The following is a 57,671-nucleotide window of genomic DNA, read 5'->3' on the forward strand; positions in this document are numbered from 1 at the left end:
CTTCATCATGTACATAGAACTGAATGAATTGGATTAGTTGGAACGCCGTATGAGATGAAAGTCTCACGTACGGTGTGAACGAGGGGAAAAGGGAGCGATAACCTCAAACCCTTACCTATTCGTATGAGTAACATATAAATTCAAACGACTTTATTGCTGTATTTTTAGGTGAATTTGAAAAGAGTCAACTTATCAATTTATATTCTTAAGTACATTATTGCGACTGAGTAACAAATAATGATTTGTCTTACATACAACAAGTGATATGATAATTAAATAGGCACTCATCTATAAATTTCCGAATACGATAACATATGTGTGCATCATTAAAATGTCATTTTGGCAAGGAGTGGAATATTACTTATGAAAGTCGCTGTATTATATGGGGGAACATCAGGGGAGCGTGAAGTTTCGTTATCTTCTGGCAAAGGCATCATGAACGCCCTGCAAAAGAAAGGGCATGAAGTAATCGGCATTGATTTTAACCCAAGTAAAATCAATGAATTAATAACATTAGATGTTGATATTGTTTTTATCGGCTTGCATGGACGCTTCGGTGAGGATGGTAGAATTCAAGGCCTTTTAGATTTGCTTAATATTCCTTATGTTGGCTCTGGTGTGCTAGGTTCTGCTTTAGCGATGAATAAAGTGAAGGCAAAAAGAATATTGGAACGAGAGGGAATCCGCGTTGCTAAAGATCAAACATTAAATGCGGCTACATTTAATCGTGATAGCTTTCAATTTGAATTAGAATATCCCGCTGTTGTCAAACCTGCTTGTGAAGGTTCTACAATCGGCTTAACGATTGCACATAATGAACAAGAATTAATGGCTGGAGTTGAAGAAGGCTTTAAACATGATGAAAATTTATTAATTGAAGAGTTTATTGATGGCATGGAAGTAACGGTTGCTGTTTTAGGTGAAAAAGGAAAAGAGCAAGCCTTGCCTGTCATTGAAATCGTGCCAAAGAATAAATATTATGATTATGAATCAAAATATGCCCCAGGCATGAGTGAACATATTATTCCTGCAAGAGTAAGTGATGATATTACAGAATATCTACAAAATATGGCCGTGTTAGCTCATCAATCACTAGACTGTAAAACGTATTCACGAACGGACTTTATTGTTCCACATGATGGAAGCTTACCTGTGCTCTTAGAGGTCAACACATTACCTGGTATGACGCCGACTAGCTTATTCCCAGATGCCGCCCGTGAAATTGGCTTATCCTATGAAGATATGATTGAAACGCTCCTACAACTATCGCTAAAATAGGGTGTAAAAACCGTTGCATGGAATATCCTGATATGTATACTTATAGTAATGTATGTAAAATATAACCGTATAGTCTGATGATTCTTTAGGAGGGAAAATTTCATGGCAGCCGATAAAGCAGGAATTGGAAATGAAGATAAGCTAGATGTCTTGAAATCAACGCAAACAGTCATTAAAAATGCATTAGATAAGCTCGGTTATTCTGAGGAGTTTTATGAACTTCTCAAGGAGCCTTTGCGAATGATGACTGTTAGAATTCCCGTTCGGATGGATAATGGATCGGTCAAACTTTTTACTGGCTACCGTGCCCAACATAATGATGCAGTCGGTCCTACAAAAGGCGGTGTACGTTTTCATCCAGGGGTAACAGAAAATGAAGTAAATGCGCTGTCAATTTGGATGAGTTTAAAGTGTGGCATTGTTGACTTGCCATATGGCGGTGGAAAAGGTGGTATTATTTGCGACCCTCGTGATATGTCATTTAGAGAGTTAGAGAATTTAAGCCGTGGTTATGTTCGGGCAATTAGTCAAATTGTTGGTCCTACTAAAGATATTCCGGCGCCAGATGTATTTACAAACTCGCAAATTATGGCATGGATGATGGATGAATATAGCCGTATCGATGAATTTAATAACCCAGGTTTTATTACCGGGAAACCAATCGTTCTTGGTGGATCCCACGGACGTGAGTCAGCCACTGCTAAAGGTGTGACCATTTGTATTTATGAAGCTTTAAAGAAAAAAGGTATCGATATAAAAGGCGCACGGGTTGTTGTTCAAGGATTTGGAAATGCAGGCAGCTTTTTGTCGAAATTTATGCATGATGCTGGTGCGAAGGTGATTGGCATTTCTGATGCGTATGGCGCCCTTCATGACCCAAATGGACTTGATATTGATTACCTTTTAGATCGTCGTGATAGCTTTGGAACAGTAACAAAGTTATTTAAAAATACGATTACAAATAAAGAGCTTTTAGAGATAGATTGCGATATTTTAGTACCAGCGGCGATTGAAAATCAAATTACTGAAGAAAATGCCAATGGTATTCAGGCAAAAATTATTGTAGAAGCAGCGAATGGCCCTACTACATTAGAAGCAACGAAAATATTAACAGAACGCGGCATTTTACTTGTTCCAGATGTACTTGCAAGTGCCGGAGGGGTCACGGTTTCTTATTTTGAATGGGTCCAAAATAACCAAGGCTATTATTGGTCCGAGGAAGAAGTCGAAGAAAAGCTGGAAAAAGTAATGGTGAAAGCATTTAATAATGTTTATGATACAGCGCAAACGAGAAAAGTTGATATGAGATTAGCAGCCTATATGGTTGGTGTGCGTAAGATGGCCGAAGCATCGCGTTTCAGAGGCTGGATTTAGACAGAAAAAAGATGAAGAGGGTCCTCGTTGCTACGAGGATTCTTCTGTTTGAGGAGGAATCATTATGAAAAAGGAAGATATCATTATTATTGGGGGCGGACCTTGTGGCTTGGCTGCGGCAATTGCTCTTGGGAACAAAGGTTTTAAGCCACTTGTCATTGAAAAAGGAAATGTTGTAAATGCGGTTTACGAATATCCTACACACCAAACTTTTTTTAGTGCTAGTGAAAAATTAGAAATTGGTGATGTACCATTTGTTTCCGAAAATCGAAAACCAACAAGAAATCAAGCCTTATGTTATTATCGTGAAGTCGTAAAACGAAAAGCGCTCCGCATTAACACGTTTGAGCGGGTAAAGAGCGTGGAAAAAACGGGAGAACAACAGTTTATTGTTCATACGAAAAAGAAAAATGGAGAAGAACATACATATAGCGCGACATACGTTGTCATTGCCACAGGGTATTATGATAACCCGAATTATATGGATGTTCGTGGTGAAGATTTGCCAAAGGTGATGCATTATTTTAAAGAGGCCCATCTATATTTTAATACAGATGTTGTGATTGTTGGTGGAAAAAACTCGGCCGTTGATGCCGCCCTTGAGCTTCATAAAGCTGGTGCGAAAAGCATTACGGTTTTGTATCGTGGTAGTGAATTTTCTGGAAGTATTAAACCATGGATTTTGCCTGAGTTTGAATCGTTAATTCGTGATGGTTACATAAAAATGGAGTTTAACTCATTTGTGAAGGAAATCACAAATGAGTCTGTCATCTATACAGTAAAAGGTGAGGAAAAAACAATTAAAAATGATTTTGTCTTTGCGATGACTGGCTATAAACCAGATCATGCTTTTTTAAAGGACATGGGAGTTGGCGTCGATGAGGAAACAGGGCGTCCACTTTTTAATGCAGACACAATGGAAACAAATATCTCTGGGATTTTTATTGCTGGGGTGATTGCCGCTGGCAATAATGCTAATGAAATTTTTATTGAAAACGGTCGGTTTCATGGTGAGTTCATTGCTAATTGTTTAAGTGGAAAAATGTAAAGGGTGAAGAAGTTGAAAAAGAAAATTGCCTTAATTACCACGGGTGGAACAATTGCCAGTAAAGAGATTTCGAAAGGATTATTACATTCAGGTGCGATGTCAGGTGAAGAATTAGCAACATTATGCCATCTACCTGACGATATCGGGGTCAAAATTGTTGATGTAATACAAAAGCCAAGCATGCATATTGATTTCGATTTAATGCTAAAAATTCGAAGTGCAATTATTTCGGAGTTGAAGGATGAATCAATCTGTGGTGTTGTCATCACCCATGGAACAGATACGTTGGAGGAAACGGCTTATTTTCTTGATTTAACGATTAATGACCAGCGTCCAATCGTCGTCACCGGCTCACAGCGTTCACCGCAGGAAATTGGTACGGATGTATACTCTAATCTTAGGAATTCGATTTATGCCGCTGTAAATAAAGAATTAACCCATGCAGGTGTCGTCGTTGTCTTTAACGAGCGGATTTATTCAGCAAAATATGTAAAAAAAGTTCACGCCTCGAACATCCAAGGATTTGAGTCCTTTGGCTATGGGTATCTTGGCATTATTGATAATAATGTTGTCAGCATTTACCAAAGGCCAGTTTATAAAGACAATTACCTTATTGTCAAACAAATCCCGCGTGTTGATATTATTAAATGCTATTCAGGAGTAGATGGCGTGTTAGTTGATGCAGCCTTACAGGCTGGAGCAAAGGGAATTATCTTGGAAGGCGTAGGAAGGGGCCAGGTAGCGCCTTTGATGATGAATTCAATTAAAAGCGCGATTAAAGCCGGAATCGTCGTCGTTATAACGACAAGCGCTGAAGAAGGGAAAGTCTATCCTGCCTATGCTTATCCCGGAAGCGCTTATGATTTACAACAAAACGGTGTCCTCTTAGGGGAGGATTATGATAGTAAAAAAGCTCGCATAAAATTAGCTGTCTTATTAGCAACTGTTGAAAAAGTAACGCAAGAGCATTTTAAACGATAATTTCCAGTAAAATTTTTCTCCTTTCATCCAGCCTATGATTCATGGTACGATTGAATTATAAATAAGGCTTATAGAAAGGATTATTTCATCTAAATGTTAGCGATAATCTCAAGTGGAATAGCCCCAGGGCTTGCACTTCTTTGTTACTTTTATTTAAAAGATAAATTTGAAGCTGAGCCGATAGGAATGGTTGTTCGAACGATGATTTATGGTGCCTTACTCGTATTTCCGATTATGTTTATTCAATATGCATTTTCGAGCGAAGGTGTTTTTCAAAGCGATTGGAGTAACGCCTATATACTATCTGGGTTGCTAGAAGAATTTTTTAAATGGTTTATTTTATATTTTACAATTTTCGAACATACGGAATTTAATGAAAGATATGATGGCATCGTTTATGGTGTTGCAGTTTCTCTAGGTTTTGCAACGGTTGAAAATATTTTATATTTAATTGCAAATGGGGTTGAATTTGCTTTCAGTAGGGCCTTATTGCCTGTTTCAAGCCATGCCCTTTTTGGAGTTATAATGGGTTTTTATTTAGGGAAGGCAAAGTTTGCCAGTGGTGAAAAGAAAAAAGTCTGGCTTGCATTTTCAGTGTTTTTGCCTATTTTCCTGCATGGTACGTATGATTTTATTATATTAGTGCTAAAAGAATATTGGCTTTATTTAATTGTTCCGTTTATGCTTCTAATGTGGATGAATGCTTTAAGGAAAATGAAAGAGGCTAATAAATTGGATGAAGCACAAATCATACCTTTATTCGAACAAAAAAATAAATTATCGCAATAAACACGAGGTTGACTCTAGAAAGGGGCCATCCTCGTGTTTTTTCATGCATAAAATAACAATTTCTACGGAAAATAAGGATAGCAAACATTCCTAATAAGGGGGATTGTCAAAAGATGTGTTGTAAAACATTGATGAAACATTTGCTAGTTTTAACACTATTTGTCGGAATTACTGCATCAGCTACAAAAGAAGATGAAGTGAGCGCTTTTTCAAATCAGATTATTCGAATTGGAGCTGTTGGTACGGATGTTATTGAATTACAAGCTAGACTGCAATATGTAGGCTTTTATCACGGGAAAATAGACGGTGTATTTGGGTGGGGTACATATTGGGCATTAAGAAATTTCCAAAACGATTTTGGTTTGCCCATTGATGGTCTTGCTGGTCAATCAACAAAACAAAAATTAGTGAAAGCATCAAAATATGATAAGTATTTTGTGGAGAGTAACGTCAATAAAGGCAATAGCATTACGTACTATGGCGGTACACCAAAAGAACAGCAAGTCAAAAAAAATGCGTCAAATGTGAATAATCAAAAGCAAAATGCTCAGAAGCAAACTGTTCAAAAGCAAACACCATCTAGTAAACCAACTGCAGTCAACGTGCCGAACGGATTTTCACAAAATGATATTAAATTAATGGCCAATGCTGTTCATGGAGAATCAAGAGGTGAGCCGTATATTGGACAAGTAGCAGTTGCGGCCGTTATTTTAAACCGCATTAACAGTCCATCATTTCCGAATACAGTTTCAGGTGTTATTTTTGAACCAGGTGCCTTTACGGCGGTTGCCGATGGACAAATTTGGCTAACACCTGATGAAACATCTAAAAAAGCTGTTATTGATGCTATCAATGGCTGGGATCCGACCGGAAATGCACTTTATTATTTTAACCCTAATACAGCTACATCAGCTTGGATTTGGGGTAGACCACAAATAAAAAGAATCGGAGATCATATTTTCTGTATGTAAAAAAGGGGTGATTGCTTTTGCTTCGAATCATATTATTATTATTTTTCGCAGTCGTTGTTATAGGTACTGGATTTTGGGGTTATCAGGAGCATCAAGAAAAAAACGCAATCTTAATTCATGCCGAAAACAATTATCAACGTGCCTTTCATGATTTGACGTACCAAATGGACCTTCTGCAAGATAAAATTGGAACTACTTTAGCAATGAATTCGAGAATGCAGCTTTCTCCAGCATTAGCAGATGTGTGGAGAATTACATCTGATGCTCACAATAATGTTGGCCAACTGCCACTCTCCCTTTTGCCATTTAATAAGACAGAGGAATTTCTATCGAAGATTGGCGATTTTTCGTATCGGACAGCTGTTCGTGACTTAGAAAAGGAGCCATTAACAGATGGGGAATATAAAACATTGCAGCAATTATACAATCATGCTACAGAGATTCAACAGGAGCTAAGAAAAGTACAGCATCAAGTTATTACGAACAATTTAAGATGGATGGATGTTGAACTGGCTTTAGCTTCAGAAAAGGAAAATAAAGATAATACGATTATCGATGGTTTTAAAACAGTTGAAAAAAATGTCGAGGGATATTCTGAAAGTAATTTTGGTCCTGAGTTTACACAAATGAACGCAAAAAATGATAATGAGTTCCGATATTTGGAAGGAAAAGAGATATCTAAGCAAGAAGCAATCAATATTGCTAGAAAATTTTTGCAAATAAAAGAAAATGCAGCAATTGATGTTAGTGAAAATGGTGATGGCTCGAATTATGGATTTTATAGTCTAGTCATCCATACACCGAAAGAGGATTCGGAAGTTTATATGGATATTACGAAAAAAGGCGGCTATCCTATTTGGGTAATAAATCATCGTGAAGTTAGAGAGGAAAGAATAAGCTTAAATGATGCTGCCGATAAGGCTAAAGATTACTTGAATACCCAAAACTTTACAGATATACAGCTTTTTGAAAGTACTCAATATGATTCAGTTGGTGTTTTCACTTTTGTTGCGATCGAAGACAATGTTAGGATTTACCCTGATTCCATAAGGGTAAAGGTGGCACTTGATAATGGGGATATTATTGGTTTTTCAGCCAATGATTATTTAATGGCACATCATAAAAGAACAATTCCTAAAGCGAAAATTCCAATAGAGCAAGCTATGCAAAAAGTCAACCCTGCGGTAAAGGTGATGGAAAATCGTTTGGCGATTATTAACAATGATATCGGTAAGGAAGTTCTTTGTTATGAAATTTTAGGAACGGTTCATAATGATACGTACCGAATTTATATTAATGCGATTGATGGCTCCGAGGAAAAGGTAGAAAAATTAAGGAATGCAGAGCCAATCTACGATCAAGTATAAAATGTAGTGGGAAATTAAAGGAAAAGTCTTTGAATAGGCTTTTCCTTTTTTTACTTCCATGAGATAATATTTTAATGAGTAGCATCGTATATGGAGGTGATAATCGTTGCTAAATGTAGGGGATACACTAAGTATTGAAATAAAAAACGCTGATGAATTCGAAAGGTTTAGAAGCAAAATAGTTGATCGCAGAGGAGAGCAACTATTTATTGATTATCCAGTTAGTGAAAAGACGGGAAAGATTGCCTTTTTTTTGGATGGAACGGAAATTAGAGTTTCATTTCATGCAAAAGACAGCGCTGTCTATATGTTCGATTCTCAGATTGTTGGCAGAAAAAAGGAAAATATACCAATGATTATCATTAGCTATCCAGGTAAAGAAAAACTACTTCGTATTCAAAGAAGAGAGTTTGTTCGCATTGATTCGACATTGGATATTGCTGTGCATCCGGTTAATAACGAGGATTTTCAGCCTTTTACATCGATTACAGTAGATATTAGTGCTGGTGGAGCGGCTATCTTACTACCAACAAATCATAAAATCAAATCCCAAATGCAATTATTTTGTTACTTAGTACTACCTTTATCTAATGGTGAATACTATTATATTAAGGCTCTTTGCAAAACTATTCGAATTATTTCTGGAACAAAGGGAAGCAAAGATATCGTATCGATTCAGTTTCTTAATTTAAGTCAATCTGAAACTCAACAAATTACGCGTTATTGTTTTGATAAGCAATTAAGTGAGAGAAAAAGAGGACGATAATGCATACTTGCGAATAAAGGTGAAATACTAACCGAAAAATGGTTGGTGTTTGAATTGAAGATAGTTGAAAAATACATATTTATACTCGTCATCCTGCATTTATTCTTTTTAATTATTGGTCAATGGTTCATTTCTAATCCAGTTCTGGCACCGTATGTAAGCAAAATTATTTACTATGAAGGTGTCATGAAAGATCAGTATTCAGAGATAATTGAAACAATGAACAGATAATGCGCAGGGGTTCACCTGCTTTTTTTTATCCGTATATAAAATGTAATCTTGACTTATCAACTTGAGGTGATTTTTTTTGAAAAAAATGAAAGTGGCTATTGATGGACCTGCGGCGGCGGGAAAGAGTACGGTTGCGAAACGCATAGCCGAAAAGTGTTCTTTTATCTATATTGATACTGGCGCGATGTACCGTGCCCTTACATATAAAGCTTTGCAAAATAATGTCGATTTAGAAGATGAGAAACAATTAGTGGATTTATTAGGTAGTACACATATCACCCTTGAAGCAGCTAATCAAGGTGGAAAAGTGTTCATCGATGGGGAAGACGTTACAAAGGAAATTCGTGAAAATGATGTAACAAACCATGTTTCGATTGTATCGAAACATCCTAGGATTCGAAAGGTTATGGTCAGAAGGCAACAACAGCTAGCTGAAGAAGGCGGTGTTGTCATGGATGGCCGTGATATTGGCACCCATGTACTGCCAGATGCGGAAGTTAAGATTTTTATGATTGCATCTGTTGAGGAAAGAGCAAAAAGAAGATTTTCCGAAAATTTACAAAAAGGAATTCAAACAGATTTAGAGAAATTAAAAGAAGAGATTATTCTTAGAGACAAATTAGATTCAGAGAGAACCGCGGCACCATTAAAAAAAGCTGAGGACGCGATTGAAATTGATACGACCTCTCTTTCAATCGAACAAGTCATTGATAAGGTCATTCAGATTATCGAAGAGAGGAGTTGAGATTATTGTGGCTTTATAGGTTTGGGAAAGCACTTTGCGGTGTTTACCTAAGATCTCTTTACAAAATAGAAGTCATTGGTGCAGAGAATGTCCCGAAAGACGGCGGCGTTTTACTCTGCAGTAATCATATATCAAATAATGACCCGCCACTTGTTGGTGTAACCTGTCCAAGGGATATAAACTTTATGGCTAAAGAAGAGCTTTTTAAAATACCTGTTTTGAAAACGATTATGCATGGTATAAGAGCCTTTCCTGTCAAGCGGGGGATGAGTGATCGAAATGCACTGAAAGCAGGACTTTCGTTGCTAAAGGAAGGTCATGTTTTGGGGCTCTTTCCAGAAGGTACGAGATCGAAGACAGGTGAATTAGGCACCGGCCTTGCTGGCGCAGGATTTTTTGCTTTACGATCCAATGCTGCTATTGTGCCTTGTGCCGTCATAGGACCATATAAACGCTTTAGTAAGATAAAGGTAGTATATGGTAAGCCAATCGATTTTGAAGCTGTTCGCGCCAATAAATTATCAGCGCAAGAAGCAACAGATTTCATCATGGAAGCCATTCGTGACTTGCTTGAAAATAATCGCTAACATGAGGCGTTCTACTTGACAAAATGTATCGTTTATTAGAAGTTAATTAGAAAGACTGTTTTTTTTTCTATAAAACATACTGTTGTTTGTGGATGGAGGAGGTTTTTTTATGACGGAAGAAATGAATCAAAATTTAGAGGTTAGAGCATTTCTAGTAGGGGATGCTGTTAATGGTAAAGTTACAAAAGTTGAAGATAAGCATGTGCTAGTTGATATTGGCTTTAAGGTCGAAGGTATTGTACCAATAAGCGAACTTTCTAGTTTACATATTGAGAAAGCAGGCGATGTTGTTCAAGTTGGTGATGAACTGACGCTGAAGGTAACAAAAGTGGAAGAAGAAGAAATCATTCTTTCTAAAAAAGCTGTTGATGCCGAAAAAGCTTGGGATGAACTTGAGAAAAAGTTTGAAACAGGTGAAGTGTTTGAAGCAGAAGTAAAAGATGTAGTAAAAGGCGGTTTAGTTGTTGATATTGGTGTCCGCGGCTTTATACCAGCTTCATTAGTGGAGCGGCATTTTGTTGAAGATTTTTCTGACTACAAGGAAAAAAAATTAAAATTAAAAGTTGTCGAGTTAGACCGTGAAAAAAATCGTGTGATTCTTTCTCATCGTGCTGTTCTTGATGATGAAATTGCTTTAAGGAAACAAGATACAATTGATTCTTTACACGTTGGGCAAGTATTAGAAGGAACGGTACAACGAATCGCTGAATTTGGCGTTTTTGTTGATATTGGCGGAATTGATGGGTTAGTACATATTTCCCAGTTAGCACATCAACATGTTGAGAAGCCGTCTGATGTAGTTGCAGAAGGTCAAAAGGTAAATGTAAAAGTACTTTCCATTGATAAAGAAAATGAAAGAATCTCATTGTCAATTAAAGAAACATTGCCAGGCCCGTGGGATGTTATTGAATTTAAGCAAGGGGATATTGTGGAAGGAATCGTAAAACGTTTAGTAAGCTTTGGAGCATTTGTTGAAGTAGCTCCTAGTGTTGAAGGACTCGTTCATATTTCGCAAATAGCCAACCGCCATATTGGCACACCACATGAGGTGTTAAAAGAAGGTGAACTGGTAAAGGTTAAGATTCTCGATATGAATAAAGAGAATCAAAGAATTTCTCTTAGTATTAAAGAATTGCTTGAAGAAGATCCAAAGGAAGATTATAAAGCTTATCAACCAACGGAGGACTCATCTGGCTTCTCGTTAGGTGATATGATTGGTGATCAACTTAAAAAATTAAAATAGTAAAGAAGTGATGGTACGTGAATAGAGCGGAACGAAAAATACAGCATTTGCATCATGCTTTAGAATTACATTCGAAGCATACTAATGGACTAGAAGACGTTCAATTTGTTCACCACTCTATTCCGGAGCTTTCAGTCGATGATATAGAAGTAAAGACTCAAATAGGCGAACTTCATCTAAGTTCGCCTATTTTTATCAATGCGATGACTGGAGGCGGTGGTGAGAAAACAGTTGAAATTAATCGAAGGCTGGCGCAAGTCGCTAAAGAGTGTCAAGTAGCAATGGCACTTGGCTCACAAATGGCGGCGATTAAGGACAAAAATGAAATAAAATCGTACAAGGTTGTTCGGGAGGAAAATCCAAACGGGATTATATTTGCAAATCTCGGCAGTGAAGCAACGCTTGAACAGGCAAAAGCAGCGATTGAGATGGTCGAAGCAGATGCGCTGCAAATCCATCTTAATGTCATTCAAGAGCTAACAATGCCAGAAGGTGACCGTGATTTCAGTGATACTTTAGCAAGAATTGAAACGATTGCACGTCATTTAAATCTTCCGCTCATTGTTAAAGAAGTAGGATTTGGCATAAGCCGCAAAACAGCTGGACAGCTTAAAAATGTCGGTGTCTCAATTATCGATGTTGGCGGTTTTGGTGGAACGAATTTTGCTGAAATCGAAAATAACCGTAGAAAAACAAGCTTGTCTTTTTTTAATGATTGGGGTATTCCGACGGCTGCTTCAATTGCAGAAGCGTGCTCTTTGGAAGAATCTATTTCAGTCATTGCGTCAGGGGGATTGGAAAATGCTCTTGATATTGCCAAATCAATTGCATTAGGAGCTTCTGCAGCAGCTTTTGCCGGCAAGTTTTTAAAAACTTTGGTTACAGATGGTGAAGAGGCCTTAGTTAACGAAATAAAAATGCTCGAAGAAAATTTAAAGCTAATCATGACAGCCTTAGGTGCGAGAGCAATCGCGGATCTACAAAAAGCAGCGGTCGTTATAAGCGGGAAAACCCACCATTGGCTTCAAGAGCGTGGGATTGATACAAAATCATATAGCAATCGGTAAACAAAAAAGAAGGATTATTTGCGTCCTTCTTTTTTTGCGCTTATTTATTCAAAGATCTTGAAGCATCAGGGCCTTCTAACATCGTAGCCCCTTTATTGTGCAGCTCTGGATCACGGTCAGATGCTACCTTTTTCGATTGTTTAAGCTTCTTCTCTTGACGGTCACGTCCCATAATTTTGCTCCTTTCCATTTCCATTCTTTAATAATATTTGCTTTTTGCCTATGTTTATTCCGCATAAAGAGCTTCATTAATTGGCAAAAGAATGAAAATTTATCATTTGAGTCATAATGACTAGTGGTGGTGATTTTGTGGAAGGAATTTATTTTTATTGGTTTTCTTGGCTTTGTTGGGTTTTTACAACATTTTTAATGAAGAAATGTAAGGAAAGAACGATTAGTAGTTTTGTACTTTTATTATCAATAACTGTTAGTAATCAATTTTTACAAATTGCAGGCTATTCTGTCCATGCCTCATTTTTAGTTTTATTATTGTTTTCATTTATTTTTCTAACAAAGGCAAAAGGTTTACGTCTCGGGTATTATTTATTTTGCTCACTTATCATCACAATTGGCTATGCTAGTTTTCAGCTCTTTGAATTATTTGATCCTGTCTGGCTTATTATTGATCGGAAATGGCTACTTGCCTTTGTTATGCTTTATTTAACTTTAATGCTTATAGAGGATTTTTACTACCGCGTGAGCCTTGCCATCATTGGAGTTTGTAACGGTGAATTATTGTATTCTTTTATATTAAAAAAGTTTTCCTTTTATATAGAAATTGGTGATTTTCCATTTTTAGATGCGCTTGCTGTGATTATTTTTTTTATCGTCAGTTGGAGTTCGTTTGAAAAATTGGCGCAATTTTTTGAAGCTACCTTTCATAAAGGAAAAGCAAGGAGGGTGCAATAATGCATGAATTTACTAACCCCATCATATTTGGTGTTATTGTCGGAACGCTTGCAAGACTTTATATGCTAAGAACAGATTATCGGCAATATCCAACTTATTTGCATGGGAGGATTATCCATATTGCTACCGGTTTTATTGCGGCAGCGCTAGGGACTGTCGCAATTCCCTCAATCATGAAGCAAGAATTTACGGCGATTACTTTTTTGACACTAGCTGCCTCGCAGTTTCGAGAAGTTCGTAATATGGAACGTAATACGCTTTCAGAGCTTGACGAGTATGAATTAGTACCACGGGGAAAGACGTATATTGAGGGCATTGCCGTTGCTTTTGAGGGACGTAATTATTTAGTTATTTTTACCTCGTTTATTACGACACTTGTCTATATAACGATTAATTGGTGGGCTGCCATACTTGCTGGCATCATTTGCCTATGGATTTGCAAAATATTAATGGCAGGAGGAAAACTAAAGGATATTGTAGACATCGAACAACATGAACTGCATTTTGAAGGAGCAGGTCTTTTAATCGATAATATTTATATTATGAATGTTGGTTTACCTGAGCGTCAGGAAGAAATTTTGAAATATGGGATGGGGTTTATTTTAAAACCGAAAAGTTTTAATGTGAGACCAACGATTGCGAATCTTGGCCAACGCCAAGCAATCTTACATGACGTTTCGGTTGCCTTAGGCATTTTCAGGGATTCAGGCACACCCGCTTTAGTACCAATCGCCAAAAGGGATCTTGATGATGGCCGGGTTGCTGTATTTGTCTTGCCGCAAGTGCGGGATGTAGAAAAAGCAAAAGCGGTCATTGGTCATGTCCCGATATTAGAAAATGCGATTAGATTACCTGCTGAATCAGCTGCTAATAAGAAGGGATGAAATTTTAAATGGATATAGAAAAATTAATATTAGCCATTATAACGACAAATCCAAAAAAGGTAGCTGGAGGTACAGCCGTTTTTTTTTGTGAGACTACAGAAGAAATGGAAACGATTGCAGCAACTCTCGAAGCCATTTTAGATGGGGTTGCCCACCGCCTTAGTGACGATTTATATATTATTGTCAAGCATTAAAGATTGTTTGTATTGTGTATATTTGATAAGATGAATTAGATTATTACGCTTGTTTTCTCCCTTCTTGCTTCGGAAGGTTTTTTTACTTAGGGTCTAGGAAAGGAAGATTATGATGGCAAAACCAGTAGTGGCAATCGTCGGTCGTCCGAATGTCGGCAAGTCGACGATTTTTAATAGAGTTGTGGGTGAAAGAATTTCGATTGTTGAGGATATACCAGGGGTAACAAGGGATCGTATTTATAGTTCTGGAGAATGGCTAAATCAATCGTTTAATATTATTGATACAGGTGGGATTGAAATAGGGGACGAGCCCTTGCTTGTACAGATGAGACAACAAGCTGAAATTGCGATTGATGAAGCAGATGTGATTATTTTTATGGTGAATGGGCGCGAAGGAATGACTGGCGCTGATGAAGAGGTAGCCAAACTGCTATTTCGTTCGAAAAAACCAATTGTTTTAGCAGTCAATAAGATTGATAACCACGAAATGAAAGATCAAATCTACGAGTTTTATTCATTAGGCTTTGGTGAGCCTTTTCCGATTTCAGGCTCCCATGGGTTAGGCTTAGGGGATTTATTAGATGAGGTTGTCAAGCATTTTCCTAAGCAGGGTGAAGAAGAGTATGACGACTCCGTTATTCAATTTTGTTTAATAGGTCGTCCAAATGTCGGGAAATCCTCTTTAGTTAATGCGATTTTAGGGGAAGAACGGGTCATCGTAAGCGACATTGAAGGTACGACAAGAGATGCGATTGATACAAAATTGACGCGCGAAGGCCAGGAATATGTCATCATTGACACAGCGGGTATGAGAAAAAGAGGCAAAGTATATGAAAACCTTGAAAAATATAGTGTTCTCCGCGCTTTAAAAGCAATCGAACGTTCCGATGTTGTGCTTGTTGTTTTAGATGGTGAAAGAGGGATTATTGAACAAGATAAAAAAATTGCTGGCTACGCTCATGAAGCAGGCCGTGCCGTTGTAATTGTTGTGAATAAATGGGATGCAGTTGAAAAAGATGAAAAAACAATGAAAGAGTTTGAACAAAAGATTAGAGATCATTTTCAATTTTTGGACTATGCCCCGATTGTGTTTTTATCAGCGAAAACGAAAAAGAGAATTCATACGCTCCTACCAATGATTAATACAGCGGCTGAAAGCCATAATATGCGCGTTCAAACGAATGTTTTGAACGATGTTATTATGGATGCGGTGGCGATGAATCCAACCCCAACTGATAGGGGGACAAGATTAAAAATTTATTATGTCACCCAAGTCGCTGTCAAACCACCGACTTTCGTTATTTTTGTTAATGATCCTGAATTATTGCATTTTTCTTATGCGCGTTTTTTAGAAAATAAAATTCGTGAGGCTTTTGAGTTTACTGGCTCACCAATCAAGATTATTGCTCGTGCCCGGAAATGAAATCATAAAGAGAAATAATTGTTAAAGGAGTGGGTGTAGGATGGGGAAATGTGCTGTCATTGGCGCTGGGAGCTGGGGAACGGCGTTGGCGATGGTTCTTGCCGATAACGGGCATAAAGTTAGGTTCTGGGGACATCGAAAAGAGCAAATGGAAGAAATTAATACTCGCCATACAAATGAAAAATATTTACCAGGTATAGAGCTGCCAACAAGCATTGTTGGGTATTTTAATTTAGAGGAAGCACTACAAAATAATGAAATACTTATACTTGCTGTACCTACAAAAGCGATAAGAGAAGTATTAAAAAAAATAGTCCCGTTCCTTAAAAACAAGACCCTTATATGCCATGTCAGCAAAGGGATTGAGCCTGAAACATTAAAGCGAATTTCGGAAATGATTACAGAAGAAGTACCAAGTCATTTATTGGAGGATGTCGTTGTTTTGTCCGGTCCTTCCCATGCCGAGGAAGTTAGCAGAAGACAGCCAACAACGGTAACGGCTTCGTCTACTAATATCCAAGCGGCAGAAAGGATTCAAGACTTATTTATTAATACAAATTTTCGCGTATATACGAACCCGGATATCATCGGTGTTGAAATTGGTGGCGCTTTAAAGAATATTATCGCTCTTGGAGCAGGCATTTCTGATGGTCTTGGCTATGGTGATAATGCAAAAGCAGCTTTGATTACAAGAGGATTAGCGGAAATCGCTAGGCTTGGAACGAAGTTAGGAGCAAACCCACTAACCTTTGCCGGTTTGACAGGTATTGGTGACTTAATTGTAACATGTACGAGTGTCCACAGTCGTAACTGGCGTGCAGGTAACTTGCTTGGGAAAGGGCATAAACTTGATGAAGTACTAGAAAATATGGGAATGGTCGTTGAGGGCGTAAGGACTACGAAGGCTGCTTATCAGCTGGCTAAAAGAGAAAATATTGAGATGCCAATCACAACTGCTATTTACAATATTCTTTTCAATCATTGTCCCCCAAAAGATGCTGTGGAAGGATTAATGGGGCGTTGCAAAACCCACGAAATGGAGGATTTATCTTTAATTACGAAAAAGAAGTAGGGCAAACACCTATTTTCTTCTCCTTGCATATAGTATCGTAAGTGAATCGACAAGGAGGCTTTGCTCGTGGGTGAATTTGAATTCAAACATAAGGAGTTATTCGATAAAATAGAAGATAAAACAAATATAAAATCAGCCGATCTTTTTGCATTAGCTGATTCTGTTAAAGAAGCGAATTTTGCAGATGAAAATACAGTTCGAAAGCTCATCAAGCAATTGTCAACACTGGCGAATATTCCTGTTTCCGAGAATCTAGAGAATTCAATTGTAGAATCCTTTATTAATCAAAATGTACAATTAGATTTTCACCTTATCGGTGAAATGACTGAGAAAATTAGCGGAGGATAGGCACTTATAGGAGGCAACCTATCATTTTTTGCATACTATAAAGTGTATCACATTAGTTGAGCTGTGATTAAGAGGAATATTTTAGTCTACCCATTTGCTAAAGCATTTGCCCCGTGCTTTAGCTTTTTTTAGTTATCGTGATTGGACAAGGTATGGTATAATATCTCCGATTTGAAAAGGAGCGAGTGTATATGACCCCAGGTATGGTAAAAATGTATATTTCATTTGTTGGCATTGGTTTTATGTTTTTCTCCGTTTTATTAATTTATTTAAGTAGGTACAAACTAAAGGGAATTTTAAGTACAATTATAGCGGTAATCGCCTATATTTTAATGATTTTAGCAGGTATCATCATCTTTTTTGTTGTATTTAGCGGGCCAGTCCCAGATTAAGGAGGTTCTATTGTTGTTTAAAAAGTTTGTTTTGTTTTCCTGTATAATTATATTACTTTCATTACTTTCTGGCTGTCTATATCCACAAGATCGACTTGCCCAAAATCGCATTCCGTACAAAAATCAAATTGAAATGGTCCAAAAAGCTGTTGACGAGTTTCGAGATGTGGAAGGTGGATTGCTGCCTATCAAAACAAAAGAAAGCTCTACACCAATATTCCAAAAATATGTCATTGATTTTAATAAATTAAGCCCGCGCTTTATTGCTGAACCGCCGGGCAGTGCTTTTGAAGGCGGCGGGATTTTTCAATATGTATTAGTGAATGTTGAAAAAGATCCAACTGTTAAATTAATAGATTTAACGACAGTTGATGTCATTCGTGATTTAAAGCTGCGCATCAAAATTTATCGGGAGAGAAATAGTTATCCCGCTTATAAAGAACCTATAGACAAGGAAAAAGGCTATTTTTCACTTGATTACGAGAAGCTCGGCTATAGGGATCAAGTGCCATTTGTAAAAAGTCCCTTCACTGGGAAAAATTTAGCTTTATTCATAGATACGAAGGGTGAAATATTTATTGATTATAGCTCTGATTTATATGAAGCATTACAAAATTTTACACATGATTATCGTACTGGCGATGATATCCGTTATTTATTAGTTGACAACTATGACTTTGTACCAGCTTTTTCCGTGCCCTACACAGTGAAAGATAACGAACCAATTTTTTTAACAGAATAACTGAATTTTAGTCATGAAACCTGCTCTTTGTTAATACTTTTTTTATAGAGCAGGTTTTTTTTGAGTTTTGACTATTTTCAAGTAGATTATTAAAAATTAAAAATACTTTTTTGGTCATATTTATTTGGGACAACATCATACATTAATACAAACTATAAAGAAGTATGGTACCCAGAACCAAAGAGCAGGAGGGGTTCAAATGGAAAAAGTAGATATTTTTAAAGATATTGCAGAACGCACTGGCGGCGATATATATTTGGGTGTCGTGGGTGCTGTAAGAACTGGGAAATCCACGTTTATTAAAAAATTTATGGAATTAGTTGTTCTACCAAGTATCAAAAATGAAGCAGATAAGATTCGTGCTCAGGATGAGCTGCCGCAAAGTGCTGCAGGTCGCACAATTATGACAACTGAACCAAAGTTTGTCCCTAATCAAGCAGTTGCAGTAGCAGTTGCTGACGGCTTAGAGGTTAATATTAGATTAGTTGATTGTGTCGGCTATACAGTACCAGGTGCAAAAGGATATGAGGATGAGAATGGCCCACGGATGATTAATACACCATGGTATGAAGAGCCGATTCCCTTTCACGAGGCAGCTGAAATTGGCACAAGAAAGGTTATTCAAGAACACTCAACATTAGGCGTCGTGATTACAACAGATGGCTCGATTGGTGAAATCCCTCGTTCAGATTATGTTGAATCAGAACAACGTGTAATCGAAGAGCTAAAGGAAGTTGGTAAGCCGTTTATTATGATTATTAATACGGTTCATCCGCACCACCCTAACACAGAGAATTTAAGACAGGAATTGAATGAAAAATATGATATCCCAGTGTTAGCAATGAGCGTTGAAAGCATGCGGGAACAGGATGTTATCAATGTTCTTCGTGAAACACTATATGAGTTCCCTGTCTTAGAAGTGAATGTAAATTTACCGAGCTGGGTAATGGTATTAAGAGAGGAGCACTGGTTACGTCAAAGCTATCAAGAAGCAGTAAAGGATACAGTAAAAGATATCAAGCGATTAAGAGATGTTGACCGTGTTGTCGGCCATTTTGGTGAGTATGATTTTATTGACCAGGCAAGTCTTGCAGGCATTGAAATGGGCCAAGGAATTGCTGAAATTGATTTATACGCACCAGACGATCTTTACGATCAAATCTTAAAAGAAGTAGTCGGTGTAGAAATTCGCGGAAAAGATCATCTACTCCAACTTATGCAGGAGTTTGCCCATGCGAAGTCCGAGTATGACCAAGTGTCCGATGCCTTAAAGATGGTTAAACAAACCGGATATGGCATTGCCGCGCCATCTTTACAAGATATGAGCTTAGATGAGCCTGAAATTATTCGTCAAGGGTCACGGTTTGGTGTCCGTTTAAAAGCGGTAGCTCCTTCAATCCACATGGTGAAGGTAGATGTCGAATCTGAATTTGCGCCAATTATTGGAACAGAAAAGCAAAGTGAAGAGCTCGTTCGATACTTAATGCAAGATTTTGAGGATGACCCACTCTCCATTTGGAACTCCGATATCTTCGGGCGTTCTTTAAGCTCTATTGTTAGGGAAGGCATTCAAGCGAAATTATCATTAATGCCAGAAAATGCTCGCTACAAGCTTAAAGAAACACTAGAAAGAATTATCAATGAAGGCTCCGGTGGATTGATTGCTATTATCCTTTAAGGCTAACATACGTTAGTCTTTTTTTCATTTTTATTAAAAAATGTCACATAATTGGAAGTTTTAACTTGTTTATGTAAAAAAACTGCCGAAAAATATTGAATTATCTTCAATTGTCGGTTAATATTAGCATGTCAATAAATAGCTGTTAACATGTATAGAATTTGGAAATACTGTTAACAACGATAATAACAGCTATTTATTACTATCATAAACTATTTAATAAAATAGTGATGGTAGTTTTTATTAAATGAAATTTACAACGCAGGTAATCTATTTTACAAAAGTAATTACCTAAACGGATTTGGGAGGAGGTGAATGGCATGAACAAAACAGATTTAATTAATGCAGTAGCTGAAGGAACTGAATTATCAAAGAAAGATGCTACTAAAGCTGTTGATGCTGTTTTCGACGCTATTATGAACGCATTACAACAAGGCGATAAAGTTCAATTAATCGGGTTTGGTAATTTTGAGGTACGTGAGCGTGCAGCTCGTAAAGGCCGCAATCCACAAACTGCGCGCACCGATGCGCTTTATGCCCTAGCTTCATAATCATATGAATGGATGGCATAAAGCCGTTCGCATCGGAAAATGGCATAAGGTACCATATGACATAATAGATGGTCATAGGCGAACCGTCTTACTCTGAGAGGAAACTCACAGGAGGACAAAAGCATGACGGTGAAAACCCAAGTCAAGTAAATCCAATACTTGCGACTGAGGGGCAACGCCAAGTTAATATAAGGATAAGAGTCATACTACCCGAAGGATAGCTCGGTGGCATTGGGTTGGCAAATGGGTACTTGGATTATAGCCCCATTTCCTATTAGGAATAATCGTACCTAGTTTGGCGATTATTCATCTATTCAAAATAGGCACGAATCTAAGACAGATTTAAGAGCGGAAGTCCTATCCGAAAATTAACATACCTAGCTGATGCGAATAACGGTGGATAACCTAAGTTGGAGCGCTTGTAATATAGCTATAAGGAATGATACCAAGGGCAACCAAGGTATGTGACCTTTGAAAATCCAATATGGTTACGGAGTTCCCATAGTAGTCCGAGGTAGGGAAAGCCTACCACATGGCGAAGGGGAATAGTCTGGACAGTTCAATACCAATCAAGAGGGAGTGTGTGAGACACTATGAGAAACTCTGAGAAAGTATTGAACAGCTTAGCCGTCCAAGCCGAAGATGAAACCTACAGGTTTGAAAAATTAATACGGAATCTGTACAATCCTGATTTCTATCTAAGGGCAATTGGGAAAATTTACGCGAATAGTGGAGCAGGTACTGTCGGAAGTGATGGAACTTCTATAAGTGGTTTCAGTAACAAAGACATCGATAAAATTATCGAAAGCATACGAAATGAAACGTATGAGCCTACTCCACTACGGAGAGTCTACATACCCAAGAAAAACGGTAAAAAACGTCCTCTTGGTATGCCAAACTTTAAGGACAAACTAGTCCAAGAAGTAATTAGGTCTCTACTGGAAGCGATTTATGAACCAATTTTCAGAGACACTTCACATGGGTTTAGACCTAATAGAAGTTGTCATACTGCTCTAAAGGATATAGACATTTTGTTCACTGGAACAAAATGGTTTGTAGAGGGAGACATTAAAGGTTGCTTTGACAATATTAATCATCATATTCTACTGAAATTACTTCAGAAGAGAATCAAAGATGAAAAATTATTGAGGTTAATGAACAAATTTCTAAAATCGGGATACATGGAAGATTGGATATTTCATAAAACATATTCAGGGACACCGCAAGGTGGAATTATGAGTCCTATTCTCGCCAATATTTATCTACATGAATTGGATAAATTTATGGAGACATTAAAAAATGGTTTCGATAAAGGTGATAGTGATAGGAAAGATAATCCTGCTTATGCGAAATTATATTCAAAGATGTATCGAAGACGTAAGAAATATGAAAAAGAACCTACAAAAGAACTTTTACAAGAAATCAAATCTCTTGAACAAGAGATTAGAAAAGTACCCTACTACGATCCACAAGATACTTCCTATAAGCGACTGAACTATGTGAGATACGCAGATGATTTCATCATTAGTGTCATTGGTTCGCAAAAAGACGCTGAAAGGATTAAAAGAAGGATTGGTAAGTTTCTCAAAGATGAACTGGATTTAGAAATGTCTGAGGAGAAAACTCTCGTAACTCACGTTACTAATAGAGCTAAATTCTTAGGTTATGAACTAACTGCAAGAACTCCAAAGATTGAGAAAACTGAATATAGTCGTGCTATGAGAAAAGCCAACGGAAACGTAGAATTCTATATGCCATCAGATTATGCAATTAATTGGTTGAAAGAGGCAAAAGCCATTAAGTTCAACAAAGATGGTTCATGGAAACCTGTGGCGAGATATAGTCTCACTAATCTATCGGATTTGGAATTACTAATGATTCACAATAGTGAAATAAGAGGTATATACAACTATTTCAAAATAGCTAAGAATATCCACAGACAAATGAGTACCCTCATTTACGGACTAGAATTTAGTTGCCTAGGCACTATGGCTAGAAAACGTAAATCTTCTACGGGTAAAATACGAACTGAATTACGTAGGGATAAAGGTTGGGGTGTTGAATACAACACCAAAAAGGGGAAGAAGTTTATCTACTTCTTTAACGACCCCATTTTAAGGGCTAAAATGCCTTATACAACCGATTCAAACGTGGACAAGGTATTTAACCTTATGAAATTTAGAGGACGTACTGAGCTTGAAAATAGGCTGTCTGCGGGTGAGTGTGAAATTTGCGGGTTCTCGGACATCGATGGTGAATTTCACATACACCATGTTAATAAACTCAAGGATTTGAAAAAGAAATCCAAAAAGAGTAGATGGATGGAAGAAATGATAGCTAGAAATAGAAAAACGCTGATTGTATGCAAGGATTGTCATTGGAAAATACACTCAGGTTCGTTATAGGCTAGGTTGTTCAGAGGGGGAGCCGTATGCTTCGAGAGTTGCACGTACGGTTCCGAGAGAGGTTCAAGTAAACCTACCATAGCAATATGGCAAGGCGACGGGTTCCTACTCAACGGAGATGAAATTGAAATCCCAGCAAGTAAAGTTCCAGCTTTCAAACCAGGTAAAGCCCTTAAAGACGCTGTAAAATAATTCAATACATATGGGCTTTCGCGAGGGTCGCACGTCTGTGCGGCCTTTCTTTTTGCAACTTTTTAAACTTTATTGAGATATTGTAGGCAACATGTAAATAAGAATAGTATAATTAAGTTTCGGGATACACTATTATTAGACGAACAATTGTTGATTGCAATAGGAGGAAAGAGCGTGAACATAAACCATGAACAAATCGAACAAGCGGTTCGGATGATACTTGAAGCAGTAGGGGAAGACCCTAACCGAGAAGGGCTTTTAGACACCCCTAAACGAGTGGCAAAAATGTATGCCGAAGTTTTTGCTGGGATGAATAAGGATCCAAAAGAATACTTTGATACGATTTTTAGCGAAGATCATGAAGAACTTGTACTAGTAAAAGATATACCATTTTACTCAATGTGCGAGCATCACTTAGTTCCTTTTTTTGGAACGGCACATGTCGCTTATATTCCAAAGGGTGGAAAAGTGGTGGGCTTAAGCAAATTAGCGCGTTCTGTTGAAGCTGTTGCTTCGAGGCCGCAATTGCAAGAAAGAATTACAAAAACCATTGCTGATGCGATTGTTGAAAAGCTTAAACCATATGGAGTGATGGTTGTTGTCGAAGCAGAACATATGTGTATGACAATGCGAGGCGTTAAAAAGCCAGGTTCGAAGACGGTCACTTCTGCAGTTCGTGGCATATTTGAAAAGGATACTGCTGCAAGAGCAGAGGTTTTGTCATTAATAAAAGAATAGGCATGTTTCGAAATTTGCATTGACAATACAAGCTATGTGATGAGATATTATTATGAGATATGGATTGGATTTTAGGAGGATTTGCCATGAGTAGTCAATCTTCTACAAACAATGATTTTATTGTAATCAAAGCGAAAAGTGATGGAGTTACAGTGATTGGTCTTACAAGAGGGACAGACACAAAATTCCACCATTCGGAAAAATTGGATAAAGGTGAAGTGATGATTGCCCAATTTACTGAGCATACATCAGCGATTAAAATACGTGGGAAAGCAGTTATTCAAACAGCCCATGGTGAAATGGATACAGAGGTTTAAAGAGGTTTAAGGGAGAAGAAAGTGTTTTCCTTACTAGCAATAAGGGAGCCTGGGCTTCTCAGTTTAGATAGACAAGGGTGATGAGCGTGAACGACATCTATGAAGAAATAGAACAGATTAAAGCGGACATAGAAGTGCGAGTCAAACATCCTTACTTAATGAAGTTTATTGATGTCCCTGTTATAGATGAGCAAAAACTAGTATTACTTTATACGATTTTAAAAGAAGCGAAAATACCACTCAATCATGATAAGTTACGGCAATCGATCATGGCAACGATGCTCATCCAAATTGCCTTAGATACACATGAACTTGTTGGATTACATCGGATTGAAGACGATAATCCGTTTATGAAACAACGCCAATTAACAGTGCTTGCTGGGGATTATTATAGTGGTCTTTATTATTATTTATTAGCATTAATTGATGATATTCCGTTGTTAAAAATATTATCCATTGCGATTAAAGAGATTAATGAGTATAAAATTTCTGTCTATCAAAGGGATTACAGTAGCATTGCTGATTATATAAATGGCATCGCCATGATAGAATCTCTTTTAGTGCAAAAGATTGCCCAATATGCTGGTAATTTAGACATGCAAGAATTTTCCAAACAATTATTATTAGTGAATAGGTTACACCGTGAAAAAGCGACTTTCAACTTACATGGTTTTTCCGCAATCATTGACGGAATGAATAGCATTGGGGGACGAAATGCCCTCATTTTAGTTGATAATCAAATCGTGAAATCGATTCACTATATTGATGCATTCCTCCAAAAGCATTCTAGAACCTACGGCTTTCTCGGTGAGAAGGTAATGGCATTTATCAATGATTTGGATATTGCGATGGAAAAAGTGGTGAAAGAAGGGGGAAGAGTGGGTTATTCAAAGGAAGAACGCGTCCATAACGTATTTGAAAAAATTTCAGAAAAATATGATGTCATGAACTCAATCATAAGTTTTCAACGTCATAAAGCATGGCGGAAAGACACGATGAAAAGGATGAACGTTCAACCTGGTTCAGCAGCCCTTGATGTATGTTGTGGAACAGCTGATTGGACAGTTGCATTGTCCCATGCCGTTGGACCTGAAGGGAAAGTAGTCGGACTGGACTTCAGTAAAAATATGTTAAAAATTGGCGAACAAAAGGTCGAAACTTTACAACTTAACAACATTGAGCTTGTACATGGAAATGCGATGGAACTTCCGTTTGCTGATCATACATTTGATTATGTGACAATCGGTTTTGGGCTACGTAATGTCCCTGATTATTTGCAGGTTTTACGCGAAATGTGCCGAGTTGTAAAACCTGGTGGACAGGTCGTCTGTCTTGAAACCTCTCAGCCAACTTTGATTGGTTTTAGGCAAATTTATTATTTTTATTTTCAATTTGTTATGCCGCTTTTGGGCAAACTATTTGCCAAAAGCTATAAAGAGTATTCATGGCTCCAAGAGTCTGCTAAAGACTTTCCAGGACAAAAGGAATTGGCCAATATGTTTAAGGAAGCTGGGCTTGAAAAAGTCCAAGTGAAAGCCTATACAGGTGGGGTTGCGGCAATGCATCTAGGCTTTAAACCCATTTCTAAATAAGCTGTTGATTAAGGTGACATAAATGAAACTGAAAAGGCTTTACTCATTTATAAATTCAGACTTAGATATTATTGAAAAAGCATTGGAAGAGACTATACAGGCTGAAAATCCGGTGCTGAAAGAAGCCTCTATGCATTTATTGCAGGCTGGTGGGAAGCGCATTCGACCAGTCTTTGTTTTATTGTCGGCGAAATTTGGTCATTATAATATTGATATCATAAAAAATGTAGCTGTTGCTCTTGAATTAATACATACCGCTTCCTTAGTTCACGATGATGTAATCGATAATGCAGAATTACGTAGAGGTGCGCCGACAATAAAAGCAAAATGGGATAATCGAATAGCCATGTATACGGGCGACTATATTTTTGCCAGAGCTGTTGAGTTAATGACAAATATAAAAAAGATTGAAGCCCATCAAGTCTTATCGAAAACAATGGTAGAGCTTTGTGTTGGTGAGATTGAGCAAATTAAAGATAAATATGATTGGAATCAAAGTGTACGTACGTACTTGCGGCGAATTAAAAGAAAAACAGCCATTCTTATTGCCGTTAGCTGCCAGCTTGGTGCGATTGTTTCGGAAGCACCAGTGCAAGTTCAAAGACAATTATCCCGCTTCGGCTATTATGTTGGTATGGCTTTTCAAATAACAGATGATATTCTTGATTTTACTGGAACAGAGAAGGAGCTTGGGAAACCTGCTGGTAGTGACCTATTACAAGGAAATATTACGTTGCCCGTTCTTTATGCGCTTCAAAATGATACAGTTAGGAAAGAAATTATCGATACCTTTGATATGACGAATGAAGAAAAGATTAAACAAATCATTTCTTTAGTGAAAAATTCGGGTGGAATTGAATATTCTAAGGAAATTAGTGAACGCTACTTAAAAAAGGCTCATGAGATTATTAAAAACCTACCGAATTGTAAAGAAAAAACAACGTTGTCAAATATTGCGAAATATATCGGGAAGCGCAAGTTTTGAAAGTTTGCTATTCATAACATATTTTGATAAAATGTGAAATGATTTCTACATAGCATTCATGATACATAATGACTGGAGAGATGAAAGATGGAAAAAACATTTATAATGATTAAGCCGGATGGTGTTCAAAGACAATATGTTGGTGAGATTATTTCTCGCTTTGAAAAAAAAGGTTTTAAATTATTAGCTGCTAAATTAATGACTGTACCAAAGGAATTAGCTGAAGAACATTATGCTGAGCATAAAGAGCGTCCTTTCTTTGGCGAGTTAGTAGGTTTTGTTACATCAAGCCCTGTTTTTGCAATGGTTTGGCAAGGAGAAAAAATTATTTCTACAGCACGTCAAATGATGGGCGCAACTAATCCTGCGGAAGCACAACCTGGGACAATTCGTGGTGATTTCGGGATCACAATGAGCAAAAATGTTATTCATGGCTCAGATTCACCAGAAAGCGCCAAGCGTGAAATTAATTTATGGTTTAAAGAAAATGAAATATGTGAATATAACAAGCAAGTAGATGAGTGGGTTTATTAAATTTAGATTGTTTAAAAGTGGATGCAAAAAAACAACCAGCCTTCATGGCTGGTTGTTTTTTTAATAGTAGAACTAAGAGAATCCATTTGCTATAGTAAAATCAAAGGCAGTCTGAGAGAAAAGGGGATAAAGAAAATGGGAAATGACTACCAAGATTTTATAACAAATGTACATAGAAAAACAGGTATTGATTTAGCTTGCTATAAAGAAGCACAAATGAAACGAAGATTAACATCGTTATACGAGAAAAAGGGCTATAAAAATTTCCAACAGTTTTTTGAGGCAATGTCAACAGACAGAAAAGTTTTAGATGAATTTTTAGACAGAATGACAATTAATGTCTCTGAATTTTACCGCAATGGAAAACGTTGGGAAGTTTTGCAAAAAAAAATTATACCTAAGCTATTAGAGAAAAATAAGAAGCTAAAAGTATGGAGTGCAGCCTGTTCAACAGGGGAGGAGCCTTATACGTTAGCGATGGTATTATCGAATTTCATGCCGCTTTCGCAAATCCAAATCCTTGCAACTGATCTTGATGAAACAGTGATCAATCGAGCGAAAATTGGCATATACCCGGACAGGTCATTAGCAGAAGTGCCTGAAGATATGAAAAGGAAATATTTTACAAAGGATGGCATTTTCTATAAAGTAAGCGATGAAATAAAAAGGACGGTAACGTTTAAAAAGCATAATTTGTTGGCGGACACGTTCGATACTAATTTTGATTTAATTGTTTGCCGAAATGTGTTGATTTACTTTACAGAAGAGGCAAAGGAAGTTTTATATAAAAAGTTTAGTGCTGCTTTAAGACCTGGAGGCATATTGTTTGTCGGCAGTACAGAACAAATATTTAATCCCCAGTTATATGGTTTTGATACAGAGGATACTTTTTTTTATCGAAAAATGTAATGTATTATGTTATATTAATACACAAAAGCTTTAAAGAGGTGAAGAGTGATGAGATATTTAACTGCGGGTGAATCTCATGGACCGCAATTAACAACTATTTTAGAAGGAATACCTGCGCAGCTATCATTAGTTGCTGAGGATATAAATGAAGAGCTTGCTCGTCGTCAAAAAGGACATGGAAGAGGACGCCGGATGCAAATTGAAAAGGACCAAGTGCAAATTTTAAGTGGAGTCCGCCACGGAAAAACATTGGGCTCTCCGATTACTCTTGTAGTAGAGAATAATGATTGGGCACATTGGACAAAAGTAATGGGTATTGAACCACTTACTGACGACCTAAGTGAAGATGAAATAAAGCGGAAAATTACGCGACCGCGCCCTGGGCATGCTGACCTTGTTGGTGCCATTAAATATGGCCATCGCGATATGAGAAATGTTCTTGAACGTTCATCAGCGCGGGAAACGACTGTGCGTGTAGCAGCCGGTGCCGTTGCGAAAAAGTTATTAGCTGAATTAGGCATTACTGTTGTTGGCCATGTTTTAGAAATTGGTGGCGTAAAAGCAGAAAACCTTTCTTATGAAAGTCTAGAAGATTTAAAAGAAAGAACGGAACAATCACCTGTCCGTTGCCTTGATGGAGTAGCTGAGAAAAAAATGATGGCAGCAATTGATCAAGCGAAAGAAGATGGCGATTCGATTGGTGGCATTGTCGAGGTTATTATCGATGGACTACCTGCTGGCATTGGCAGCTATACACATTATGACAATAAACTTGATGCAAAACTTGCTGCTGCAATTGTTAGTATTAATGCCTTTAAAGGGGTAGAATTTGGCATTGGTTTTGAAGCGGCGAGACGTCCCGGTAGTCAAGTCCATGATGAGATTATCTGGAATGAAAAAGAAGGCTATACTAGAAAATCGAATAATTTAGGTGGTTTTGAAGGTGGCATGACAACAGGTATGCCAATCGTTGTTCGCGGTGTAATGAAACCAATCCCGACACTATACAAGCCTTTACAAAGTGTTGATATTGATACAAAAGAGCCATTCGAGGCAAGCATTGAGCGCTCTGATAGCTGTGCCGTTCCTGCTGCAGCTGTTGTTGCCGAAGCCGTTGTTGCATGGGAGGTTGCAAAAGCAATTGTCGACCAGTTTGGGAAAGACCGTGTTGACCAAATCCAAGAAAATATTGAAAAATGGAATGAAAGAGCGAGGATGTATTAAGATGAAGGCGTTAACGATTACAACAGCATCGAAGACGTACCCTTTATATATCGGGGGAGGCCTTCGCTTCGACATTCAATCGTTTATTCATGGTCTTGGAAGTAATTTTTCCAGCATTTTGATTATTACAGATTCCCATGTGGAGCCGCTTTTTTTGAATGATGTTAAAGGCTCGCTTTCTGATTTTAAAAATGTTTATGCTTACGTTGTCCCAAGCGGCGAAGAAGCAAAGTCTTTTTCTGTCTTTTATGATGTACTGACATTTGCCCTTGAACATGAGCTTGACCGCAAGTCATTAGTCATAGCATTAGGCGGCGGCGTTGTTGGTGATTTAGCAGGCTTTGTTGCCGCTACTTATATGCGCGGCATTCCATTTATTCAAATGCCGACAACACTTCTTGCCCATGACAGCTCTGTTGGTGGTAAAGTAGCCATTAATCATCCATTAGGAAAAAATATGATTGGTGCTTTTTTTCAACCGGAAGCGGTCGTTTATGATACGGATATGCTTTTAACACTTCCAGAGGAAGAGTGGCGTTCTGGTTTTGCTGAAGTTATTAAACATGCGTTAATTTGGGATAAAGAGTTTTATGAATGGCTCCGAGCTGAAATCCATTCTTTAGCTGATTTGCGCGGCGACAAGCTACAATATGCTTTAGCAAAAGGGATCTCAGTAAAGGCCGCAGTTGTTGGTCAGGATGAAAAAGAAAGCGGGATTCGCGCCTTTTTGAATTTTGGACATACGCTTGCCCATGCGATTGAAGCCGAGCTTGGTTATGGCACGATGAGCCATGGTGATGCTGTTGCGATTGGTATGCTATTTGCTATCCGTGTAAGTGAGCAGTATTACGAAAAAGATTTACAGCTTAGAGCATTCAGAGAGTGGTTTAAACAGTATAAATTCCCGGAGATTCCCAAGACTCTTGATGCTGAAGCACTTCTGCAGTTAATGAAAAAGGACAAAAAGGCACAAAGAGGTTCGCTTACGTTTGTCTTAATGAAAAATATTGGTGAGGTTGAAACTGTAAAAGTAGCTGACGAGTTTATTTTAGATATTTTAAAGAAAGAATTACAGGAGGTGTAGGAGCTTGATTCGTGGGATTAGAGGAGCGATAACGGTAAAAGAAAATGATGCAAATGAAATGGTTGACTGTACAAAGAAGCTTTGTGAGGAAATGATTCAGAAAAATGCTATTATTCCTGAAAATGTTGCTCAAGTACTTATCTCAGTTACAGAAGACTTAGATGCTGTTTTTCCAGCGAAAGCGCTGCGTTTATTGGATGGCTGGATGTATGTTCCAGTTATGTGCATGCGTGAAGTTCCTGTCGTCCATTCATTGCAAAAATGCATTCGCGTGATGATGACGGTAGAAACAGATCTTCCCCAAGATAAAATCGAGCATGTTTATTTAGAAGGGGCAAGCGTACTAAGACCTGATTTATCTATTAATAAATAATTTTTCAATTGTTTATTGACAATAAAAGGAATGCTGTATTATGATTCTATATAAGTTAAGTTCAGTTGAGTAGATTAGTTTAGAGTTTAGTAGACAAAATGATGATTTTGTCAAGGGTAGAATGAGTAGAGCTGAGTTGAGACGAGATTCTTATAAATAAACCACCTACCCTAAGATGATTATGCCTTTTTTATAATAGAGAGGCTTTCTTAGGGTTGTTTTTTTCTCACCCGCTATCTCCTCATTCTCCAAAAACATATGGAAGGCGGTAGGAACATCCTTCCCCTTCACATTCGCGATTGGAGAGATATTTATGAATTTATATAATTTCCCCTCATTTTTAGAAGATGCGAAAGAGCATCTAACGATTCCCATTGTGAAACGTTATTTTGTTGATACGATTACACCAATCCAAATTTTTCAAAATTTACAAGATGAGGCTACTTTTCTTCTTGAAAGTAAAGATGAAGCATCACCATGGTCGCGATATTCGTTTATCGGCTTACATCCTTTTTTATATGTGGAAGAAAGTGAAGGTGTATTTCAAATAAAAAATGAGCGCAATGAAACGATACAATCGGCCCCAGGTTTTCGCGAAGCATTCCGTGTTTCGATGGAAATGTTGAAGGTCAAAAAGGCTGATGTAGCACTACCTTTCTGGGGCGGTGCAGTAGGTGTCATGGGCTATGATGCAATTTCAACCTTTGAAAAAGTGCCTGAGCATAAAAAAAATGATTTAAACTTAAAACGGTTTTCATTTATGTTTTGTGAAACGATGATTGCCTTTGACCATGATCAAAAGGAATTAACGATTATACGGCTTGTGCGCTTAAAAGGCGGGGAATCAAAAGAGGAATTAGCGCATGTATTTGAGGATGTTCAGCAAAAAATCGAGTTGATTTTTAATCAAATTTTTGATTCGCGCCTGAAAAATGAAGGGTTGCAAGCAATGGAACAAATGGATTTGGTTGATTTCAGTGATGTCACCTCCAATTACAATAAAGCTGACTTTTTGAAAGATGTAAACAAGATTAAAGAGTATATAAAAGCCGGGGATATTTTTCAAGCTGTGTTATCACAACGCTTTGAAATACCAATTAGCGTGGGAGGCTTTGAATTATATCGAGTATTAAGGATGGTGAATCCGTCCCCGTATTTATTTTATTTAAAGCTAGATGGCTATGAGCTTGTTGGCAGTTCGCCAGAACGGTTAATCCAAATTGAGAATGGTCATCTTGAAATACATCCGATTGCAGGAACGAGAAGAAGAGGGCGCACAAAGGAAGAGGATGAACTTCTCGCTAAAGAGCTATTAGCTGATGAAAAAGAACGTGCGGAACATTACATGCTCGTTGATTTAGCAAGAAATGATATTGGCAGGGTTGCCGAATATGGGTCTGTAGAAACGCCGGTATTGATGGAATTGGGTAAGTTTTCACATGTGATGCACTTGATTTCCAAGGTTACAGGGCAGTTAAAGGATGGGGTTCATCCGATTGATGCATTCATTTCTGGATTTCCAGCTGGGACGGTCTCAGGAGCACCGAAAATTCGCGCGATGCAAATTTTGCAAGAAATGGAGCCAACAGCCCGCAACGTATATGCTGGTACAGTAGCTTATCTCGGTTTTGATGGGAATATTGACTCATGTATCGCGATTCGTACGATTCTAGTGAAAGACAAAAAGGCTTATGTTCAGGCAGGTGCAGGAATTGTTGCTGATTCTGTACCAGAGCTTGAGTATAAAGAAACGATCAATAAAGCGAGCGCGATGATTAAAAGTATTAAGTTGGCCGAAAAAATGTTCCAACGGGAGGAAAAAACATATGTTTAAAGAAATTTTAAATAAATGCGTTATTGGGGAAACATTATCTGAACTAGAAGCAGAAGCGATTATGAATGAAATCATGTCTGGAAATGCATCGCAAAGCCAAATTGCGAGCTTCATCTCAATTTTACGTTTCAGAGGCGAAACGGTTGACGAGCTAGTTGGCTTCGCAAAGGCGATGCGTTCTCATATGACACATGTCAATTATGAAGATGATTCCGTCATTGATACGTGTGGAACAGGCGGTGATGGAGCCTCAACTTTTAATATTTCAACGACCGCTTCGATTATCTTATCAGCCTTAGGTGTGAAGGTGGCGAAGCACGGAAACCGCGCTTTTACATCTAATAGCGGCAGTGCTGATGTGTTGGAACAGCTAGGAATTAATATTCAAAGTACACCAGAAGAAGCGCGGAATTCGCTAAATGATTATAATTTAAGCTTTTTATTCGCGCCACATTATCATTCATCGATGCGTCATGCAGCTGTACCGAGAAAGGATGTTGGCTTCCGAACAATTTTTAATCTTTTAGGACCAATTTCCAATCCCGCTAATTGTAAATATCAGCTAATCGGTGTTTATGATACGGAACCAGCCGAAAAAATGGCCGAAACATTGAAACGTCTTGGCTCAAAACGAGTATTGCTCGTAACAGGTCGTGATGGCTTGGATGAATGCTCAATTACAACAGAAACCGATGTTGTCGAATTAAATAATGGCATTATTACAAGAAGGACGATTTCACCTGAGGACTTCGGGTTGGAAAGAGGCACGTTAGAAGAACTGCGTGTTTCTTCAGTAGCGGAAAGTGCCTATATACTCGAAAGTGTTCTTGCGGGTAGTGGAAATCGCTCTGCTACAAATATTGTCTTATTAAACGCAGGGGCTGGGCTTTATGCAGCTGAAAAATGTAATTCAATCAAGGAAGGTGTCGAGCTTGCAAAAGCTGCCATTCAAGAAGGAGACGCTTTAAACCAGCTAAATAAACTACGTGATGGAAATAGAGCTGTAAAGGAGACAGAGCAATATGCTTAATAAAATTATCGCAACAAAAAAAGAAGAGGTGTCTAATTTAGTTTTACCTCGGGAAGAAGTAGTAAAACATGTATCGTTTTTCAATGCTTTAAAAAATAAAAAAAATGAAGTTGCTTTGATTGCTGAAGTAAAAAAAGCATCACCTTCAAAAGGGATAATCAAAGAAAATTTCGACCCGCTTGAGATTGCTAGAGAGTATGAACAGGGTGGTGCAGATGCAATCTCTGTTTTAACGGACAGACAATATTTTCAAGGGAGCAGGGATTATATTCCGCTTATTAAAAAAGAAATTGCCTTGCCAATCCTTCGCAAAGATTTTATAATTGATAATACTCAAATATTGGAGAGCAAATATTTAGGAGCGGATGCAATTCTTTTAATAGCGGAAGCATTGGAGGCTAGTAAACTAGCTGAATTTTATCAATATGCGACCGAGTTAGGGTTGGATTGTTTAGTTGAAGTGCATTCGGCGCATGCCTTAGAAGGAATCCTTTCCATTTTCACCCCGAAAATTATCGGCGTAAATAACCGTAATCTAGCGACCTTTGAAGTAACGTTAAAGCAAACGGAAATGATTGCAAATTATATACCTGAAGGAAGCTTGTTCGTAAGTGAGAGTGGGATTTTTAACTATGAAGATATTCAAAGGGTTAAAAGTGCTGGAGCAGACGCTGTTTTAGTCGGAGAATCTTTGATGAGAAGTGAGACACCAGCACAAGGGATTTTATCTTTATTTGGAGTTGAACAATGAGAACAGTAAAAGTTAAGTTATGTGGTAACCATTCCTTGCAAGATTTACAGTTTTCCGTGCAAAGCGGCGCTGATTTCATCGGGATTGTCTTTGCGGAAAGCAAGCGAAAAGTAGACCCTGTTCAATGTGGCGAGTGGATTCACCAAATCGAAAAAGAGAGTAAGCAGAAATATGTAGGGATTTTCGTGAATCCAAGCCTGCGCGAAATCTCTGATGTTTTGCAGCATGTGCCACTAGATATTATTCAATTTCATGGCAATGAATCTCCGATGCAAATCGTCGAAGCAAAAATGGCAACAGGCCTCACTGTTTGGAAAGCCATTCACCATTGTCATAATAGCATCGAAAGAATGAAAGACTATCATCGTGTAGCAGATGGTTATGTTATTGATTCAAAGGTGAAAGGGGCATGGGGCGGTACTGGAGAAAGATTTGATTGGGAGGCGATTCCTTCCTATCAAAAAGAGGCTGAACAGCAGGGTGTTGGCTGTTTGATTGCTGGTGGAATTACTCCGGATAATGTGAAGCGAATCTTACAATATCACCCACATGGAATTGATATTTCAAGCGGCATTGAGACAAATGGCATAAAAGATTATCAGAAAATTCAGTTGTTAATTGATAATTTGAACCCATACCAAAATGCTTAAATGAAGATGAAAAATTATGGATGGACTCTTTACCAATTGTAATGATGTGTTACAATTAGGGAAAGAATCCTTTTTTGTACTTTATTAACGTTTAACCTCGTTAAAGGATTAAAGTATAAGAAAAGACATCGACATTTGCTATATTGGCAAATGTCGTGTTTTTCTAACTTTAGTGCGAGAAAATCTAACTAAATTTATTTGTATGAAATGGTGGGGTCTCTTATGAAGATAAAAGTGAAAGAACAACTAGTTGGGTTAACACCTTATCAGCCGGGCAAGCCAATTGAAGAAGTAAAAAGAGAGCTTGGCCTTGAGAAAATTACAAAATTAGCATCAAACGAAAATCCATTTGGATGCTCACTTCAAGCAAAGGAAGCTATTCAAGCGGGCTTAAATGAATTAGCATTATATCCTGATGGCTATGCTCGTGATATGCGTGAAAAAATCGCTCGATTTATCGGTGTCGAAGAAAATCAACTCATTTTTGGAAATGGCTCTGACGAACTGATTGCCATCCTTTGCATAGCCCTTTTATCTCCTGATAAAAATACAGTCATGGCGAATCCGTCTTTCTCACAATATAGCCATAATGCGATTATCCAAGGTGCGGAAATCCGCATGATTGAAAATATAAATGGTGAGCATGATTTAGATGGAATGCTAAAGGCAATCGATGAAAATACGGCAATTGTTTGGGTATGCACACCGAACAATCCAACTGGTACGTATATTCCAGAAGAAAAGCTTGTAAACTTTATTAAAAATGTTCCTGATCACGTCTTGATTGTAATTGATGAAGCTTATAATGAATATGTCGTGGCTAGTGACTATCCAAATACATTATCGCTTTTAAGTGAATATCCGAATTTGTTAGTCTTACGGACATTTTCAAAAGCATATGGACTTGCGGCATTAAGGGTAGGTTATGGTGTCGGAAATCCTGATTTAATTACAGCGCTTGATCCTGCAAGGGGCCCTTTTAATACATCAAGAATTGCCCAAGCCGCGATTACAGCGGCGATTGATGACCAAGATTTTATCAACTCTTGTGTAAAAGCAAATCGGGAAGGTCTTGAGCAATATTATCAATTTTGTAAAGAAAATGGGTTGGATTATTTTCCATCACAAGCGAATTTCATTTTAATAGATTTTAAACGCTCTGGGCAGGAATTGTTTGATTATTTATTAAGAAAAGGATTTATTGTCCGCTCCGGTACTGCACTAGGCTATCCAACTTCCGTAAGAATTACCGTTGGAAGCCGTGAACAAAATGAGGAAATCATTCAAGCTTTAAAAGAAATGCTTGACGGATCACGTTAGGGGGATCCTTTTTGAAGAAAAGAGTATTTGTAATCGGCCTTGGTTTAATCGGAGGTTCGATTGCTTTAGCGATTAAACGTAGCCATGATGCAGTAGTCGTTGGTTACGAGATTAATGAAGATCGGCTCGCTTTAGCGAAAACATTAAATGTTATTGACGAGTCGGCAACTTGTATTGAAGACGGAGCTAAGAATGCGGATTTAATTATCATTTCTGCTCCAGTGCAGCAAACAGAAATTATCATCGAAATGCTAACAAAGATAGAGCTAAAACCATCTGTTATTATTACAGATGTTGGCAGTACAAAACGACAAATTATGGAAAAAGCAATGCTTTTACTTAATAAAGGTGTTACCTTTATCGGCGGTCATCCAATGGCAGGCTCCCATAAAAGCGGTGTAAGCGCAGCAAGAGCGCATTTGTTTGAAAATGCTTATTACATTTTGACGCCGGGAAAGGATACACCAGTAGCAATGATTGAGGAGTTAAAAGACTGGCTGAAAGGTACAAAAGCGAATTTTTTAATTCTTACACCAAAAGAGCATGATGAATTTACAGGTGCCGTCAGTCATTTTCCGCATATTGTTGCTGCGAGCCTCGTTCATCAGGTGGCTGCTTTAGATGAAAAAGATTCGACTGTTTCCAGCTTAGCAGCTGGCGGGTTTCGTGATATAACGAGAATCGCTTCGAGTAGCCCGGTTATGTGGCGCGACATTTTGCTTCATAATAAAGAGACGTTACTTGAGCTTCTTGAAAAATGGCGTATCGAGATGGAACATGTCAAGAAAATCATTGATACGGTGGATAGTGAAGCGATTTATGCTTATTTTAAGGATGCGAAAGAGTTCCGCGATAGATTGCCAGTAAGACAAAAAGGGGCAATCCCGTCATTTTATGATTTATATGTTGATGTACCAGACCACCCAGGTAGTATTTCCGATGTAACGGGGATCCTTGCCACTGAGGAAATCAGCATTACAAATATTAGAATTATCGAGGTTAGGGAAGATATTATGGGTGTGCTTAGACTGAGCTTCCGTAACGAAGAAGACCGAAAACGAGCACAGGCTTGTCTAGCCGTTCATCATTACGAATCATTTATCGAAATGTAAGGATGTGTTTTTTTGTCAACTACACAATTAATAACAAATGTGTCAAGCCTTAATGGAACTGTTCTAGTTCCAGGCGATAAATCTATTTCCCATCGCGCCGTCATGTTTGGGGCGATTGCCAATGGGAAAACAACAATCACCGGCTTTTTGCCTGGGGAGGATTGTTTAAGCACGATTAATTGTTTTCGAAAAATGGGAGTTGGGATTCACCAAATGGGTGATTATGTTGAAATCGAATCTGCTGGCATTGATGGTCTGCAAGAACCAGTTGATATACTTGATGTTGGAAATTCAGGAACGACGACAAGATTAATGCTTGGCATTCTAGCAACAAGACCGTTTCATTCTGTAATTATTGGTGATGAGTCAATTGCCAAAAGGCCAATGGGGAGAGTGACAAACCCGTTAAGAACGATGGGTGCAAAGATTGATGGCCGTAATGACGGGATGTTTACGCCTTTATCAATCAGGGGCGGAGAAACGAAAGGGATTGAGTATAACTCACCAGTGGCAAGTGCCCAAGTGAAATCGGCAATTCTTTTAGCTGGTCTTGGCTCAAAAGGGGTAACAACGGTCACGGAACCTGCCCTTTCGAGAGATCATACTGAAAGAATGCTAGAAGCTTTTGGTGCGAAAATTAGCCGCGATGGTTTGTCAGTCTCAATTGAAGGCGGGCAGTCACTTTCAGCGACAGCGATTGAAGTGCCCGGTGATATTTCATCTGCCGCTTTTTTCTTAGTGGCAGGTGCTATTGTACCTAATAGCGAGATAACTCTTAAAAATGTCGGCATGAATCCTACCCGTGTCGGGATTGTCACCGTACTAGAAAACATGGGAGCGGCCTTGTCAGTAACGAATGAACGAGTTGTAAACGGCGAACCAGTTGCTGATTTAACAATTTCAACGTCTAATTTAAAAGGGATAGAAATTTACGGCGATATTATCCCGACATTAATTGATGAAATTCCAATCATCGCCCTGCTTGCGACCCAAGCGGAAGGAAAAACAATCATTCGCGATGCGGAAGAGTTAAAAGTAAAGGAAACGAATCGCATTGACACCGTTGTTACCGAACTAAGAAAAATGGGGGCTATTATTGAAGCAACAGATGATGGGATGATTATCGAAGGAAAGGCATCCTTACATGGTGCGGATGTTAATAGCTATGGTGATCATCGCATTGGTATGATGCTATCTATCGCAGCCCTTATTGCTAATACTGAAACAATATTGGAAAATCCAGAAGCAATAGCTGTTTCCTATCCAAACTTTTTTGAACATTTAGCCGGGCTAGTGAAGGAAAGGTAGTTCTATTATGTCTCTTCTTATCATAACTTGTTGTTAAGGAATTTGTACAAGCATGGTGAGGAGGGGCATTTTATTTTGAATTACATTATTGAAGATGCCAATGTCGTCTCTGATTTAGGAATAACAATCGCTTCATTTCTAATTGATGATTATAAAATTAGCCATTATGGAAAATCGTTACAAAAGTACCAAGGGATGCGGATGAATGTTTCGAAATATTTTATGACACCAGGACATGTTATCGCTGATTTTAGTTTATTAAATTGTGAAAACATAGTCGATTATAGAAAACAACTAACAAATCTCATTGTTAAAGGTTGCACGCTCGCTTTAGTTCCATGTTATATCCAGTATGAAAGTGAATTCGAAAAAAAAATAAGGGCTGCCAGACACGCAATGATTAATAGCACGATTGATTTTGTAATTGGTGTCCAAATCCCTCTTGAAAAACTAACCCCAGGGATTATAAGATTATGCAAACGTCATAAACTGCCTTATATTATTACAGAAATAAATGAGCACACGAATATTTATTCGATACCATGGGGATGGATTCGCGAGGCCCAATTTCAATTTCAAGTTCCAATTTATCCACTATGGAATATAGAAGATTATAAGGAATTGAAAATCCAAATGGAAAGTTGGGAACAAGTCACATCCTCCCATTACATTCCAACTTATCTCCGTTTTCCGACTGACTTACGCCTAGTTCCAAAAGTAATTCGCAAACAAATTGGCATTTATCCTAAAAAAGGCGACCTCTTTATTGGAAATGAACTTGATTATAATTTATATGAATATGCTAATTATGATAAAATAGTTCCGCTCATTACCGTTCACAAAGGGAAAGTAATAAAGGTAAACGATGAAGTGAATTTATATCCTGGGTTTGGACAAGAATTGAATATTAAGCTACCAGGGCTATTTGCCTCGATTGATAGCATGACAAATAATCCCTACCCTGGAGGTTAACTATGGTGGGGTTGATTTTGATATAAAGGAGTTTGAATATGGACGAGAAGCTGCAAAAAGCTATTCAACTAGTTGCAAACGGAGAAATTAACGAAGGGCTTGATTTTTTACATAGTCTTATTGCAAAAGCTAATCATGAAGAAAAACTATTAATTGCAGATTTATATTTACAATGGGGCTTTTTAGAGGAAGCGAAAAGCATAATCAACGAATTACTCGAATTATACCCAGATGAAGGACAACTTTATATTTACGCCGCCGAAATCGCAATTGAAGAAGATGAGGGAGAAGTTGCTTTAGATTATTTAGAGGAAGTAAAAGAAGAAGATCCAGCCTTTCTTCAAGCGCTCATCATGATGGCTGATTTATTTCAAATTGAAGGACTTGATGAGGCCGCCGAACAAAAGCTTTTGAAAGCAAAAAGGCTTGCCCCTGAGGAAGTTTTAATTGATTTAGGTTTAGGACAGTTTTATGCCAATATTGGAGAGTATCAGAAAGCCATTCCGTTTTTCAAAAAATTAATAAATACGAATGTCGATATTGAACAAACGAATATTCACTTGCTTTTAGCAGATGCTTTCGTACATACTGGTCATTTTGAAGAAGCTCTAGAATGCTATGAAAAAGGTCTGCAAGTTGAGTTTGATATCAATGCGCTGTTTAATTATGGGTTTATTGCCTATCAGCTTGAAAGATATGAGCTTGCTATTGCAAAATGGAATAGCTTAAAGGAATTAGACTACGAATACGTACCGGTTTATCTTTATTTAGCAAAAGCCTACGAACATGCTGGGGCCCTTAAGGAAAGTTATGATACGGCAAGAGAAGGTTTAACCTATGCTCCGGATTATAAGGAATTGCTTGTGTTTGCTGCAAAAATGGCGATGAAGCTGCAAACCGACGAAGATGTGGAAGCATATTTAGTTAAGGCGATTGAGATTGATTCAGGCTATATTGAAGCCATCAATTTGTTGTCAAGCTATTATCTATATCATGAACAATATGATGATATTGTTCACATTCTACATCAGGCTATCGAAAATGATGAATATGACCCTATGTTCGATTGGGACTTAGCGACAGCAAAAAAACATTTAGAAATTTATAATGATGCATTAAATCACTTTGAGAATGCATATACTTATTTCAAAGATAATATTCAGTTTCTTAAGGATTTTGGTTATTTTCTTTTGGAAGATGGAGACGCGAAAAGAGCAAAGAAAATGTTCAAGCAAATCCTCGAACTGGACTCAGCAAATACAGAAATTGAAGAGGAGCTAGTGCGTTTAGAAGATTGGTAGTGATTTGAAGGAGAGAAGAAAACGGGAGAGGAGGGATATTTTTTGGCGGCTCCTGTATCTGTCAATGAAAAGAAAGAATTCGTGCGCTGGTTTTTAAATCATTATCAGTTAAAAAGGCGGGAATGCGTTTGGATTTTGAATTATTTAATGAGCCATGATCAATTGATGAAGAAGGTCCATTTTGTTGAGAAGGCTGAATATTGTCCAAGGGGAATCATCATGTCTACTCATTGTGTTGATGAAGTACCGTTTCGATTTTACAAAGATAGTGTGATGACAACAGATGCTGAAAAATCTTTTCATGACATTCGCTTAAACCGTGATCAAGACATTTATATCCAGCTTAATTTTAAAGCCTCTTTTACTTGTGCAAAGTATGTTCTAGTTTTAGAGGAAAATAAGTTTATTCCAACCCATCTTCAAGTAAATGAAAAAGACCAACAGTTAGCTCAGCAATTTTTGGAGGAGTCATTATTATCTTTTCAGAGGGATAAGCTGCTAAAGCAAATTGATGACGCTTTAGACAAATTCGATTTTGATAAGTTTATGTTTCTATCTGCAAAATTAAATGCATTGTTAGAATGTCAAAACACTTCCTCAACGTAGAGGAAGGTTTTTTTTTTGATAAAAACATGGTTTAATAATAAGAAATATTATTAATAAAGGTGAGAGAAAATAATATGAAATGGATAAGTACAGATATAGAAATGTATATGAAAGCAAAAGAATATGTAGATACTGTTGTGGTGCCCTTGGTGCCAATTTCGTTACAAGGAGAAATAAGTACAATCTGTGAGATGGGGGAATTTATCACGATTTTGTCGGCAGAGCTGGAAAGGGAATACAAAGGAAGGATGGTTTTGCTACCAGCGTTTACATATTTAAAAAATGAGGAGACAACAGCATTAATTGAGCGCATCAATTTATGGAATCGTACATTGGTGGATAGTGGTGTTAAACATGTAATCCTCCTTACCTCTGATCCAGATTGGAAGCTGAATGAAAAAGATGTACAAGCTACTTTACTTTGGGTGCCTTCCATTTCTTTTCACGATGTTGACAAAAAGTATATAGAACAAATGTTAAAATCACAACTGAAACCAATTCAAACAATTGTGATGAATCTGTGGATGAAAGAGGAGTAATGTGTAAATCACTTCTGTTTTTCGACAGGATTTTATTGACCAAAGGACAAGTTTGCGCTATCATGATTATGTCCTAGTAATATGTGTGTTTATAAACGATTTGTCCGGATGGACTATCCTTGAATAGAGGGGGGAAAAGAATGAGTAAGGGAAACGTAACTAGACGCCAATTCCTTAGTTACACACTAACAGGTGTAGGTGGATTTATGGCTGCGGGCATGCTAGCACCAATGGTTCGGTTTGCGATTGATCCAGTGTTACAACCACCATCTGAAGGTGAATTTGTGGCCGTTGTCGAAGAATCCAAACTTACATCTGAACCACAGCGTTTTGACTTTAAAGTAAACCAAGTCGACGCATGGTATGAGTCTGAAGTAACCATGTCAGCATGGGTTTACAAGAAGGATGATGGCAGCATTCAAGCGATGTCACCTGTATGTAAACATTTAGGATGTACTGTAACATGGGATGATCCAAAAGCAAAAAATCAATTCTACTGTCCTTGTCATGACGGTTTATATGAGAAGGATGGAACAAATGTACCAGGTACACCACCGCTAGCACCTTTAGATTTATATGATCAAAAAGTAGAAGGCGGAACTTTATATCTAGGTAAAGCTAGACCACGAGCATAGGAGGGGCGTAATAAATGCTTAATAAAATTTATGATTGGGTAGACGAGCGTTTAGATATTACGCCGCTATGGCGTGATATTGCTGACCATGAGGTGCCTGAGCATGTTAACCCGGCACATCACTTCTCTGCATTTGTATACTGCTTCGGCGGTCTTACATTTTTTATAACTGTTATTCAAGTATTATCAGGAATGTTTTTAACAATGTATTATGTTCCAGATATTAAAAATGCTTGGGAATCAGTATACTATTTGCAAAACGAAGTGGCATTTGGCGTGATTGTACGCGGAATGCATCATTGGGGAGCAAGTTTAGTTATCGTTATGATGTTTTTACACGTATTACGTGTATTTTTCCAAGGAGCTTACAAAAAGCCACGTGAATTAAACTGGGTAGTAGGCGTATTAATTTTCTTCATGATGTTAGGTCTTGGTTTTACAGGCTACCTATTACCATGGGATATGAAAGCATTATTTGCAACAAAGGTAGGTTTACAGATTGCTGAGGCTGTTCCTTTAATTGGACCTGCAGCGAAAACATTATTAGCAGGTAGCCCTGAAATTGTTGGTGCACAAACATTAACTCGTTTCTTCGCAATCCATGTATTCTTCCTGCCAGCAGCATTATTTGGCTTAATGGCTGCCCATTTCGTGATGATTCGAAAGCAAGGTATTTCGGGTCCATTGTAAAATACATATGTAACATAAGGGAGGGAAGACGATGCATCGCGGAAAAGGTATGAAATTTGTTGGGGATTCTCGTGTACCTGTAGAGAGAAAACCTAATGTACCGAAAGACTATTCCGAATATCCAGGAAAAACGGAAGCGTTTTGGCCGAATTTCCTTTTAAAAGAATGGTTGATTGGAGCTGTATTTTTAGTTGGCTATCTTTGCCTAACAATTGCACATCCATCACCACTTGAACGTATAGCTGATCCAACGGATACAGGCTATATACCATTACCAGACTGGTATTTCTTGTTCTTATATCAATTACTTAAATACGAGTATGCATCAGGTCCTTGGACAATCGTTGGTGTTATTTTAATTCCTGGTTTAGCATTTGGCGGATTATTAATTGCTCCATGGTTAGATAGAGGCCCAGAGCGTCGTCCGTCAAAACGACCAATTGCAACCGCTATGATGTTACTTGCTTTAGCGGCAACTATTTTCTTAACGTGGGAATCTGTAGTAAACCATGATTGGGAAGCTGCGGCTGAGCAAGGGAAAATCGTTAAAACAGTTGAATTCGACAAAGAAGACCCTGGTTATAAGGCGCTTGAAGCAAGCGGCTGTTTAAACTGTCACGGAACTGATTTGCTTGGTGGACCAGCAGCGCCTGGTTTAACAGAGACTGGTGCAACATTATCAGCAGAAGAAATTGCTGATATCGCTGTAAATGGACGTAATACAATGCCTCCAGGAATGTTCCAAGGTTCTGATGAAGATTTAAAAGCGCTATCTGAATTTATTGCTAACATTGGTAAATAAACTATATACTTCAAAAAGCTGACTTTCAAATGAAGGTCAGCTTTTTATTTAGTTTTTATTTCTGTTAAAATAAAAGGTAATTATATTTGCGGAGTTGAGTAAATGAAACTATTGATTCAGTTTTTAGGATGGCGCTCAATTTTAGCGCTATTACTAGTTATTAATGTGCTTGGTACGATTTGGGGTTACATATGGTACGGAGGACAATTAGCAGATACTCCAGCATATTTTCTACCATTTGTGCCTGATAGCCCCACAGCAAGTTTATTTTTTGTGTTTGTTTTAATTGCTTTCCTATTACGAAAAAATTGGCCTCTTATCGAAGCACTCGCGATTGTAACACTTTTCAAATATGGAATCTGGGCTGTTGTCATGAATTTGTTAGTATTAAAGGTAGAAGGATATTTACCATGGGAAGGCTATATGCTAATAGCTTCTCATGGCGCAATGGCAATCCAAGGGCTATTATATGCCCCGTATTATCGCATGAAAGGATGGCATTTAATTGCTGCCGCCGTTTGGACCTTACATAATGATGTTATTGATTATGTTTTTGGAATGATGCCGAGATACAGTATGCTTAGTGATTTCACGGCGCAAATAGGTTATTTTACTTTTTGGCTAAGCATTACCTCCATCTTTATTACATACTGGTTATGCATAAGAGATAAACACTATAAAACATCATTGTTATAGTGTTCTACTCTTGTCCCTTCTCTCATAAACTCATACAAAGCCTAGGAGGGACAAGGGATGGTTAGAAAGATATTTTTACCTTTTATTTTTGTCTGTTTGTTTATTCCACAACAGATTTATGCTAATAATGAAGCTTGGACTAAACTGGATAAGCTTACTAATCATGCGCTTATGCTTACGAAGCAGGAAAAATATGCTGAGGCAAAAAAAATGCTCGAGCAATTTTCGGCTCAGTTTATAAAAATATATCCGAAGGAAAAGCAAGTGACAATGAACGATTTACGCGTCCTTTCGATAAGTACTGATGAGGCTATTAAAGCACTAACATCGATTTCATTAGATCATGCGGAAAGAGTTCGGAAGGTAACCCGGCTCCACCTTGCTATTGATGCCTTACATTCTGAATATCAACCGTTATGGAAGGAAATGGAAAAGCCAATCATAAAAAGCTTTCAAAATATGAAAGATGCAGCATTAGAGAATGATCGGGAACAGTTCAAGCAGCAGCTTACTGCTTTTACAGATAATATTGACACAATCTATCCTTCTTTAGTCATTGCTCTTGATCCTGATGATATTTCTAGATTAGACTCGCATATCCGCTTTCTAGAAACTTATGCTCGCGTTACTAGCAAGAATAAAGAGGATCATTTAAAGATAATGGAAAAGGATGTGTACAATATATTTGGAAAAACTATCACTGATGAAACAGACCCTTCGTTTATGTGGGTCATGATTACAACAGGGAGTATTATTTTAGGTGCGCTATTCTATGTTGCGATTAAAAAATACAGAGCGGAAAAAATGACAATAATAAATAATTGAGACAGTTAAGTTGTCAATGGTTATCGATTGACTAAAAAATAAGCTTTCCATACAATATAAAGTAACAAATATTTATTTATGGAGGAATGTAAAGGATGTTTTTACTATATTTTGCAATAATCATCCTCATCCCTTTATGGGCACAAATGAAGGTGAAAGGTGCATATCGTAAATATTCGCAAATTCCTGCTTCATCGGGAATGACGGGTGCTCAAGTAGCGAGAACAATTTTGGATAATAATGGCTTATACCATGTAAGAGTTGAAGAAACTCCGGGTGTACTATCTGATCATTATGATCCTCGAGACAAAACAGTACGCCTATCAACAAGCAATTATCACGGAGCCTCTGTTGCAGGTGCAGCTGTTGCGGCCCATGAGGTAGGCCATGCAATTCAAGATGCGCGAGATTACGCGTTTTTAAGGTTCAGACATGCGTTAGTTCCAGTTGCTAACATCGGTTCGAATCTATCGTGGATTTTAATATTGATAGGAATCTTTGCTCACATCAGTGGACTTTTATTGCTAGGGATTGTTTGTATGGCGGCGGCCGTACTTTTCCAAATTGTTACCTTACCAGTAGAATTCAATGCTTCAAGTCGAGCTATGGATGAAATCGTAGCCGCAGGTGTAATCCGCAATGATGAAGAACGAGAAACGCGCAAAGTTTTAAATGCAGCTGCCTTAACATATGTTGCAGCAGCATTAGTAGCTGTGATGGAACTTGTTCGTCTTCTGTTAGTATATACTGGAATGGCTGGAAGTGATGACTAGTCATTATATTAGAAAAGAGGCTGAATTTTCGGCAGCCTCTTTTCTATCTTTCCAAAGGTTTTTTATTTTCATCCAACGTAAATCCTTCCCCAAGTACATCGTGAACATCACTAACAGTTACAAACGCATGGGGATCAACATTATTGATGATACTTTTTAGCTTTACAATTTCATTGCGTCCCACAACACAATAAAGGACATTCCGTTCCTCGCCAGTAAAGCTTCCCATCCCTTTTAAAACTGTAACGCCCCTACCCATATCCTCTAAAATTTGCTTGGCAATTTCGGCGTTTTTTACAGAAATAATTGTTGCTCCTTTGGCAGAATAAGCACCTTCTTGCATAAAATCGATGACTTTAGCACCGACAAAGACGAGAACAAGGGTGTACATTGCTTCGCGATACGATAAATAAAAAATTAAAGATGTAATAATGACGCAAGCATCAAATAAAAACATCGTCTTCCCCATGCTCCAGCCAATATATTTATTCACTAATCTAGCAATAATATCGACACCGCCTGTCGTCCCTCCGTAACGAAAAATAATGCCTAATCCTGTTCCTATGAAAACACCAGCAAAAAGTGCGGCAAGTGTTAAATCGTCATGGAGCGGGATTGAGAAAGGACGATAGCGTTGAAAAACCCATAAAAAGATAGAGACACTAACCGTCCCAATAATCGTATAAACAAAAGTGTTTTTTCCTAAAAACCTCCAACCAATAAAGAACAATGGAATGTTAAGCACAAGGTTCGTGATTGAAGGGTCGATTTTAAATAAAAAATATAAAAGCAAGGTGATGCCCGTAAATCCCCCTTCAGCTAAATTATTTTCCATATTAAAATGGACAATGCCAAAGGAAAGGATTGCCGCCCCTAACAAAATAAAAAGAATATTTGGTAGCCTTATCGTTAATTTCATCTCAAAGCCTCCTCGCTTGAAAAACAATATCATTATAGATTAGTTTGGAAGAAATGTTAAGAATTACTCTAAAGTTTGTCAAAATGCTTAATTTTGGCTAACATAAAAAAGTAGCTAAGTCAAAACGAGGTGAGAAGTATTTGAAGCAAAAAACAATGGAAGAAATGCAAAAGGAAGTCAATCAATACATAAGCCAATTTAAAGAAGGCTATTTTAGTCCGTTGGCGATGTTGGCACGGATGACGGAAGAATTAGGGGAGCTTGCCCGAGAAATAAATCATTATTATGGCGAAAAACCGAAAAAAACAGATGAAGAAGAGAAAACAGTTGAACAAGAACTTGGCGACCTACTATTTGTGCTAATTTGTTTTGCCAACTCGTTAGAGATTAGTTTAGAGGAATCGTTTGATTTAGTGATGAATAAATTTAATACACGTGATAAAGATCGCTGGACGAGGAAGGAATAGGAGGATAAATAATGGGAAAAATTAAAATTATTTTGGCAGGGCCACGTGGGAAGATGGGTACAGAGGCTTTAAAGTTAATCAAAGAAACAGAACATTTTGAACTAGTAGCGGCGATAGATCGAAAAAATGGTGGGAAGCTTATTTCTAGCATTGAAGGTTTACCAGCAATGGATGCTCCTATTTATGAAGATGCTGAACAATGTTTTAAAGAAAGAACAGCTGATGTTCTTCTTGATTTAACAACACCGGAAATCGGCAGAAAGCATACAGAAGCTGCTCTGAAATATGCAATCCGCCCAGTTGTTGGTACAACCGGATTTAATGAACAGGAATTAAAGGACTTGGCAAAAACAGCAGAAGAAAAAGGGATCGGCGTGATCATTGCGCCAAATTTCGCAATTGGTGCGGTATTAATGATGAAATTTGCACAAATGGCCGCAAAGTATTTTCCAGATGTTGAAATTATTGAACAGCATCATGACCAAAAGCTTGACGCTCCTTCAGGGACTGCGATTAAAACAGCTGAACTAATTTCTCGCGTTCGCACAGAAAAGCAGCAAGGACATCCAAATGAAAAAGAGACAATTCAAGGTGCTCGTGGTGCTAATTTCAATGGCATGCGCATTCATAGTGTCCGCCTTCCTGGTTTAGTTGCCCATCAAGAGGTTTTATTCGGAGGAAATGGTCAACTATTAACAATTCGCCACGATTCATTGCATCGTTCTTCTTTTATGTCTGGTGTGAAATTAGCGATTGACACAGTCATGAAAATTGATATTTTAGTATATGGTCTTGAAAATATTATTGAGTAACACTTGTAAAAGAGGTTTGTGATGAAATTAAAAATTGGTATTACATGTTATCCATCGGTTGGCGGGTCAGGTGTCGTTGCTACAGAGCTTGGAATGCTGTTAGCGGAAAAGGGGCATGAGATACATTTTATTACATCAAGTGTTCCTTTTCGTTTAAATAAATGGTATCCCAATTTATATTTTCATGAAGTCGATGTGAATCAATATTCTGTTTTTAAGTACCCACCTTATGATCTGTCATTAGCAAGTAAAATGGCAGAGGTCGCAAGGCGGGAGGATTTAGATTTGCTGCATGTTCATTATGCAATTCCCCATGCGATTAGCGCTTATTTGGCAAAACAAATGATTGGTGGAGAAAAACTGAAAATCATTACTACCTTACATGGGACAGATATCACGGTTTTAGGGCATGATCCATCATTGCAAGAGCTCATTCGTTTCGGAATTGAACAGTCAGACATTGTCACCGCCGTATCGAAAAATCTTGTTGAGGAAACATACCGGTTAGTGGAAACGAATAAAGAAATCGAAACGGTTTATAATTTCGTCGATGAGCGCGTTTATTATCGTCGTGAACGCTCATATTTAAAACATCAATTTGGGATTAATGCCGATGAAAAAGTGATAATCCATATTTCTAATTTTAGACATGTAAAACGAGTTCCTGATGTGATTGAGGCATTTGCGCGCATTGAAAAAGTAATCAAAGCAAAGCTTTTGTTAGTTGGCGATGGGCCCGAGTCTACTGTTGTTTCTAGAATGGTAAGGGAAAAAGGATTACAAGAGCGTGTCCTTTTTCTTGGCAAGCAGGAAAATATAGAAGAGGTTTTATCAATTAGTGACTTAATGCTGCTCCTTTCGGAAAAAGAAAGCTTTGGACTCACGCTTTTAGAAGCGATGGCATGCCAAGTCCCATGCATCGGCACGAATATCGGTGGAATTCCGGAGGTTATAGAAGATGGTGCAACCGGTTATATTTGTGAATTAGGAGATGTAGCGGCCGTTGCCGAAAAAGCAATCATGCTCTTAACGAATGAAGAGTTATATAAGAAAATAAGTCATCAAGCTTTTATACGAACGAAGGAAATTTTCCATTCACGTAAAATTGTTGAACAATATGAACAACTATATTATAAAATGGTATGCTTGACTGAAAAGAAAAGCGAGGAACATTTATGGAAGGACCGTTTATAAAAGCAAAAGCAATCATTGAAAAATTGAATGAGGCTGGATATGAAGCATACTTTGTCGGCGGTTCTGTCCGTGACTTTTTGTTAAATCGTCCTATTGACGATGTCGATATTGCTACATCAGCTCTACCGGAAGAGGTTGAAGCGTTATTTCCTAAAACAATACCGGTTGGACTCAAGCATGGCACTGTTGTCGTAATCCATGAAGATGAATGCTATGAAGTGACAACATTCCGAGTCGATGGAGACTATCAAGATTTCAGACGACCTTCGAAGGTTGAATTTGTTTCTTCGCTTGAAGCCGATTTGCGGCGGCGCGATTTTACGATCAATGCCATCGCTATGAACTATCAAGGCAGCATTATTGATCCTTTAAGAGGGGAAAAAGATTTACATAATAAATATATTCAAACGGTTGGCGATGCAGATGAAAGATTATTGGAAGACCCGCTAAGAATGATGCGGGCCTGCCGCTTCGTAAGCCAATTGAATTTTGAACTAAGTGAAGATACAAAAAAGTCTATCAAAAAAAATGCAAGCTACTTATCAAAAATATCAGTGGAACGAATTTTAATAGAATTTGAAAAACTGTTAACAGGAAAAGCGATAAAAAAAGCTGTAAAGCTTATCATTGAGCTTGGGCTTTATCAATATTTGCCACAGCTATCAAATAAAGAAAAGGAACTTCATCTTTTTGCTGAGGTTTGTTCGAATAAAGTACTTAATCTTGACGAAATGTGGACATTATTACTAGTAATATTAAAAGTGGAAAACATTGACGGCTTTTTTAAACAATGGAAAAATTCAAATGAACGAATGAAAGCGTGCCAGCGCTTATTAAATGCACATGAACAATTGCAAAAAAGCGCCGCGCTTTCTGCCTACGACGTCTATACATATAGTTTTGAAGTTTTAAAATCGAGCATCAAGCTTTATTGTATAGTAGAAAACAAACAATCTGAAATGATGTTGTCAGAATTACAGGAAATCTATGATAAGCTTCCAATTTTATCAAGAAAACAGTTAGCAATTACAGGCAATGATTTGATGACCATTTTTAATAAACGTGGTGGCCCGTGGCTCTCGAAAACGATTGAAATGGTTGAAAGAGCTGTCGTAAATGGAACAGTAGTAAACAATAAGGCTGATATAAAGGAGTGGCTTCTTACATGCAATCCCCAATTAGAAAACAATTATTAACATTATTTGCAGAGCATGATGGAGAATTTTTATCGGGACAAATGATTAGTGAGAAGCTTGGTTGTTCAAGAACGGCTGTTTGGAAACATATTGAGGATTTGCGCAAAGATGGTTTTGAGTTAGAAGCTGTACAGCGAAAAGGCTATCGAATAATCAAAACGCCAGATAAAATAAGCGGCAATGAAATTCAGCTTGGTTTACAAACGAAATTCATTGGTCGAGAAGTGCACTATAAAGAATCCGTTACCTCGACCCAAAAGATTGCCCACAAGCTTGCCTATGAAGGCGTGCCTGAAGGGACGATTGTTGTAGCCGAAGAACAGATTACAGGCCGAGGTCGATTGGACCGCTCGTGGTTTTCACCGAAATATGCCGGTATTTGGGTTAGCGTCATTTTAAGGCCGACGATTCCTCCACAACAAGCACCACAGCTTACTCTTTTAGCGGCAGTAGGGGTGGTAAGAGGGATTGAAGCTGCTACTGGGCTACAATGTGGAATAAAATGGCCTAATGATATATTAATTAATGGCAAAAAGGTCGTCGGAATATTAACTGAACTACAGGCTGAAACAGATCGAATTAATGCGGTCATTATCGGGATTGGTATTAATGTCAACCAAGAACCTCAGCATTATCCAGAAGATTTAAAAGACAAAGCCACCTCTCTTGCGATTGAATCTGGGAAAAAATTAAATCGTGCTGAGATTTTGCAAGCTATCGTAAAGGAAATAGAAGACTTGTATTGCGATTACATAGAGCATGGCTTTCAAGTTGTACAACTATTATGGGAAAGCTATGCTGTTAGTATTGGAAAACAAATAATTGCTAGAACATTAACAGAGACAATTGTTGGCAAAGCTTTAGGTATTACTAGTGACGGTGTATTATTATTAGAAGATGCTAATAAACAGATTCATCATATTTATTCAGCTGATATTGAAATTAATTAAATATTCAAACTAATAAAATTTTCTCTCCCATTTTGGCTGAATGTCTGATATACTACAAACGTTGGGTAGTATCCATGAAGGAACTGCACCACAAATGTTTTATTAGCATAATTACTAAAGTGAATACTGCCTTGATCCGATTTGCGGACTAGGACAGGGGATGAATAAACCAACATAGTTCTAACCTGTCTTTCCGTTTGGAAAGATTTTTTAATTAGGTTGAAAGCTTGGTTGTCATTCCCTCTATCTTAATTTATTGGAGGGAAAATATGAAAACTACAACAGATTTTCAAAAAATGAAGGCCAATGATGAGCCGATTGTGATGTTAACAGCGTATGATTATCCGTCAGCAAGGCTTGCCGAAGAAGCTCAAGTTGATATGATATTAGTCGGTGATTCACTAGGGATGGTGGTCCTCGGCTATGATTCAACAATCCCAGTTACTGTCGATGATATGGTTCATCATACAAAAGCGGTTTGTCGTGGTGCAAAAGATACGTTTATCGTAACTGATATGCCTTTTATGAGTTACCATTCATCGCTTGAAGATACAATGAATAACGCGAGAAGACTAATGCAAGATGGTGGAGCACATGCCTTGAAGGTAGAAGGAGCAGGAGATGTTTGCTTTACTATTTCCCAGTTAACCGCTGCAGGGGTGCCGGTCGTTGCCCACCTTGGATTGACGCCGCAATCTGTTGGTGTATTAGGTGGATATAAAGTACAAGGCAAGGATAGCGAGACGGCTAAAAAGCTGTTGGAAGATGCCAAAGCTGTTGAAAAAGCAGGGGCAATGATGCTTGTCTTAGAATGTGTTCCAAAACAACTCGCTGAAATCATTACCTCTCAAGCTTCAATACCAACAATTGGGATTGGTGCTGGCAATAAAACAGATGGACAAGTCCTTGTGTACCATGATGTCATTCAAAATGGTTTTGGTCATGTCCCTAAATTTGTTAAACACTTCGCAAATGTGAATGATTCTATTCAAAAAGCGATTAGCCAATATAGAAATGAAGTAAAAACACGTGAATTTCCAAATGAAAACCAATCGTTTACGATGAAAGAAGAACAGCTTACGTCTTTATACGGAGGAAAATGAGAATGCAAATTATTAGTTCGATTAAACAAATGCAAGCGTTAATGAAACAACTCCGACGAGAAGGAAAGACGATTGGTTATGTGCCAACGATGGGCTATCTCCATGAAGGTCATTTGACATTAATGAACGAAGCAAAAAGGAAAAATGATAAAGTAATCATCAGCATTTTTGTAAATCCATTACAATTTGGACCTAATGAAGATTTTGATGCCTATCCGCGCAATATTGAGCGCGATGAAGCATTAGCAAAAGAAGCTGGGGTAGACGTTATTTTTTATCCTGATGTGAAAGAAATGTATCCTACAGAACTTTCAACTTCGATACATGTAAAAAAGAGAGTCAATGTTCTGTGCGGAAAATCAAGAGAAGGCCATTTCGATGGTGTGGCGACTGTTTTAATGAAGCTATTTAATATTGTTATGCCAGACCGCGCTTATTTCGGAATGAAGGACGCCCAACAAGTGGCAGTTGTTGACGGATTAATCAACGATTATAATATTCCTGTTGAGCTTATTCCAGTTCCGACTGTACGAGAGGAAGATGGACTGGCTAAAAGCTCACGCAATGTCTATTTAAATGACGAAGAGCGAAAAGAAGCGCCAGTACTTTATGAGAGTTTACAAAAAGCTGTACAAAAAATTCATGATGGCGATAAAAATATAGAAGAAATCAAAGCTTTTGTAAGAAACGAAATCGATGAAAAAACTTCCGGCGCTATAGATTATGTCGAAGTTTTATCTTATCCAGAGCTAGAGGAGATTAACGAAGCTAATGGTGAGATGATTATTGCGCTTGCTGTGAAATTTAGTAAAGCACGCTTAATAGATAATGTTACATTTACAATCTAGGGGGGGAAAAACTTTGTTTAGAACTTTAATGAATGCAAAAATCCATCGTGCACGGGTGACAGAAGCGAATTTAAACTATGTTGGAAGTGTGACGATTGATGAAGATCTTTTAGATACGGTTGGGATTTGTGCAAATGAAAAGGTTGCCATCGTGAATAACAACAATGGCGCAAGACTTGAAACATATGTCATCCCAGGGCCCCGCGGCAGTGGTGTCATTTGTTTAAATGGCGCTGCCGCCCGCCTTGTCCAACCTGATGATATCGTTATTATCATTTCTTACGTATTAGTACCAGAAGATAAAATTGCTGACCATAAACCAAAGGTTGCGATTATGGATGAGAAAGATAATTCAATTAAACAATTGCTGCATGCAGAACCTGCGTCAACTATATTATAATAGAATAGTTACAAATGATGGCTTTCGCGTTATTTGGCGAAAGCCTTTTTGAGGTGTTTACAATGAATCATCGTTTCATCGTTGTTGATATCGAGACGACTGGCAATAAAGTTGGGACCGATAAAATCATTCAAATCGGCGCCATTCTCATTGAGGATGGTGAGATTATTGAACGATTTTCAAGCTTTGTTAATCCAAATATGAAGTTATCTCCCTTTATTAAACAATTTACAGGAATAGAAGATGAAAGTCTTAAAAAGGCCCCTAGTTTTTCATTAATAGCTCCGATGTTAATCGAAATGCTAGAAGGCTCTTATTTCGTTGCCCATAATGTTCCGTTTGATCTTTCATTTTTGAAAGCTGAGCTGGAAAGCAGCGGCTATATCTTTAAAGATTGTCAAGCGATTGATACAGTCGAGCTTTCAAGATTGTTGTTTCCATCTTTGAATGGTTATAAGCTAAGCCAATTAGCCCATGCATTTGCAATCGACCATGATCAACCTCATCGTGCTGATAGTGATGCAGAAGCAACGGCTCATTTATTATTAAATTTATTAACAAAACTAAATAGTCTACCGCTCATTATCTTAAAAAAACTGCAATCTTTAGCATCACATTTACAAAGTAATCTTGGCGAATTACTAAAAGAAATGATAAAAGAAAAAAAACGGTTATTACAACTTGATGAGGAGCGCTTTGATTTATATAATGGTATCGCTTTGAAACCGTGCAAAAGAAAAAGCAATCTAACTTATGACGAAGTGAATTTTCTGCCTCTTGATCCTGCTTCCATCATTGCCAAGCTGCAAAACGAGGATGTAAAGTTTGAAGTGCGCGAAGGCCAATTGGAAATGATGGAAACAATTAAAGACGCATTTAATAACCGTGTGCATGGCCTAATTGAAGCTGCTACTGGAACTGGAAAAACGCTTGGATATCTTATACCAGCAATCCTTTATGCGAAAAAAACGGGTAAAAGAGTAGTTATTAGTACGTACACAACACATCTTCAAGAGCAGATTATGAACAAGGAAATAAAAATGCTTAAAAAAGTGCTTCCTTTTACGTTTGAAACGACTGTTTTAAAAGGGAGAAATCATTATCTTTGTCTGCAAAAGTTTGTAAAGTCTTTGGAAAATATCGGCATAGATACGTATGATATTGTATTTACGAAAGCGCAAATTCTTGTCTGGCTAACAGAAACAACGACAGGTGATGTGGATGAGCTTAACTTGACACCCGGAGGTAAAATTTTTTGGAATAAAATCAGCTGCGGTTTAAATGGCTGTAGCAACAAAGAATGTCCATCATATTCAAGATGTTTTTATTTACAAAAACGAAAAGAAGCAGAAAGCACTGATCTTATTATTACGAACCATGCACTCCTTCTTCTTGATATAAAAAGCGATTTTTCATTATTACCAAACTATGATGAGTTGATTGTTGATGAAGCCCATCATCTTGAAAATGTGGCTAGTGAACATTTTGGGATTACATTAGATTATTTTTCGATTCAAACACGGCTGAACCAAATTGGTTTCATTGATGGAACTGACTTTTTAAATGAGCTTGCTCCAACGATTGGGATTATTGAGCAATATTATATGGAAACAAAAAATAGCATTGATGAGCTTTTCAGATGTTTAAGAACTTATGTTTTATCAAAAAAAATGAATTGTAAAAATGAAATCGGCCGCATAACATACCGCTTTCATGCAACAAAGGAAGATGGCCCATTATGGAAAGAAGTAAAAAATAATGCATTTATCGCCATCGAAAAACTTCAGGATTTAAAGGATAGCTTTACGTCGATTATCGAACAATTACATGCAAGAGAAGAAAGTGGAATCATAACAGATGGCCATTCACTTCTACGGTTTTTAGAGGAAACTGCTAACAGTATATGTAAACTATTTTTTGAGCATGATGGCAATAAAGTAACATGGATAGAAATTGAAGCAAAAGGAGCACAAAACTCAGCCTTTTTATTTTGTCAACCGCTTGATGTAGATGTCATGCTCGCTGACGGTTTATTTGCTAAAAAACAAAGCGTCATTCTTACGTCTGCTACACTTGCTATCAAAGAATCATTTGAGTATACGAAAACATGCTTAGGTCTATTAGATTTTGAAGTAGTAACAAAAAAAATATCCTCACCTTTTTCATATAAAGATCAAGTGCAATTAATGATTCCAACAGATGTACCAGAAATTAAGGATGTTGAACAGCATGTTTTTATTGAGGAAATTGCCGATAAAATTATTCAAATTGCTAGGGTGACACAAGGGAGAATGCTCGTTTTATTTACCGCGTATGATATGTTGGAAAAGACATATTCGAGCGTAAAAGCAGCTTCAGAGCTTGATGGATTCGTGCTTATCGGGCAAGGAATATCGAGCGGCAGCCGGAGGAAACTTACGAAAAATTTTAAACAATACGATAAAGCTATTCTTTTTGGGACAAGCAGTTTTTGGGAAGGCATCGATATTCCGGGGGAGGAATTAAGCTGTATAGTGATTGTGAGATTGCCGTTTTCACCACCAGATCAAGCGGTGATGGCAGCGAAAGCGGAAGCGATGAAACATGTGGGCAAAAATGCTTTCATGGAATTATTTTTGCCTCAGGCTATATTAAGGTTTAAGCAAGGCTTTGGCCGTCTTATCCGCGCGAAAAATGACCGCGGCGTCGTCGTGATCCTTGACCGACGCATCACAACAAAAAGCTATGGGAAAAAATTCATTCAAGCATTGCCCCCTCTTGAAATCCATGAAGAGGAAACAAGCAAGTTAATAAAAAGGCTATCTGAGTGGTTGTAATGAAAAAAAGGGGCGTATAGCCCCGATTATGGTGTCGGATGGAGATTGTTTAATAAGTAAAACAAAATTTCATGCCTTTTTGTTATAATGAGAAAAGAGACGATGTGAAGATTTATTTCTTAATACTAAT

61 protein-coding genes and 1 pseudogene are annotated in these 57,671 nt (G+C 37.8%); 60 read left to right on the plus strand and 2 right to left on the minus strand.

Going from position 1 to position 57,671, the window contains the following annotated elements:
• Positions 1 to 363: 363 nt before the first annotated feature.
• The 13 genes from GX497_07915 to GX497_07975 all read left to right on the plus strand — a co-directional run bounded on the left by GX497_07915 (position 364) and on the right by GX497_07975 (position 12,447).
• Positions 364 to 1,278, plus strand: a complete 915-nt coding sequence (locus GX497_07915; GenBank protein ID HHY73138.1) for a D-alanine--D-alanine ligase — start codon at positions 364 to 366, stop codon at positions 1,276 to 1,278.
• A 102-nt stretch (positions 1,279 to 1,380) separates the two neighbouring features.
• Positions 1,381 to 2,652, plus strand: a complete 1,272-nt coding sequence (locus GX497_07920) for a Glu/Leu/Phe/Val dehydrogenase (GenBank protein HHY73139.1) — start codon at positions 1,381 to 1,383, stop codon at positions 2,650 to 2,652.
• A 64-nt stretch (positions 2,653 to 2,716) separates the two neighbouring features.
• Positions 2,717 to 3,700: a YpdA family putative bacillithiol disulfide reductase gene (gene ypdA / locus GX497_07925; GenBank protein HHY73140.1), complete on the plus strand. Its 984-nt coding sequence runs from the start codon at positions 2,717 to 2,719 to the stop codon at positions 3,698 to 3,700.
• Positions 3,701 to 3,712: 12 nt separating this feature from the next.
• A complete protein-coding gene (locus GX497_07930) occupies positions 3,713 to 4,681 on the plus strand; it encodes an asparaginase (GenBank protein HHY73141.1) in 969 nt (322 codons plus the stop codon).
• A gap of 93 nt (positions 4,682 to 4,774) precedes the next feature.
• Positions 4,775 to 5,470: an intramembrane metalloprotease PrsW gene (gene prsW, locus GX497_07935; protein HHY73142.1), complete on the plus strand. Its 696-nt coding sequence runs from the start codon at positions 4,775 to 4,777 to the stop codon at positions 5,468 to 5,470.
• Between the two features lie 113 nt (positions 5,471 to 5,583).
• Positions 5,584 to 6,441, plus strand: a complete 858-nt coding sequence (sleB, locus tag GX497_07940; GenBank protein ID HHY73143.1) for a spore cortex-lytic enzyme — start codon at positions 5,584 to 5,586, stop codon at positions 6,439 to 6,441.
• Between the two features lie 17 nt (positions 6,442 to 6,458).
• Positions 6,459 to 7,808 carry a germination protein YpeB gene (gene ypeB / locus GX497_07945; GenBank protein HHY73144.1) on the plus strand — a complete coding sequence of 450 codons (1,350 nt, stop codon included), beginning with the start codon at positions 6,459 to 6,461 and terminating at the stop codon, positions 7,806 to 7,808.
• Positions 7,809 to 7,914: 106 nt separating this feature from the next.
• Positions 7,915 to 8,574: a pilus assembly protein PilZ gene (locus tag GX497_07950; protein ID HHY73145.1), complete on the plus strand. Its 660-nt coding sequence runs from the start codon at positions 7,915 to 7,917 to the stop codon at positions 8,572 to 8,574.
• 54 nt (positions 8,575 to 8,628) lie between these two features.
• Complete coding sequence (locus tag GX497_07955) at positions 8,629 to 8,805, plus strand: YpfB family protein (protein HHY73146.1); 177 nt, start codon at positions 8,629 to 8,631, stop codon at positions 8,803 to 8,805.
• A gap of 85 nt (positions 8,806 to 8,890) precedes the next feature.
• The gene (locus tag GX497_07960; protein HHY73147.1) at positions 8,891 to 9,550 is read left to right on the plus strand and encodes a (d)CMP kinase; all 660 of its coding nucleotides are present in this window, start codon (positions 8,891 to 8,893) and stop codon (positions 9,548 to 9,550) included.
• 5 nt (positions 9,551 to 9,555) lie between these two features.
• Complete coding sequence (locus GX497_07965) at positions 9,556 to 10,137, plus strand: 1-acyl-sn-glycerol-3-phosphate acyltransferase (protein ID HHY73148.1); 582 nt, start codon at positions 9,556 to 9,558, stop codon at positions 10,135 to 10,137.
• A gap of 109 nt (positions 10,138 to 10,246) precedes the next feature.
• Positions 10,247 to 11,380 (plus strand): 30S ribosomal protein S1, encoded by a 1,134-nt coding sequence (gene rpsA, locus GX497_07970; protein HHY73149.1) that lies wholly within the window; start codon positions 10,247 to 10,249, stop codon positions 11,378 to 11,380.
• 17 nt (positions 11,381 to 11,397) lie between these two features.
• Positions 11,398 to 12,447: a type 2 isopentenyl-diphosphate Delta-isomerase gene (locus GX497_07975; protein ID HHY73150.1), complete on the plus strand. Its 1,050-nt coding sequence runs from the start codon at positions 11,398 to 11,400 to the stop codon at positions 12,445 to 12,447.
• 40 nt (positions 12,448 to 12,487) lie between these two features.
• On the opposite strand, the gene GX497_07980 is transcribed toward GX497_07975, so the two are convergent.
• On the minus strand, positions 12,488 to 12,619 hold the full coding sequence (locus GX497_07980) for a YpzI family protein (protein ID HHY73151.1): 132 nt from the start codon (positions 12,617 to 12,619) through the stop codon (positions 12,488 to 12,490).
• 137 nt (positions 12,620 to 12,756) lie between these two features.
• Here GX497_07980 and GX497_07985 point away from each other — a divergent pair, with 137 nt between their 5' ends.
• The 38 genes and pseudogenes from GX497_07985 (at position 12,757) to GX497_08170 (ending at position 46,836) form a co-directional block, all read left to right on the plus strand.
• Positions 12,757 to 13,356, plus strand: coding sequence for a hypothetical protein (locus GX497_07985; GenBank protein HHY73152.1), 600 nt, complete (start codon positions 12,757 to 12,759; stop codon positions 13,354 to 13,356).
• Complete coding sequence (locus GX497_07990) at positions 13,356 to 14,240, plus strand: hypothetical protein (protein ID HHY73153.1); 885 nt, start codon at positions 13,356 to 13,358, stop codon at positions 14,238 to 14,240. The genes GX497_07985 and GX497_07990 overlap by 1 nt, the downstream gene beginning before the upstream one ends.
• 8 nt (positions 14,241 to 14,248) lie before the next feature.
• Positions 14,249 to 14,434, plus strand: a complete 186-nt coding sequence (locus GX497_07995) for a hypothetical protein (GenBank protein ID HHY73154.1) — start codon at positions 14,249 to 14,251, stop codon at positions 14,432 to 14,434.
• 112 nt (positions 14,435 to 14,546) lie between these two features.
• Positions 14,547 to 15,857, plus strand: coding sequence for a ribosome biogenesis GTPase Der (locus GX497_08000; protein ID HHY73155.1), 1,311 nt, complete (start codon positions 14,547 to 14,549; stop codon positions 15,855 to 15,857).
• A gap of 40 nt (positions 15,858 to 15,897) precedes the next feature.
• Positions 15,898 to 16,929, plus strand: coding sequence for an NAD(P)H-dependent glycerol-3-phosphate dehydrogenase (locus tag GX497_08005; GenBank protein HHY73156.1), 1,032 nt, complete (start codon positions 15,898 to 15,900; stop codon positions 16,927 to 16,929).
• 66 nt (positions 16,930 to 16,995) lie between these two features.
• Complete coding sequence (locus GX497_08010) at positions 16,996 to 17,277, plus strand: stage VI sporulation protein F (protein ID HHY73157.1); 282 nt, start codon at positions 16,996 to 16,998, stop codon at positions 17,275 to 17,277.
• A 191-nt stretch (positions 17,278 to 17,468) separates the two neighbouring features.
• A complete protein-coding gene (locus GX497_08015; protein HHY73158.1) occupies positions 17,469 to 17,669 on the plus strand; it encodes a DUF2768 domain-containing protein in 201 nt (66 codons plus the stop codon).
• 13 nt (positions 17,670 to 17,682) lie between these two features.
• Positions 17,683 to 18,411 carry a hypothetical protein gene (locus tag GX497_08020; GenBank protein HHY73159.1) on the plus strand — a complete coding sequence of 243 codons (729 nt, stop codon included), beginning with the start codon at positions 17,683 to 17,685 and terminating at the stop codon, positions 18,409 to 18,411.
• A 199-nt stretch (positions 18,412 to 18,610) separates the two neighbouring features.
• Positions 18,611 to 20,089: a stage IV sporulation protein A gene (gene spoIVA / locus GX497_08025; GenBank protein HHY73160.1), complete on the plus strand. Its 1,479-nt coding sequence runs from the start codon at positions 18,611 to 18,613 to the stop codon at positions 20,087 to 20,089.
• Positions 20,090 to 20,409: 320 nt separating this feature from the next.
• A complete protein-coding gene (locus tag GX497_08030; GenBank protein ID HHY73161.1) occupies positions 20,410 to 20,640 on the plus strand; it encodes an HU family DNA-binding protein in 231 nt (76 codons plus the stop codon).
• Between the two features lie 593 nt (positions 20,641 to 21,233).
• Entirely contained in the window at positions 21,234 to 23,045 is a 1,812-nt protein-coding gene (locus GX497_08035) for a hypothetical protein (protein ID HHY73162.1), read from the plus strand.
• A 114-nt stretch (positions 23,046 to 23,159) separates the two neighbouring features.
• Positions 23,160 to 23,237, plus strand: a pseudogene (locus GX497_08040) (HU family DNA-binding protein).
• A 174-nt stretch (positions 23,238 to 23,411) separates the two neighbouring features.
• Entirely contained in the window at positions 23,412 to 23,975 is a 564-nt protein-coding gene (gene folE, locus GX497_08045) for a GTP cyclohydrolase I FolE (protein HHY73163.1), read from the plus strand.
• Between the two features lie 86 nt (positions 23,976 to 24,061).
• On the plus strand, positions 24,062 to 24,292 hold the full coding sequence (gene mtrB, locus GX497_08050) for a trp RNA-binding attenuation protein MtrB (GenBank protein HHY73164.1): 231 nt from the start codon (positions 24,062 to 24,064) through the stop codon (positions 24,290 to 24,292).
• Between the two features lie 86 nt (positions 24,293 to 24,378).
• Positions 24,379 to 25,884, plus strand: a complete 1,506-nt coding sequence (locus GX497_08055; protein ID HHY73165.1) for a demethylmenaquinone methyltransferase — start codon at positions 24,379 to 24,381, stop codon at positions 25,882 to 25,884.
• A 22-nt stretch (positions 25,885 to 25,906) separates the two neighbouring features.
• Positions 25,907 to 26,869: a heptaprenyl diphosphate synthase component II gene (gene hepT / locus GX497_08060; GenBank protein HHY73166.1), complete on the plus strand. Its 963-nt coding sequence runs from the start codon at positions 25,907 to 25,909 to the stop codon at positions 26,867 to 26,869.
• An 87-nt stretch (positions 26,870 to 26,956) separates the two neighbouring features.
• Positions 26,957 to 27,403: a nucleoside-diphosphate kinase gene (ndk, locus tag GX497_08065; protein HHY73167.1), complete on the plus strand. Its 447-nt coding sequence runs from the start codon at positions 26,957 to 26,959 to the stop codon at positions 27,401 to 27,403.
• 135 nt (positions 27,404 to 27,538) lie between these two features.
• Positions 27,539 to 28,312, plus strand: a complete 774-nt coding sequence (locus GX497_08070) for a protein-glutamate O-methyltransferase CheR (GenBank protein ID HHY73168.1) — start codon at positions 27,539 to 27,541, stop codon at positions 28,310 to 28,312.
• 48 nt (positions 28,313 to 28,360) lie between these two features.
• A complete protein-coding gene (aroC, locus tag GX497_08075; GenBank protein ID HHY73169.1) occupies positions 28,361 to 29,536 on the plus strand; it encodes a chorismate synthase in 1,176 nt (391 codons plus the stop codon).
• A 1-nt stretch (position 29,537) separates the two neighbouring features.
• The gene (locus GX497_08080) at positions 29,538 to 30,620 is read left to right on the plus strand and encodes a 3-dehydroquinate synthase (protein ID HHY73170.1); all 1,083 of its coding nucleotides are present in this window, start codon (positions 29,538 to 29,540) and stop codon (positions 30,618 to 30,620) included.
• Between the two features lie 4 nt (positions 30,621 to 30,624).
• Entirely contained in the window at positions 30,625 to 30,993 is a 369-nt protein-coding gene (gene aroH / locus GX497_08085) for a chorismate mutase (protein HHY73171.1), read from the plus strand.
• Positions 30,994 to 31,306: 313 nt separating this feature from the next.
• A complete protein-coding gene (locus GX497_08090; GenBank protein ID HHY73172.1) occupies positions 31,307 to 32,827 on the plus strand; it encodes an anthranilate synthase component I in 1,521 nt (506 codons plus the stop codon).
• Positions 32,820 to 33,857, plus strand: coding sequence for an anthranilate phosphoribosyltransferase (gene trpD / locus GX497_08095; GenBank protein HHY73173.1), 1,038 nt, complete (start codon positions 32,820 to 32,822; stop codon positions 33,855 to 33,857). Before GX497_08090 ends, trpD begins: the two co-directional genes overlap by 8 nt.
• Positions 33,850 to 34,608 carry an indole-3-glycerol phosphate synthase TrpC gene (gene trpC / locus GX497_08100; protein HHY73174.1) on the plus strand — a complete coding sequence of 253 codons (759 nt, stop codon included), beginning with the start codon at positions 33,850 to 33,852 and terminating at the stop codon, positions 34,606 to 34,608. The genes trpD and trpC overlap by 8 nt, the downstream gene beginning before the upstream one ends.
• Positions 34,605 to 35,258 carry a phosphoribosylanthranilate isomerase gene (locus GX497_08105; protein HHY73175.1) on the plus strand — a complete coding sequence of 218 codons (654 nt, stop codon included), beginning with the start codon at positions 34,605 to 34,607 and terminating at the stop codon, positions 35,256 to 35,258. The genes trpC and GX497_08105 overlap by 4 nt, the downstream gene beginning before the upstream one ends.
• A gap of 228 nt (positions 35,259 to 35,486) precedes the next feature.
• Entirely contained in the window at positions 35,487 to 36,578 is a 1,092-nt protein-coding gene (locus GX497_08110) for a histidinol-phosphate transaminase (protein ID HHY73176.1), read from the plus strand.
• An 11-nt stretch (positions 36,579 to 36,589) separates the two neighbouring features.
• Complete coding sequence (locus tag GX497_08115) at positions 36,590 to 37,690, plus strand: prephenate dehydrogenase (protein HHY73177.1); 1,101 nt, start codon at positions 36,590 to 36,592, stop codon at positions 37,688 to 37,690.
• Between the two features lie 12 nt (positions 37,691 to 37,702).
• Positions 37,703 to 38,998 carry a 3-phosphoshikimate 1-carboxyvinyltransferase gene (gene aroA, locus GX497_08120; GenBank protein ID HHY73178.1) on the plus strand — a complete coding sequence of 432 codons (1,296 nt, stop codon included), beginning with the start codon at positions 37,703 to 37,705 and terminating at the stop codon, positions 38,996 to 38,998.
• A 75-nt stretch (positions 38,999 to 39,073) separates the two neighbouring features.
• On the plus strand, positions 39,074 to 39,970 hold the full coding sequence (locus tag GX497_08125; protein ID HHY73179.1) for a hypothetical protein: 897 nt from the start codon (positions 39,074 to 39,076) through the stop codon (positions 39,968 to 39,970).
• Positions 39,971 to 40,008: 38 nt separating this feature from the next.
• Positions 40,009 to 41,271: a tetratricopeptide repeat protein gene (locus GX497_08130; GenBank protein ID HHY73180.1), complete on the plus strand. Its 1,263-nt coding sequence runs from the start codon at positions 40,009 to 40,011 to the stop codon at positions 41,269 to 41,271.
• 42 nt (positions 41,272 to 41,313) lie between these two features.
• Positions 41,314 to 41,877 carry a YpiB family protein gene (locus GX497_08135; protein ID HHY73181.1) on the plus strand — a complete coding sequence of 188 codons (564 nt, stop codon included), beginning with the start codon at positions 41,314 to 41,316 and terminating at the stop codon, positions 41,875 to 41,877.
• A 74-nt stretch (positions 41,878 to 41,951) separates the two neighbouring features.
• Positions 41,952 to 42,416 carry a DUF2487 family protein gene (locus GX497_08140; protein HHY73182.1) on the plus strand — a complete coding sequence of 155 codons (465 nt, stop codon included), beginning with the start codon at positions 41,952 to 41,954 and terminating at the stop codon, positions 42,414 to 42,416.
• A gap of 140 nt (positions 42,417 to 42,556) precedes the next feature.
• Positions 42,557 to 43,051, plus strand: coding sequence for a ubiquinol-cytochrome c reductase iron-sulfur subunit (locus GX497_08145; GenBank protein ID HHY73183.1), 495 nt, complete (start codon positions 42,557 to 42,559; stop codon positions 43,049 to 43,051).
• Positions 43,052 to 43,065: 14 nt separating this feature from the next.
• On the plus strand, positions 43,066 to 43,740 hold the full coding sequence (locus tag GX497_08150) for a cytochrome b6 (protein HHY73184.1): 675 nt from the start codon (positions 43,066 to 43,068) through the stop codon (positions 43,738 to 43,740).
• A gap of 31 nt (positions 43,741 to 43,771) precedes the next feature.
• Entirely contained in the window at positions 43,772 to 44,542 is a 771-nt protein-coding gene (locus tag GX497_08155; protein HHY73185.1) for a cytochrome C oxidase Cbb3, read from the plus strand.
• A 102-nt stretch (positions 44,543 to 44,644) separates the two neighbouring features.
• Positions 44,645 to 45,238: a DUF1405 domain-containing protein gene (locus GX497_08160; GenBank protein ID HHY73186.1), complete on the plus strand. Its 594-nt coding sequence runs from the start codon at positions 44,645 to 44,647 to the stop codon at positions 45,236 to 45,238.
• Between the two features lie 57 nt (positions 45,239 to 45,295).
• Positions 45,296 to 46,063 carry a sporulation protein YpjB gene (locus GX497_08165; protein HHY73187.1) on the plus strand — a complete coding sequence of 256 codons (768 nt, stop codon included), beginning with the start codon at positions 45,296 to 45,298 and terminating at the stop codon, positions 46,061 to 46,063.
• 95 nt (positions 46,064 to 46,158) lie between these two features.
• Positions 46,159 to 46,836, plus strand: a complete 678-nt coding sequence (locus GX497_08170) for a Zn-dependent protease (protein ID HHY73188.1) — start codon at positions 46,159 to 46,161, stop codon at positions 46,834 to 46,836.
• 43 nt (positions 46,837 to 46,879) lie between these two features.
• Here GX497_08170 and GX497_08175 read toward each other — a convergent pair whose 3' ends face one another.
• The gene (locus GX497_08175) at positions 46,880 to 47,755 is read right to left on the minus strand and encodes a YitT family protein (protein ID HHY73189.1); all 876 of its coding nucleotides are present in this window, start codon (positions 47,753 to 47,755) and stop codon (positions 46,880 to 46,882) included.
• Positions 47,756 to 47,910: 155 nt separating this feature from the next.
• Here GX497_08175 and GX497_08180 point away from each other — a divergent pair, with 155 nt between their 5' ends.
• From GX497_08180 to dinG, 9 genes are all read left to right on the plus strand, one after another.
• The gene (locus GX497_08180) at positions 47,911 to 48,222 is read left to right on the plus strand and encodes a nucleotide pyrophosphohydrolase (protein HHY73190.1); all 312 of its coding nucleotides are present in this window, start codon (positions 47,911 to 47,913) and stop codon (positions 48,220 to 48,222) included.
• Between the two features lie 11 nt (positions 48,223 to 48,233).
• Complete coding sequence (locus GX497_08185; GenBank protein ID HHY73191.1) at positions 48,234 to 49,034, plus strand: 4-hydroxy-tetrahydrodipicolinate reductase; 801 nt, start codon at positions 48,234 to 48,236, stop codon at positions 49,032 to 49,034.
• A 21-nt stretch (positions 49,035 to 49,055) separates the two neighbouring features.
• Positions 49,056 to 50,228, plus strand: a complete 1,173-nt coding sequence (bshA, locus tag GX497_08190; protein HHY73192.1) for an N-acetyl-alpha-D-glucosaminyl L-malate synthase BshA — start codon at positions 49,056 to 49,058, stop codon at positions 50,226 to 50,228.
• On the plus strand, positions 50,210 to 51,424 hold the full coding sequence (locus GX497_08195; protein ID HHY73193.1) for a CCA tRNA nucleotidyltransferase: 1,215 nt from the start codon (positions 50,210 to 50,212) through the stop codon (positions 51,422 to 51,424). The genes bshA and GX497_08195 overlap by 19 nt, the downstream gene beginning before the upstream one ends.
• Positions 51,394 to 52,374 carry a biotin--[acetyl-CoA-carboxylase] ligase gene (locus tag GX497_08200; protein HHY73194.1) on the plus strand — a complete coding sequence of 327 codons (981 nt, stop codon included), beginning with the start codon at positions 51,394 to 51,396 and terminating at the stop codon, positions 52,372 to 52,374. The genes GX497_08195 and GX497_08200 overlap by 31 nt, the downstream gene beginning before the upstream one ends.
• Positions 52,375 to 52,643: 269 nt before the next feature.
• Positions 52,644 to 53,477 carry a 3-methyl-2-oxobutanoate hydroxymethyltransferase gene (panB, locus tag GX497_08205; GenBank protein ID HHY73195.1) on the plus strand — a complete coding sequence of 278 codons (834 nt, stop codon included), beginning with the start codon at positions 52,644 to 52,646 and terminating at the stop codon, positions 53,475 to 53,477.
• 2 nt (positions 53,478 to 53,479) lie between these two features.
• The gene (locus GX497_08210; protein ID HHY73196.1) at positions 53,480 to 54,325 is read left to right on the plus strand and encodes a pantoate--beta-alanine ligase; all 846 of its coding nucleotides are present in this window, start codon (positions 53,480 to 53,482) and stop codon (positions 54,323 to 54,325) included.
• Positions 54,326 to 54,338: 13 nt separating this feature from the next.
• Positions 54,339 to 54,725, plus strand: coding sequence for an aspartate 1-decarboxylase (gene panD, locus GX497_08215; GenBank protein HHY73197.1), 387 nt, complete (start codon positions 54,339 to 54,341; stop codon positions 54,723 to 54,725).
• Positions 54,726 to 54,787: 62 nt separating this feature from the next.
• A complete protein-coding gene (dinG, locus tag GX497_08220; protein ID HHY73198.1) occupies positions 54,788 to 57,541 on the plus strand; it encodes an ATP-dependent DNA helicase DinG in 2,754 nt (917 codons plus the stop codon).
• The last annotated feature ends 130 nt before the right edge of the window (positions 57,542 to 57,671 follow it).

Origin of the sequence: Bacillus sp. (in: firmicutes) (assembly GCA_012842745.1) — a bacterium.
GTDB lineage: Bacteria > Bacillota > Bacilli > Bacillales > Bacillaceae_J > Schinkia.

Coding starts and splice junctions, on each gene's coding strand:
- GX497_07915 (HHY73138.1), top strand. CDS start 364: ATGAAAGTCGCTGTATTATATGGGGGAACATCAGGGGAGCGTGAAGTT.
- GX497_07920 (HHY73139.1), top strand. CDS start 1,381: ATGGCAGCCGATAAAGCAGGAATTGGAAATGAAGATAAGCTAGATGTC.
- ypdA (HHY73140.1), top strand. CDS start 2,717: ATGAAAAAGGAAGATATCATTATTATTGGGGGCGGACCTTGTGGCTTG.
- prsW (HHY73142.1), top strand. CDS start 4,775: ATGTTAGCGATAATCTCAAGTGGAATAGCCCCAGGGCTTGCACTTCTT.
- sleB (HHY73143.1), top strand. CDS start 5,584: ATGTGTTGTAAAACATTGATGAAACATTTGCTAGTTTTAACACTATTT.
- GX497_07960 (HHY73147.1), top strand. CDS start 8,891: ATGAAAGTGGCTATTGATGGACCTGCGGCGGCGGGAAAGAGTACGGTT.
- rpsA (HHY73149.1), top strand. CDS start 10,247: ATGACGGAAGAAATGAATCAAAATTTAGAGGTTAGAGCATTTCTAGTA.
- GX497_07980 (HHY73151.1), bottom strand. CDS start 12,619: ATGGGACGTGACCGTCAAGAGAAGAAGCTTAAACAATCGAAAAAGGTA.
- GX497_07990 (HHY73153.1), top strand. CDS start 13,356: ATGCATGAATTTACTAACCCCATCATATTTGGTGTTATTGTCGGAACG.
- GX497_07995 (HHY73154.1), top strand. CDS start 14,249: ATGGATATAGAAAAATTAATATTAGCCATTATAACGACAAATCCAAAA.
- GX497_08000 (HHY73155.1), top strand. CDS start 14,547: ATGGCAAAACCAGTAGTGGCAATCGTCGGTCGTCCGAATGTCGGCAAG.
- GX497_08005 (HHY73156.1), top strand. CDS start 15,898: ATGGGGAAATGTGCTGTCATTGGCGCTGGGAGCTGGGGAACGGCGTTG.
- GX497_08015 (HHY73158.1), top strand. CDS start 17,469: ATGACCCCAGGTATGGTAAAAATGTATATTTCATTTGTTGGCATTGGT.
- spoIVA (HHY73160.1), top strand. CDS start 18,611: ATGGAAAAAGTAGATATTTTTAAAGATATTGCAGAACGCACTGGCGGC.
- GX497_08030 (HHY73161.1), top strand. CDS start 20,410: ATGAACAAAACAGATTTAATTAATGCAGTAGCTGAAGGAACTGAATTA.
- GX497_08035 (HHY73162.1), top strand. CDS start 21,234: ATGAGAAACTCTGAGAAAGTATTGAACAGCTTAGCCGTCCAAGCCGAA.
- mtrB (HHY73164.1), top strand. CDS start 24,062: ATGAGTAGTCAATCTTCTACAAACAATGATTTTATTGTAATCAAAGCG.
- hepT (HHY73166.1), top strand. CDS start 25,907: ATGAAACTGAAAAGGCTTTACTCATTTATAAATTCAGACTTAGATATT.
- ndk (HHY73167.1), top strand. CDS start 26,957: ATGGAAAAAACATTTATAATGATTAAGCCGGATGGTGTTCAAAGACAA.
- GX497_08070 (HHY73168.1), top strand. CDS start 27,539: ATGGGAAATGACTACCAAGATTTTATAACAAATGTACATAGAAAAACA.
- aroC (HHY73169.1), top strand. CDS start 28,361: ATGAGATATTTAACTGCGGGTGAATCTCATGGACCGCAATTAACAACT.
- GX497_08080 (HHY73170.1), top strand. CDS start 29,538: ATGAAGGCGTTAACGATTACAACAGCATCGAAGACGTACCCTTTATAT.
- GX497_08090 (HHY73172.1), top strand. CDS start 31,307: ATGAATTTATATAATTTCCCCTCATTTTTAGAAGATGCGAAAGAGCAT.
- trpD (HHY73173.1), top strand. CDS start 32,820: ATGTTTAAAGAAATTTTAAATAAATGCGTTATTGGGGAAACATTATCT.
- trpC (HHY73174.1), top strand. CDS start 33,850: ATGCTTAATAAAATTATCGCAACAAAAAAAGAAGAGGTGTCTAATTTA.
- GX497_08105 (HHY73175.1), top strand. CDS start 34,605: ATGAGAACAGTAAAAGTTAAGTTATGTGGTAACCATTCCTTGCAAGAT.
- GX497_08130 (HHY73180.1), top strand. CDS start 40,009: ATGGACGAGAAGCTGCAAAAAGCTATTCAACTAGTTGCAAACGGAGAA.
- GX497_08140 (HHY73182.1), top strand. CDS start 41,952: ATGAAATGGATAAGTACAGATATAGAAATGTATATGAAAGCAAAAGAA.
- GX497_08145 (HHY73183.1), top strand. CDS start 42,557: ATGAGTAAGGGAAACGTAACTAGACGCCAATTCCTTAGTTACACACTA.
- GX497_08150 (HHY73184.1), top strand. CDS start 43,066: ATGCTTAATAAAATTTATGATTGGGTAGACGAGCGTTTAGATATTACG.
- GX497_08155 (HHY73185.1), top strand. CDS start 43,772: ATGCATCGCGGAAAAGGTATGAAATTTGTTGGGGATTCTCGTGTACCT.
- GX497_08160 (HHY73186.1), top strand. CDS start 44,645: ATGAAACTATTGATTCAGTTTTTAGGATGGCGCTCAATTTTAGCGCTA.
- GX497_08165 (HHY73187.1), top strand. CDS start 45,296: ATGGTTAGAAAGATATTTTTACCTTTTATTTTTGTCTGTTTGTTTATT.
- GX497_08170 (HHY73188.1), top strand. CDS start 46,159: ATGTTTTTACTATATTTTGCAATAATCATCCTCATCCCTTTATGGGCA.
- GX497_08175 (HHY73189.1), bottom strand. CDS start 47,755: ATGAAATTAACGATAAGGCTACCAAATATTCTTTTTATTTTGTTAGGG.
- GX497_08180 (HHY73190.1), top strand. CDS start 47,911: ATGGAAGAAATGCAAAAGGAAGTCAATCAATACATAAGCCAATTTAAA.
- GX497_08185 (HHY73191.1), top strand. CDS start 48,234: ATGGGAAAAATTAAAATTATTTTGGCAGGGCCACGTGGGAAGATGGGT.
- bshA (HHY73192.1), top strand. CDS start 49,056: ATGAAATTAAAAATTGGTATTACATGTTATCCATCGGTTGGCGGGTCA.
- GX497_08195 (HHY73193.1), top strand. CDS start 50,210: ATGGAAGGACCGTTTATAAAAGCAAAAGCAATCATTGAAAAATTGAAT.
- GX497_08200 (HHY73194.1), top strand. CDS start 51,394: ATGCAATCCCCAATTAGAAAACAATTATTAACATTATTTGCAGAGCAT.
- panB (HHY73195.1), top strand. CDS start 52,644: ATGAAAACTACAACAGATTTTCAAAAAATGAAGGCCAATGATGAGCCG.
- GX497_08210 (HHY73196.1), top strand. CDS start 53,480: ATGCAAATTATTAGTTCGATTAAACAAATGCAAGCGTTAATGAAACAA.
- dinG (HHY73198.1), top strand. CDS start 54,788: ATGAATCATCGTTTCATCGTTGTTGATATCGAGACGACTGGCAATAAA.